The organism is Exiguobacterium sp. H66, from assembly GCF_018618705.1.
GTDB lineage: Bacteria > Bacillota > Bacilli > Exiguobacteriales > Exiguobacteriaceae > Exiguobacterium_A > Exiguobacterium_A oxidotolerans.
The window spans coordinates 1-55,600 of the sequence record NZ_JACSMQ010000005.1 but is presented as its reverse complement, the minus strand read 5'-3'; the positions used below and the strand labels follow the sequence as shown (position 1 = coordinate 55,600).

At 48.3% G+C, this 55,600-nt stretch carries 59 protein-coding genes, 1 pseudogene and 3 riboswitches; of the genes and pseudogenes, 33 read left to right on the top strand and 27 right to left on the bottom strand.

What is annotated here, in order from left to right:
- Window positions 1–56: 56 nt before the first annotated feature.
- Both KNP88_RS09575 and KNP88_RS09570 read left to right on the top strand, forming a co-directional pair.
- Window positions 57–275: a helix-turn-helix transcriptional regulator gene (locus KNP88_RS09575; RefSeq protein ID WP_214893468.1), complete on the top strand. Its 219-nt coding sequence runs from the start codon at window positions 57–59 to the stop codon at window positions 273–275.
- 5 nt (window positions 276–280) lie between these two features.
- Window positions 281–631: a hypothetical protein gene (locus tag KNP88_RS09570; protein ID WP_251137198.1), complete on the top strand. Its 351-nt coding sequence runs from the start codon at window positions 281–283 to the stop codon at window positions 629–631.
- Window positions 632–669: 38 nt separating this feature from the next.
- Here KNP88_RS09570 and KNP88_RS09565 read toward each other — a convergent pair whose 3' ends face one another.
- The 5 genes from KNP88_RS09565 to KNP88_RS09545 form a co-directional block, all read right to left on the bottom strand.
- Window positions 670–1,053 carry a hypothetical protein gene (locus KNP88_RS09565; RefSeq protein WP_214893466.1) on the bottom strand — a complete coding sequence of 128 codons (384 nt, stop codon included), beginning with the start codon at window positions 1,051–1,053 and terminating at the stop codon, window positions 670–672.
- Between the two features lie 22 nt (window positions 1,054–1,075).
- Window positions 1,076–1,501: a MarR family winged helix-turn-helix transcriptional regulator gene (locus KNP88_RS09560; RefSeq protein ID WP_088836956.1), complete on the bottom strand. Its 426-nt coding sequence runs from the start codon at window positions 1,499–1,501 to the stop codon at window positions 1,076–1,078.
- Window positions 1,498–1,941 (bottom strand): MarR family winged helix-turn-helix transcriptional regulator, encoded by a 444-nt coding sequence (locus KNP88_RS09555; RefSeq protein ID WP_214893464.1) that lies wholly within the window; start codon window positions 1,939–1,941, stop codon window positions 1,498–1,500. Before KNP88_RS09555 ends, KNP88_RS09560 begins: the two co-directional genes overlap by 4 nt.
- Before the next feature lie 153 nt (window positions 1,942–2,094).
- The gene (locus KNP88_RS09550) at window positions 2,095–2,313 is read right to left on the bottom strand and encodes a PLD nuclease N-terminal domain-containing protein (protein WP_251137183.1); all 219 of its coding nucleotides are present in this window, start codon (window positions 2,311–2,313) and stop codon (window positions 2,095–2,097) included.
- Between the two features lie 48 nt (window positions 2,314–2,361).
- Window positions 2,362–2,904, bottom strand: coding sequence for a hypothetical protein (locus KNP88_RS09545; RefSeq protein WP_214893460.1), 543 nt, complete (start codon window positions 2,902–2,904; stop codon window positions 2,362–2,364).
- Window positions 2,905–3,124: 220 nt separating this feature from the next.
- On the opposite strand from KNP88_RS09545, the gene KNP88_RS09540 reads away from it, so the two are divergent.
- The 6 genes from KNP88_RS09540 to KNP88_RS09520 all read left to right on the top strand — a co-directional run bounded on the left by KNP88_RS09540 (window position 3,125) and on the right by KNP88_RS09520 (window position 7,866).
- Window positions 3,125–3,595: a DUF2243 domain-containing protein gene (locus KNP88_RS09540; protein WP_214893459.1), complete on the top strand. Its 471-nt coding sequence runs from the start codon at window positions 3,125–3,127 to the stop codon at window positions 3,593–3,595.
- A 3-nt stretch (window positions 3,596–3,598) separates the two neighbouring features.
- The gene (locus KNP88_RS09535) at window positions 3,599–4,393 is read left to right on the top strand and encodes a cytochrome c oxidase assembly protein (RefSeq protein ID WP_214893697.1); all 795 of its coding nucleotides are present in this window, start codon (window positions 3,599–3,601) and stop codon (window positions 4,391–4,393) included.
- Between the two features lie 231 nt (window positions 4,394–4,624).
- Window positions 4,625–6,142 (top strand): IS200/IS605 family element RNA-guided endonuclease TnpB, encoded by a 1,518-nt coding sequence (gene tnpB / locus KNP88_RS15880; protein ID WP_483297878.1) that lies wholly within the window; start codon window positions 4,625–4,627, stop codon window positions 6,140–6,142.
- A gap of 32 nt (window positions 6,143–6,174) precedes the next feature.
- A complete protein-coding gene (locus KNP88_RS15650) occupies window positions 6,175–6,480 on the top strand; it encodes a VOC family protein (protein ID WP_251137182.1) in 306 nt (101 codons plus the stop codon).
- 1 nt (window position 6,481) lies between these two features.
- Window positions 6,482–6,688, top strand: coding sequence for a VOC family protein (locus KNP88_RS15645; RefSeq protein ID WP_251137181.1), 207 nt, complete (start codon window positions 6,482–6,484; stop codon window positions 6,686–6,688).
- Window positions 6,689–6,819: 131 nt separating this feature from the next.
- Window positions 6,820–7,866 (top strand): DUF2332 domain-containing protein, encoded by a 1,047-nt coding sequence (locus tag KNP88_RS09520; protein WP_214893457.1) that lies wholly within the window; start codon window positions 6,820–6,822, stop codon window positions 7,864–7,866.
- Between the two features lie 138 nt (window positions 7,867–8,004).
- Here the strand turns inward: KNP88_RS09520 and KNP88_RS09515 are convergent, their stop codons facing one another.
- Window positions 8,005–8,619, bottom strand: a complete 615-nt coding sequence (locus tag KNP88_RS09515; RefSeq protein ID WP_214893455.1) for a TetR/AcrR family transcriptional regulator — start codon at window positions 8,617–8,619, stop codon at window positions 8,005–8,007.
- A gap of 174 nt (window positions 8,620–8,793) precedes the next feature.
- On the opposite strand from KNP88_RS09515, the gene KNP88_RS09510 reads away from it, so the two are divergent.
- The 3 genes from KNP88_RS09510 (at window position 8,794) to wrbA (ending at window position 11,254) form a co-directional block, all read left to right on the top strand.
- On the top strand, window positions 8,794–9,525 hold the full coding sequence (locus tag KNP88_RS09510; protein WP_214893453.1) for an ABC transporter ATP-binding protein: 732 nt from the start codon (window positions 8,794–8,796) through the stop codon (window positions 9,523–9,525).
- Window positions 9,522–10,541, top strand: coding sequence for an ABC transporter permease (locus tag KNP88_RS09505; protein ID WP_214893452.1), 1,020 nt, complete (start codon window positions 9,522–9,524; stop codon window positions 10,539–10,541). Before KNP88_RS09510 ends, KNP88_RS09505 begins: the two co-directional genes overlap by 4 nt.
- Window positions 10,542–10,651: 110 nt before the next feature.
- Window positions 10,652–11,254 carry an NAD(P)H:quinone oxidoreductase gene (gene wrbA, locus KNP88_RS09500; protein WP_088838019.1) on the top strand — a complete coding sequence of 201 codons (603 nt, stop codon included), beginning with the start codon at window positions 10,652–10,654 and terminating at the stop codon, window positions 11,252–11,254.
- 81 nt (window positions 11,255–11,335) lie between these two features.
- On the opposite strand, the gene KNP88_RS09495 is transcribed toward wrbA, so the two are convergent.
- The 6 genes from KNP88_RS09495 to KNP88_RS09470 form a co-directional block, all read right to left on the bottom strand.
- Complete coding sequence (locus tag KNP88_RS09495) at window positions 11,336–13,771, bottom strand: HAMP domain-containing sensor histidine kinase (RefSeq protein WP_214893451.1); 2,436 nt, start codon at window positions 13,769–13,771, stop codon at window positions 11,336–11,338.
- Between the two features lie 251 nt (window positions 13,772–14,022).
- Window positions 14,023–15,045, bottom strand: coding sequence for a zinc-binding alcohol dehydrogenase family protein (locus KNP88_RS09490; protein ID WP_214893450.1), 1,023 nt, complete (start codon window positions 15,043–15,045; stop codon window positions 14,023–14,025).
- Window positions 15,046–15,238: 193 nt separating this feature from the next.
- Window positions 15,239–15,742: a PCYCGC domain-containing protein gene (locus KNP88_RS09485; RefSeq protein ID WP_214893443.1), complete on the bottom strand. Its 504-nt coding sequence runs from the start codon at window positions 15,740–15,742 to the stop codon at window positions 15,239–15,241.
- Window positions 15,743–15,834: 92 nt separating this feature from the next.
- Window positions 15,835–16,749: a metal ABC transporter substrate-binding protein gene (locus KNP88_RS09480; RefSeq protein WP_214893441.1), complete on the bottom strand. Its 915-nt coding sequence runs from the start codon at window positions 16,747–16,749 to the stop codon at window positions 15,835–15,837.
- Window positions 16,746–17,597: a metal ABC transporter permease gene (locus tag KNP88_RS09475; protein ID WP_214893439.1), complete on the bottom strand. Its 852-nt coding sequence runs from the start codon at window positions 17,595–17,597 to the stop codon at window positions 16,746–16,748. The genes KNP88_RS09480 and KNP88_RS09475 overlap by 4 nt, the downstream gene beginning before the upstream one ends.
- A complete protein-coding gene (locus KNP88_RS09470) occupies window positions 17,594–18,334 on the bottom strand; it encodes a metal ABC transporter ATP-binding protein (RefSeq protein WP_214893437.1) in 741 nt (246 codons plus the stop codon). The genes KNP88_RS09475 and KNP88_RS09470 overlap by 4 nt, the downstream gene beginning before the upstream one ends.
- Before the next feature lie 228 nt (window positions 18,335–18,562).
- On the opposite strand from KNP88_RS09470, the gene mgtE reads away from it, so the two are divergent.
- A complete protein-coding gene (mgtE, locus tag KNP88_RS09465) occupies window positions 18,563–19,915 on the top strand; it encodes a magnesium transporter (RefSeq protein WP_159173287.1) in 1,353 nt (450 codons plus the stop codon).
- 220 nt (window positions 19,916–20,135) lie between these two features.
- Here the strand turns inward: mgtE and KNP88_RS09460 are convergent, their stop codons facing one another.
- From KNP88_RS09460 to KNP88_RS09445, 4 genes are all read right to left on the bottom strand, one after another.
- Entirely contained in the window at window positions 20,136–20,777 is a 642-nt protein-coding gene (locus KNP88_RS09460; protein ID WP_214893435.1) for a hypothetical protein, read from the bottom strand.
- Window positions 20,778–20,794: 17 nt separating this feature from the next.
- A complete protein-coding gene (locus tag KNP88_RS09455) occupies window positions 20,795–21,124 on the bottom strand; it encodes a potassium channel family protein (protein WP_029331830.1) in 330 nt (109 codons plus the stop codon).
- A 10-nt stretch (window positions 21,125–21,134) separates the two neighbouring features.
- Complete coding sequence (locus tag KNP88_RS09450) at window positions 21,135–22,703, bottom strand: GGDEF domain-containing protein (protein WP_214893433.1); 1,569 nt, start codon at window positions 22,701–22,703, stop codon at window positions 21,135–21,137.
- A 91-nt stretch (window positions 22,704–22,794) separates the two neighbouring features.
- Window positions 22,795–23,637, bottom strand: coding sequence for an SDR family NAD(P)-dependent oxidoreductase (locus tag KNP88_RS09445; protein ID WP_214893431.1), 843 nt, complete (start codon window positions 23,635–23,637; stop codon window positions 22,795–22,797).
- 137 nt (window positions 23,638–23,774) lie between these two features.
- Here KNP88_RS09445 and KNP88_RS09440 point away from each other — a divergent pair, with 137 nt between their 5' ends.
- Genes KNP88_RS09440 through KNP88_RS09430 form a run of 3 tightly spaced genes read left to right on the top strand, consistent with a single transcriptional unit; the run spans window position 23,775 to window position 26,031 of the window.
- The gene (locus KNP88_RS09440) at window positions 23,775–24,536 is read left to right on the top strand and encodes a DeoR/GlpR family DNA-binding transcription regulator (protein ID WP_214893429.1); all 762 of its coding nucleotides are present in this window, start codon (window positions 23,775–23,777) and stop codon (window positions 24,534–24,536) included.
- Window positions 24,533–25,573, top strand: coding sequence for an oxidoreductase (locus KNP88_RS09435; protein WP_214893427.1), 1,041 nt, complete (start codon window positions 24,533–24,535; stop codon window positions 25,571–25,573). Before KNP88_RS09440 ends, KNP88_RS09435 begins: the two co-directional genes overlap by 4 nt.
- Entirely contained in the window at window positions 25,570–26,031 is a 462-nt protein-coding gene (locus KNP88_RS09430) for a heme-degrading domain-containing protein (protein ID WP_214893425.1), read from the top strand. The genes KNP88_RS09435 and KNP88_RS09430 overlap by 4 nt, the downstream gene beginning before the upstream one ends.
- 65 nt (window positions 26,032–26,096) lie before the next feature.
- Here KNP88_RS09430 and KNP88_RS09425 read toward each other — a convergent pair whose 3' ends face one another.
- Window positions 26,097–26,543: a GNAT family N-acetyltransferase gene (locus KNP88_RS09425; RefSeq protein ID WP_214893424.1), complete on the bottom strand. Its 447-nt coding sequence runs from the start codon at window positions 26,541–26,543 to the stop codon at window positions 26,097–26,099.
- A 184-nt stretch (window positions 26,544–26,727) separates the two neighbouring features.
- Between KNP88_RS09425 and rpoE the strand changes: the two genes are divergently transcribed.
- Complete coding sequence (rpoE, locus tag KNP88_RS09420) at window positions 26,728–27,237, top strand: DNA-directed RNA polymerase subunit delta (protein ID WP_239456773.1); 510 nt, start codon at window positions 26,728–26,730, stop codon at window positions 27,235–27,237.
- 253 nt (window positions 27,238–27,490) lie between these two features.
- Window positions 27,491–29,086, top strand: a complete 1,596-nt coding sequence (locus tag KNP88_RS09415) for a CTP synthase (RefSeq protein ID WP_029331814.1) — start codon at window positions 27,491–27,493, stop codon at window positions 29,084–29,086.
- 148 nt (window positions 29,087–29,234) lie between these two features.
- Here the strand turns inward: KNP88_RS09415 and KNP88_RS09410 are convergent, their stop codons facing one another.
- Window positions 29,235–29,744: a DUF2529 family protein gene (locus tag KNP88_RS09410; RefSeq protein WP_214893423.1), complete on the bottom strand. Its 510-nt coding sequence runs from the start codon at window positions 29,742–29,744 to the stop codon at window positions 29,235–29,237.
- 94 nt (window positions 29,745–29,838) lie between these two features.
- Here KNP88_RS09410 and KNP88_RS09405 point away from each other — a divergent pair, with 94 nt between their 5' ends.
- The 5 genes from KNP88_RS09405 to glpX all read left to right on the top strand — a co-directional run bounded on the left by KNP88_RS09405 (window position 29,839) and on the right by glpX (window position 34,290).
- Window positions 29,839–30,213, top strand: coding sequence for a response regulator (locus KNP88_RS09405; protein WP_214893422.1), 375 nt, complete (start codon window positions 29,839–29,841; stop codon window positions 30,211–30,213).
- A gap of 132 nt (window positions 30,214–30,345) precedes the next feature.
- Window positions 30,346–31,200: a class II fructose-1,6-bisphosphate aldolase gene (fba, locus tag KNP88_RS09400; RefSeq protein WP_214893421.1), complete on the top strand. Its 855-nt coding sequence runs from the start codon at window positions 30,346–30,348 to the stop codon at window positions 31,198–31,200.
- A 166-nt stretch (window positions 31,201–31,366) separates the two neighbouring features.
- Window positions 31,367–32,014 (top strand): fructose-6-phosphate aldolase, encoded by a 648-nt coding sequence (gene fsa / locus KNP88_RS09395; protein WP_029331801.1) that lies wholly within the window; start codon window positions 31,367–31,369, stop codon window positions 32,012–32,014.
- Window positions 32,015–32,041: 27 nt separating this feature from the next.
- Window positions 32,042–33,292 (top strand): UDP-N-acetylglucosamine 1-carboxyvinyltransferase, encoded by a 1,251-nt coding sequence (gene murA, locus KNP88_RS09390; protein ID WP_214893420.1) that lies wholly within the window; start codon window positions 32,042–32,044, stop codon window positions 33,290–33,292.
- A 32-nt stretch (window positions 33,293–33,324) separates the two neighbouring features.
- Window positions 33,325–34,290, top strand: a complete 966-nt coding sequence (glpX, locus tag KNP88_RS09385; RefSeq protein ID WP_029331797.1) for a class II fructose-bisphosphatase — start codon at window positions 33,325–33,327, stop codon at window positions 34,288–34,290.
- Between the two features lie 275 nt (window positions 34,291–34,565).
- Here the strand turns inward: glpX and KNP88_RS15745 are convergent, their stop codons facing one another.
- The 3 genes from KNP88_RS15745 to KNP88_RS09375 form a co-directional block, all read right to left on the bottom strand.
- Window positions 34,566–34,700, bottom strand: a complete 135-nt coding sequence (locus tag KNP88_RS15745; RefSeq protein WP_256442617.1) for a hypothetical protein — start codon at window positions 34,698–34,700, stop codon at window positions 34,566–34,568.
- 95 nt (window positions 34,701–34,795) lie between these two features.
- Complete coding sequence (locus KNP88_RS09380) at window positions 34,796–35,569, bottom strand: SDR family NAD(P)-dependent oxidoreductase (RefSeq protein ID WP_214802905.1); 774 nt, start codon at window positions 35,567–35,569, stop codon at window positions 34,796–34,798.
- A 122-nt stretch (window positions 35,570–35,691) separates the two neighbouring features.
- Window positions 35,692–36,378: a C40 family peptidase gene (locus tag KNP88_RS09375; protein WP_088837995.1), complete on the bottom strand. Its 687-nt coding sequence runs from the start codon at window positions 36,376–36,378 to the stop codon at window positions 35,692–35,694.
- A 351-nt stretch (window positions 36,379–36,729) separates the two neighbouring features.
- Here KNP88_RS09375 and rho point away from each other — a divergent pair, with 351 nt between their 5' ends.
- Window positions 36,730–38,094, top strand: a complete 1,365-nt coding sequence (gene rho / locus KNP88_RS09370; protein ID WP_029331794.1) for a transcription termination factor Rho — start codon at window positions 36,730–36,732, stop codon at window positions 38,092–38,094.
- Window positions 38,095–38,191: 97 nt separating this feature from the next.
- On the top strand, window positions 38,192–38,437 hold the full coding sequence (locus tag KNP88_RS09365) for a type B 50S ribosomal protein L31 (RefSeq protein ID WP_012371588.1): 246 nt from the start codon (window positions 38,192–38,194) through the stop codon (window positions 38,435–38,437).
- A 35-nt stretch (window positions 38,438–38,472) separates the two neighbouring features.
- Here KNP88_RS09365 and KNP88_RS09360 read toward each other — a convergent pair whose 3' ends face one another.
- Window positions 38,473–39,123 carry a DedA family protein gene (locus tag KNP88_RS09360; protein ID WP_214893419.1) on the bottom strand — a complete coding sequence of 217 codons (651 nt, stop codon included), beginning with the start codon at window positions 39,121–39,123 and terminating at the stop codon, window positions 38,473–38,475.
- 182 nt (window positions 39,124–39,305) lie between these two features.
- On the opposite strand from KNP88_RS09360, the gene KNP88_RS09355 reads away from it, so the two are divergent.
- Window positions 39,306–39,923 carry a thymidine kinase gene (locus tag KNP88_RS09355; protein WP_034801409.1) on the top strand — a complete coding sequence of 206 codons (618 nt, stop codon included), beginning with the start codon at window positions 39,306–39,308 and terminating at the stop codon, window positions 39,921–39,923.
- A gap of 182 nt (window positions 39,924–40,105) precedes the next feature.
- Here the strand turns inward: KNP88_RS09355 and KNP88_RS09350 are convergent, their stop codons facing one another.
- Entirely contained in the window at window positions 40,106–40,864 is a 759-nt protein-coding gene (locus KNP88_RS09350) for an alpha/beta hydrolase (RefSeq protein WP_214893417.1), read from the bottom strand.
- A gap of 60 nt (window positions 40,865–40,924) precedes the next feature.
- A riboswitch (SAM riboswitch) is annotated at window positions 40,925–41,027 on the bottom strand.
- A gap of 215 nt (window positions 41,028–41,242) precedes the next feature.
- Window positions 41,243–41,347, top strand: a riboswitch (SAM riboswitch).
- Window positions 41,348–41,498: 151 nt separating this feature from the next.
- A riboswitch (FMN riboswitch) is annotated at window positions 41,499–41,643 on the top strand.
- A 159-nt stretch (window positions 41,644–41,802) separates the two neighbouring features.
- Between KNP88_RS09350 and ribD the strand changes: the two genes are divergently transcribed.
- The 7 genes from ribD (at window position 41,803) to KNP88_RS09315 (ending at window position 50,398) form a co-directional block, all read left to right on the top strand.
- Window positions 41,803–42,849 carry a bifunctional diaminohydroxyphosphoribosylaminopyrimidine deaminase/5-amino-6-(5-phosphoribosylamino)uracil reductase RibD gene (gene ribD / locus KNP88_RS09345; RefSeq protein ID WP_214893415.1) on the top strand — a complete coding sequence of 349 codons (1,047 nt, stop codon included), beginning with the start codon at window positions 41,803–41,805 and terminating at the stop codon, window positions 42,847–42,849.
- The gene (ribE, locus tag KNP88_RS09340; RefSeq protein WP_214770965.1) at window positions 42,834–43,460 is read left to right on the top strand and encodes a riboflavin synthase; all 627 of its coding nucleotides are present in this window, start codon (window positions 42,834–42,836) and stop codon (window positions 43,458–43,460) included. Before ribD ends, ribE begins: the two co-directional genes overlap by 16 nt.
- On the top strand, window positions 43,460–44,644 hold the full coding sequence (gene ribA / locus KNP88_RS09335; RefSeq protein WP_214893413.1) for a GTP cyclohydrolase II: 1,185 nt from the start codon (window positions 43,460–43,462) through the stop codon (window positions 44,642–44,644). The genes ribE and ribA overlap by 1 nt, the downstream gene beginning before the upstream one ends.
- Window position 44,645: 1 nt before the next feature.
- Window positions 44,646–45,107: a 6,7-dimethyl-8-ribityllumazine synthase gene (gene ribH / locus KNP88_RS09330; protein ID WP_214808901.1), complete on the top strand. Its 462-nt coding sequence runs from the start codon at window positions 44,646–44,648 to the stop codon at window positions 45,105–45,107.
- Between the two features lie 277 nt (window positions 45,108–45,384).
- Entirely contained in the window at window positions 45,385–48,036 is a 2,652-nt protein-coding gene (locus KNP88_RS09325) for a putative bifunctional diguanylate cyclase/phosphodiesterase (protein ID WP_251137180.1), read from the top strand.
- A 72-nt stretch (window positions 48,037–48,108) separates the two neighbouring features.
- Window positions 48,109–48,873 (top strand): DUF6612 family protein, encoded by a 765-nt coding sequence (locus KNP88_RS09320; protein WP_214893409.1) that lies wholly within the window; start codon window positions 48,109–48,111, stop codon window positions 48,871–48,873.
- A 163-nt stretch (window positions 48,874–49,036) separates the two neighbouring features.
- A complete protein-coding gene (locus KNP88_RS09315) occupies window positions 49,037–50,398 on the top strand; it encodes an alanine/glycine:cation symporter family protein (protein ID WP_088837987.1) in 1,362 nt (453 codons plus the stop codon).
- Window positions 50,399–50,595: 197 nt separating this feature from the next.
- On the opposite strand, the gene treC is transcribed toward KNP88_RS09315, so the two are convergent.
- The 4 genes and pseudogenes from treC to KNP88_RS09295 form a co-directional block, all read right to left on the bottom strand.
- Window positions 50,596–52,239, bottom strand: a complete 1,644-nt coding sequence (treC, locus tag KNP88_RS09310; protein WP_214893407.1) for an alpha,alpha-phosphotrehalase — start codon at window positions 52,237–52,239, stop codon at window positions 50,596–50,598.
- Window positions 52,240–52,264: 25 nt separating this feature from the next.
- Window positions 52,265–52,498 (bottom strand): annotated as a pseudogene (locus tag KNP88_RS09305) (trehalose permease IIC protein); the annotation flags it as partial.
- A gap of 75 nt (window positions 52,499–52,573) precedes the next feature.
- Window positions 52,574–53,743, bottom strand: coding sequence for an IS200/IS605 family element RNA-guided endonuclease TnpB (gene tnpB, locus KNP88_RS09300; protein ID WP_353048784.1), 1,170 nt, complete (start codon window positions 53,741–53,743; stop codon window positions 52,574–52,576).
- Window positions 53,625–55,070 carry a PTS transporter subunit EIIC gene (locus KNP88_RS09295; protein WP_353048782.1) on the bottom strand — a complete coding sequence of 482 codons (1,446 nt, stop codon included), beginning with the start codon at window positions 55,068–55,070 and terminating at the stop codon, window positions 53,625–53,627. The genes tnpB (KNP88_RS09300) and KNP88_RS09295 overlap by 119 nt, the downstream gene beginning before the upstream one ends.
- Before the next feature lie 398 nt (window positions 55,071–55,468).
- Here KNP88_RS09295 and KNP88_RS15825 point away from each other — a divergent pair.
- The coding region (locus tag KNP88_RS15825; protein WP_214893695.1) for a hypothetical protein at window positions 55,469–55,600 on the top strand (132 nt) is incomplete at its 3' end.

Genomic DNA, 55,600 nt, shown 5'->3' with positions numbered 1-55,600 from the left:
AAACTTGACACATCAGTTCAGTTTTACATATTATTGGAAGAGGAAGGGTGGTCGAAATGAAAAATAAGGTAAAGCTATTGCGGGAGGGACGACACTGGTCGCAAGGTGACCTCGCGAACGCATTAGGGGTGTCGAGACAGACGGTCATCTCGATTGAAAAAGAGCGGTATAATCCGTCGCTTGCGCTCGCGTTTTCGATTGCCTCCCTGTTCGATTGTCCGATTGAAGCGATTTTTGTACCCGAATCGAAGAAAAAAGGAGATGGTCTTTTGTGAAACACATGCCGATGATCAATCGTCTACTCGCTGCCGTCATGTTGATGTACGGCGGTTATCTGATGCTGTTCGACGGACCGCGTCCACTCAGTATCATCTTGACATTAGCGGGCCTTGGTCAACTCGCGACCGATGTGATTTTCCCGGCTGCTGAACCCTATGATGAACGACAAGAAGAGATCAAGAGGAAAAGTGGTCACATGTCATATGCCTTGAGTATCCTCTATGTGTTTGTGGTGCTGATGCTCGTTCAGTGGCAAGTCGTTGACGATCTCATGACAGCGTTGTTGTGTGTACTCGTCATTCAGGTCATGACCTTCCCAGTAATGATGTTTGTGTACAGTCGACGCAACTGATAAAACAAAAGAACAGGCGCCAGGCGTCTGTTCTTTTTTTAATAGTATTCCGACAGCTGTTCCCGCGATTCTTCTGTTAAGTACCCGAGTGACAAGAAGCTTTGAACGAAGCGAAAAGAATCCGCAGGTTGATTCGGCGCCAGGTCGTCAGCGAAGTGATGCGGTGTCTTGTGCACCTCGATGCCGGCAGCCTGCAGTTTGACGAAGTCAAAATCGAGGACGACCGTATCCGTCTCGTCCCAAGGGGGTTCTGAGTTCGAATAGAACTGATGGACGGTCTGTGCGAGTTGATTTGTTGTAGGGTTCAGCTCAAACAGTAAATAACCGCTATGCGGACTTTCCGTGTGAAGGTTTGTAGAGATGCCGCCCCGGGCAACGATTGCCGGTAAAAACTGACGATGGGTGTAGTGTCTGAGAATCATGCAGGCCGGCCTCCTTTTGCTATCAAAATTGACTGTTTTGCATTTTGTTCAACAATTGATCAAACGTTTGATGATCGTTTTTCGTAAAGGACTGGAAGTAACGTTCGTCGATGACTTCGATGACCGGCGCGGATGCCTGGACGAGTGTTTCTCCGTCCGCCGTCAGAACGATCCGTTTTTCACGGTCAATCCGTTTACGGGTTAAGAGTCGGTTTTGCATCAGTTTTTTTAGCGTCTGTGAAATCGATCCGCTCGAGAGCTCGAGTGTCGTCTCAAGCGACTTTTGTGTCGCGCTCTCTAGTTGGTATAACGTATAGAGCATATCGAATTGAGAACGCGAGAGTTCCCATTGTTTTAACGTATCATTGACTTCTTTGACGTAACGATTGTGGATGCGTTGGATCGATTGCCAGTGTCCAATCGATGAAAAGGCAGCATGTGGATTCATCGAACTTCCCCTTCCTGTTGTTGTGTACTATGGAGCTGCGTTACAAGTTGATGCAACGCGTGTTGTTGCGATGCGGTCAAGGCATGAAATTGATTCGCTTGAAAACGTTCGTATTTCGGTAAGACTTCGTTTAAAAACCGTTCTCCAGCCGGTGTCAGATGGAAATAGTTGACCTTGCGGTGACGTTGTTTTTCGATCAGGCGCTTGGCGAACAGCTTTTTAATCCCTTGAGAAATCGTCCCGTCCGTGACATGAATCAGGCAGGCGATTTCTTTTTGACTTGTACATGTCGTCGACTTTAAGCAGCGCAAGACCTCGAACATCGTGTGCGAGAGGTCCCACGTCTTTAAGAAGGCATTGACTTGTTTCGTTTGATGATTGTGGTACGTCGTAATCGTGTTCCAGCATGCGATCGGTAATGTCTTTGTATTGGGTTGCATATGTAACCTCTTGTTTTAAAGTGATTGTACGATTTGATTAGATACAAAATAACACAAAAAAGGGGGCGGGACTAGCTCTTATTTTTGGAAAAAACACATCGCCGTACAAGGCTTGTTCCAGTAGCAGGACAAGCGTTGTACAGCGATGTGTTTTCAATCGGCGCGTTGCTCGTTTACCTCGCCTGCCGGGTGACGGCCCCACGCTAAATAAAGGAGGGGCCCGATATAATTGACACTGAAAATGGTGAGCCCCCAAACCCACTTCGGTCCGCGTGTCTGCTGACGCGTAAACAAATCGATACAAGCGACGGCGAGTAAACAAAACCCCGTCATATAAGTCGTTTTTTTTAAGAGTTGCTGAATCGGATGCATCATCGTTCCCCGCAATCTTTTTAAATAGTTGAGGTATTGATTCTTCTGTTATGTCACTAAAAGCGGACTATCGAAATTCTGCAGGACTAAAGCATGTTGATGTAGCTTAAAACCGTACCGGGTAAAGCAATCCTTTGATACGAGCCCGTGATGGGTGACGATTTCGAAATTGCCGCTGACTCGGTAATGCCGATGTTTGTTTTGCACATCCTGAATGAAGGCCTCCAATAAAAGGCCGCGCTCGCCAAGCCCTTCTTGACGGACGTGGACGTCGAGTAAGTTGTACTCGGCGACTTTGATCTGGTCATATAGGCGTGTGTTGACGTACTCGACGGTCATGTGTGACCGGGTTGATAAGAGTGACCGGTTCGCTTGCTGATTTTCCAGTAACGTGACGTAATAAAGGGCATGTGATTTATGACTATTCCGTGTGACTTGAACGACTTGGTTTTCATTATTATAGGCTAATCCGATGAGCGATTCCTTCGGATGGTTTCGGATAATGAGCGTGCGACGTGTACAAACGTCACGCCAGTCGGTTTCTGGAATCCATTTCAATTCAAATGTCCGAGGTGTTCTGGTGAACTTCATGGTATGCATGGAACCTCCTTTTTGACTAGTGCTTTAAATATACACTTTTTGGAAAAAATATTAAACGAATAATGTTAATGTTATTTACTCAAGTTCGATTTGTCGATTGGCATTTTTAATAGAATGTTCAAGACGTACATCGAATGAAGCACGTTTACTGCGAGGACAACAGGGAAAAATTGTTTTGAAGCGTCTATCTTAAGAAAGGAAGTGTCCGTTCATGCAGAAAAATCAACAGCGTTATGCGTTGCGCAACCTCGCATCCGGTTTTTTATTCGGTCTGGGTCTCGTCGCATTCTTAGACGAAGTCATTTTTCACCAATTGTTAGGCTGGCATCATTTTTATGACAAATCAACGACCGCGGTCGGACTGTTTTCTGATGGTCTGTTTCACGCATTCAGTTGGTTCGCGACAGTGGCAGCCCTGTTTCTAGTTGCAGACTTACGGAGACGATCCGCCTTTTGGATGAAGCGGTGGATCAGTGGTGTGATGATCGGCGGAGGTTTTTTCCAATTGTACGATGGTCTGATCAATCATAAAGTCTTCGCGATTCATCAAATTCGCTACGGTGTGGAACTTCTTCCGTATGATATCGCCTGGAATGCGATCGCTGCGCTTATTTTAGCGGGAGGGATTGTGTTATTCCTGCAGACTGGGAAACAACTGCGGACGACAGGGGAGGCGAAATAAGTGATGCATACGCATGAAGGCATGGGAAACGGTTTTGAAGCGAGTGTGACGCTCCTCGTGCTCGTCTTATTTCTCGTTTATCCGGTTGCCGCCTGGAAAACGAACAATCACTACCGGCGCTGGCCAATCCATCGGTACGTGTTTTGGGGAAGCGGGATACTGAGTGCCGGTGCTGCGCTCGTCGGTCCGGTTGCAGACTGGGCACACATGAACTTCGCGGGACATATGACGGGGCATCTCTTACTCGGGATGCTCGCACCACTCCTGCTCGTGTTTGCGAAGCCGGTGACGTTATTGTTACGGACGCTACCCGTGCAGGCGGCAAGACGGGTGACGGGCGTCTTGAACAGTCAGCCGCTTCGTCTCTTGACGCACCCGATGACGGCAACGGTTTTAAACATCGGCGGCTTGTACCTGCTTTATACGACAGGACTCTATCCGATGATGCATCAGTCGACTGCACTCTATGCCCTGATCCATCTCCACGTCTTCCTGGCCGGTTACTTGTTTACAAGCGCGCTGATCTATATCGATTTGACGCCGCACCGCTACAGTCACGTCTACCGGGCGGGTATTTTAATACTGGCGTTGGCGGGGCATAAGATTCTTTCGAAATATCTCTACGCTCATCCACCCGGTGGAGTGGGGAAGGCGGAAGCGGAACAAGGCGCCATGCTGATGTATTACGGGGGAGATGTCGTTGATCTCGCGCTCATCATTATTCTTTGTTATCACTGGTACGAGGCGACGGCACCGCGTTTACAACTGTCAGAAACAGTGGAAATGAGGCAGGAATGAAGAAGATACTATATTCGTTCGAACATCCACATCATAATAAGAATCAACGGCAACACCAGCCGTAACGAAAACTGGAGAAGAAATTTGCAATAAGCGAATTCTTTCTTCGGTTTATCAAAATCAGGCGAGAATACGCCCACTTCTAAACGGTCAGGGTGAAGCCCGAGTGAAAGTGGGAGATGAATCGCCAACCTCTCTTTCGGGTATATCCTTTGTAAGGAGGTGAACATCATGTTGACTCACAAGGCCTACAAATTCAGAATCTATCCGACAAAAGAACAGGAAATCCTGATCGCGAAGACGATCGGTTGTTCACGCTTCGTCTTCAACCACTTCTTGGCGAAGTGGGATGAGACGTATAAAGCGACAGGGAAAGGACTGTCTTACGGGTCTTGCTCGAAAGAAATTCCTTCGTTGAAGCAGGCATTCGACTGGTTGAAAGAAGTCGATAGCACGTCTGTGCAAGCGAGCGTCAAACATCTTGCTGATGCCTTTGACCGCTTCTTCAAGAAGCAGAACGAACGACCCCGCTTCAAGTCGAAGTGCAACCCTGTTCAATCGTATAAGACGAACATTCAAGGCAAGTCTCAACTTCCAGAAGTCTCAATCGTCGGCACCAAAATCAAAATTCCAAAGCTGAAGTGGGTGCGCTTCGCTCATTCGAGGCAGGTCGTCGGACGCATCTTGAATGCGACCATCCGGCGGAACGTTTCAGGAAAATACTTCGTCTCCCTGCTCGTCGAGCAGGAGAGCAACGAAATGCCGAAGACGGGCTCATCCGTCGGCGTCGATGTCGGGTTGAAGCACTTCGCCATCCTGTCGGACGGCACGGTATACAAGAACGACCGTTACTTCCGTTCGCTTGAGAAGAAGCTCGCTCGCGAGCAACGCAAGCTTTCTCGTCGTCAACGGTTGGCCTTGGACAAGAAAGTGAAACTTTCCGAGGCGAAGAACTATCAGAAGCAAAAGCGGAAGGTCGCCCGCATCCACGAGAAGATCGCGAACAAGCGAACCGATTTCCTGCACAAGGGATCGACCGAGATCGTCAAAAACCACGACGTCATCGGGATCGAGACCTTGCAGGTGAAGAACATGCAGAAGAATCGCAAGTTGAGCAAGTCCATCTCCGAGGTCAGTTGGTCGGAGTTCTTCCGCATGCTCGGATACAAGGCGGAATGGTACGGAAAGACCGTCGTGAAAGTCGGCAAAATCAGCATGGTCAATGTCACGTTCGGTAGTAGCAAGGAAGATGATCCGACGAATCGGTTCTTCAATCCGGATCTTGCCGGCGGGGCGATGCTCGATATCGGAACGTATGCACTCTCGTTCACACGCTTGTTCTTATCGAGTCAGCCGACCGAATTGCATACGACACTTAAAAAATACAAGACAGGTGTCGATGAACAGTCAGGCATCGTGATGAAAAACAATCAAGAGGAGCTGGCCGTCGTGTCACTGGCGATGCGGGCGAAGATGCCGAAGCGGGGAATCGTCGCTGGAGAAAAGGGCTTTATCACGGTCGATGATTTTCCGAGGGCAGACAAGGCGACCATCACCTATACGGCGGATGGGACCGTCGAGACGATCGAAGCCGGAGATACGGGTAAAGCCCTCGTGTATGAAGTCGAAGCGATGAATGAGATGGTGATGAACGGACGAGAAAACTGGACGTTACCACTCTCACGTCAGGTGATGAGCTTGATGGATGAGGCACGCCAACAATGGGACTTATCCTATGCTTTTGAATAATTAAACGGAATCATGCGAAAGGAGCGAGTACGATGATGAGAGGAATCGATCATGTCGGGATGACTGTACCCGATATGGAAGAGGCGACGACATTTTTCAAGCAGGCCTTTGACGCGGAGGTTTGTTATGATGTGCAACGCCCTGAGCAAGAACCGATGCAAGGTGAGGAAGTCGAACAGCAACTCGGATTACCGTCCGGGAAAACAATCATCCACATGCGATTACTGCAAATCGCGAAGGGACCGACGCTCGAACTGTTCCAGCTCGGTACACCGACGGATCAGGAACCGGCACGGATTTCTGATCTCGGTCTGCACCACTTCAATCTATGTCGATGACATGCAGGAAGCGACGCAGCGGTTTAAAGACGCAGGAGGAACGCTTCTTTCGGCACCGCATCCGTTAGCTGGTGTTGAGGACGGTCCGCGTAACCGTGGCGTCTATGGTGTCACGCCATGGGGCAGCTTGATTGAATTAATCGCTTATCCGGACGGTATCGATTATCCCGATGGCAGCGAAGCAAAGCGGTGGACACCACCGGCTTAAAATCGTAGAAACGAGTGATGTTATTCTTCTTAAGGAAGCGTGCATCGCTCGTTTTTTTTGCCCTGCTAAAAAAGGTTTTTGGAAGGATTTGGTGAATTCCTAATAAGAGAATGAAACGAGGGGGAAGATGGATGACACACGAAGAATTAGCGGTACGGTTTCAGACGTTCGCGGAACACGAGTGCAAGGACTCGAGTCCGTTGTACGACTACTTGTCGCGTCACGTCGCGTGTGACACAGCGATTTTGACAATATGCCAACAGGCACGGGACGGACAACCGGTACCGAATCTCTTGTTTGGTGCCGTTCATTATCTGTTACTAAAAGGAGTCGAGCATCCGTTAGCCCGGTATTATCCGAGTGTGACGACGGACGCCGCACCGTTCGATGAGTCATTTCCGGCTTTTCAGGATTTTTGCCGGGTCTACGAAACGGAATTGATTGAGTTGCTGACGACGCGTCTCGTCCAAACGAACGAAGTCCGGCGCTGCACGTATCTCTATCCGGTCTTCGGGATGATTCATCAAGCCGAACAGCGTCCGCTCGCGTTACTTGAGATCGGTACGAGTGCCGGTCTGCAGTTGCTGTTCGACCAGTACGCATATGACTACGGAACGGGGGAGACGTTCGGAAATCCGGCGTCGCGTCTTCGTTTGACGTCGACGATCGAAGGTGAGCATGTTCCACCGCTTGCACGGACAGCACCGCCGATCGCGGAGCGAATCGGACTCGACCTGAATACCGTTGATTTGACGGATGACGACGAACGACTATGGTTAAAGGCCTTGATTTGGACGGAACACCGCGAGCGGCTCGAATTGTTTGAACAGGCGGCACGTTACGTCGCCGAACATCCGCTCGAGCTGATTGAAGGGGACGGGATTCAACTTCTTGAACCATGTGCCGAGCGAATTCCGACAGCGCATATCCTCTGTATTTTTCATACCCATGTCGCAAACCAGTTGCCGCTTGCGCTGAAAAAAGAACTGCTCCACGTCGTCGAGCAGATTGGACAAACGCGTGACGTCTATCACTTGTACAATAACGTTCAGGACCGTTATTTGCACCTCGATCTGTACCGGGACGGGGCACTCCAGGAACAGACGATTGCTGAAACGGACGGTCACGGGCGCTGGTTCAAATGGTTGTTGCCGACTGCATCCGTTCTGCCGAACTAAGGAACACACGGAAGTAACCGGTTGAAGTTGAATAAGACACGAGAAAGAAGGGACGGTCTATCGCTGATAGGTGACCGTCCCTTTTTCTCGTTTTCTGGACACCGTCAGTTGTGCGCAACAGCATGTTGTGTGAGGGAATTACATCAAACCGCCGGCTCGAAGGGGTCCCTGCGTCGTGATCGTAAAAATAATTTTTGCGATTTCCTCCGGGGATTCATCGCGGTCTTGGATGAGCCATTCCTGCATGACACCGATATGGGCAGACGCGATATAGGAGATGAGGTAATCGCTTGGGACAAGTGCTTTTTGTCTCAAGAACAACGAACCGGACGCCCGCTTAAAGAGTGCGTCATGCATGAACTGCTTCAGACGGGATTGAAAGTGCGGGTCCCCCGTCGGACCTAACAGTGACTTCATGATGACACGGTTGCGTTGAAGGAACTCTGAAAAAGGAACCAGGACCCGGTAAGCGTCCGGTGGAAAGCCGGTTGGATTTTCCTGATGGAACAGACGTTGCAGGTTCTTGATCAGCTTCTCTTCCACTTCTTCAAAAATCTCGTCGATGTACGCATTCATCAAATCATACTTATCTTCGTAGTGACTATAGAATGTCCCCCGGTTGATTTCTGCTTGTTTTGCGATATCTTTGACGGTGATGCTGTCAAACCCCTGTTTTTCAATCAAGGTCAACAAGGCTTCTTTAATCAATTTTTTAGTGCGGATTACCCGTAAATCTTGTTGTTCCTTACTCATTTCGTCACTCCTTTTCAACACTTTGAACGGATGTGTCGCCAAAGCAACACAATCCGGGTGATTGCTTATTGTCGCCTTCTGGACGGACTCGCTATACTTTAATTATAAACAACACGGTGTCTAATATCTTGTTTAATTACTCAAAACGAGAGAAATACAAAGGAGTGATTTTTTATGAACATTCAAGTAAAGGAAACAAGTAAATCGTTTGATCAGATAGAGGTGATTCGCCACATTGACTTGACGATCATGTCCGGTGAAATCTGTTGTCTGTTAGGACCATCTGGTTCAGGGAAAACGACATTGATTCGCTTGATGATCGGCGCGATTGCCCCAAGCAAAGGAACGATTCATATCGGAGAGACATTGATGCCGGACATGAAGCTGCTGAATGATATCGGATTTATGCCGCAAAACAATGCGCTCTATGAAGATTTAACGGCAGAAGACAACTTAAAGTTTTTTGGTTCACTGTATAAGTTGGAACGGCAGGTTCTTAAACAACGGATTGAGGAGGTGTTGAAGATCGTCGAGTTGACGGCACATCGGAACAAACGGGTCCACGCCTTTTCAGGTGGGATGAAAAAACGGTTATCGTTAGCGATTTCGATTTTACACAAACCGAAAGTTTTGTTTTTAGACGAGCCGACTGTCGGAATCGACCCCATCTTACGGCGGGAAATTTGGCGGCAGTTCCATCAGATTAAACAGGACGGAACGACGATCGTCGTCTCGACACACGTCATGGATGAAGTCGTCGAATGTGACCGGGCTGCCTTGATTTACAACGGTGCATTGATTGAATACGATACGGTCGATAAGTTACTTGCGAAAACAGAGACGGGTCGTGTCGAAGAACTGTTTATTTTAGCGGCAGACCAGCAAAAAGGAGGCGACCCGCGATGATGCAGTTAGCGAAACGTGTTGTCCGTCAAACATTAAACGATAAGCGGAGTGTGATGATGATTTTGATTGCGCCGTTACTGATTTTGACACTGATCTATCTGCTGCTCGGTGATACGGATTATGTCCCCGTCGTTGCGGTCGATGGGGTGACACCCCCGCAAGTCACGACAATGTTAGAAAAGCAGGAGCTTGAAGTGATTGCGTTGCCGAAAGACGTAGATTCGGCTAAAACTTATCTCACCAGTCATCCTGACGTCGATGCGGTATTCCGTGCTGACCGGGAAGCGACGAACATCACGCTCCAGGAACCATCGACGAAATCTTCAATCGCTGTCAAAGAAATTCAAGCGGGTCTTACTTCGCTCAATCCAGCGGCAGCAATAGAAACGGGTTACGTCCATGGTTCGACCGACCAGTCGACGTTTGATTCACTCGGGTATGTGTTTTTGTCCTTATTCTCGTTCTTTATGGTCTTCGTCATTTCTGCGATGGCATTCGTCAAGGAACGGAGTGATGGGACGCTTGAGCGTCTGTTGATGACGCCGATCAAACGAAGTGAAGTCATCCTCGGGTATACGATGGGGTACAGCGTGTTTGCCGTCATGCAAGCCATCCTGATTGTCCTGTACACGGTCTATGTCTTACAAATGGCGTCTAACGGTAACGTCTTTCTCGTTTTACTTGTCTTATTGTTACTCGCGACGACAGCTGTTTTATTCGGAGCGACGATTTCAGTGTTCGCGAGTTCAGCGCTACAAGTTGTTCAGTTGATTCCGTTTACAATCATCCCACAAGTTTTTTTCTCCGGTTTGATTGCGCTCGACTTGATTCCGTACCACCTCGGTAATTTAAGTTACGTGATGCCAATCTTCTACGGGGCGAGTGCGATTAAAGAAATCATGATTTATGGGAACGGTTGGAGTGCGATTTGGGGCTATCTGTTAGGACTCGTCGGTTATATTATCGTACTGTACGTGATCAATATACGAGCGCTTAAAAAATTCAGAAATGCCTAACTCATAAAAAATCTTAAAATCAAGGTAAAGACGTTTTTTTATAGACAAAATGGGAAAAGATAACCTGTACATCCATTGTCCGTCACTGTCGTAGAAAAAGGAGCGATTCCATGTCTAATGTGAAATTAGCAGTCATTTACTACAGTTCGACCGGTACCAATCATCAACTCGCCACGTGGGCGAAAGAGGCAGGGGAAGCTGCCGGAGCAGAAGTCCGTCTTGCAAAAGTTAAAGAAACAGCACCCGCAGAAGCGATTGCCTCGAATCCACTTTGGCAAAAACATACGGACGCGACACGTGACGTCGAAGAAGCAACCGTCGATTTACTCGACTGGGCGGATGCGATCATCTTTAGTGTGCCGACGCGGTACGGACATGTCCCGGGTCAATTCCAACAATTCCTTGATACGACGGGAGGACTTTGGGGACAAGGAAAACTTGTCGATAAAGTTGTCAGTGCAATGTCTTCTGCACAAAACCCGCATGGTGGTCAGGAAACGACCGTCCTTGCCGTCTATGCGACGATGTTCCACTGGGGTGCAATCGTTGCGGCACCCGGCTATTCGGATCCGGTGCTGTTTGCAGCAGGAGGGAACCCGTACGGAACGACGGTCACCGTCGACCAGGAAGGGAAGATGGTTGAGTCAGTTGAACCTGCCGTCCGTCATCAAGCAAAACGGACAGTCGAAGTGGCGAGCCGTCTCCTGAAGTAAGAGCGCAAATTCAAGCAATCAAAAAAGGACGATCGATAGCGTTTATCGATCGTCCTTTTTGTATGAAGTGTGTAGTTGAAATCAAGCATTCGGATGGCGCAATGGCAAGTCGACGGTAAAAGTCGATCCTTCACCTTCGATGGATTCGACGTGGATTTCGCCGTCATGAGCACGGGCGATTTCGCGACAAATCGATAGACCCAGTCCAGTCCCGCCGATTTTGCGTGTATCCGAATTATCGACCCGGTAGAATTTTTGGAATAATTCACCCATCGCAGCAGTCGGAATCCCGATTCCGTGGTCACGAATCGCGACGGAAGCCTGCGTATCAAGAACCGCCAATTCGATATCGATGGCTCCGCCGGCCGGTGAATATTTGATGGCATTGTTGATTAGGTTCCCAAACAATTGGCGGATTTTTTTCGCATCGCCTTCGATGAACAGGTGCGTTACATCGTGTGAGACAGTAATGACATGAGTCGTCGAAGAGAGACCGTGGAATTGTTTCAGGTCTTCAATCAGTTCGATTAAATCAAACGATTCAAACTCATATTCCTGCCGGTCTGCTTCCATCCGTTGTAAATCCAGGAAATCGTTAATCAGCAGAGATAAGCGTTTTGTCTCTGAGTGAACGGCTTCGAGGTAAGTCTTTTGCCGCTTCGGTGACAGCTCACGTTCAATCATCAATTCGGTAAATCCGTAAATCGATGACAAGGGTGTCCGTAATTCGTGCGAGATCGTCGAAACGAGTTCATTTTTTAAACGATCGATTTCGACTTCATTCGTGACGTCACGCATAACGAGCATGATGCCACGGAACTGACCACCATAGTGGATTTTTTCAGAATACGTTTTGATAAAACGTTTTTCCTGATCAATCGAGAACAGGATACCTTCACCGGTTTCGTGCTCAATAAAGGTTTGATGCAAATAATGCTCGAACTCAGGCAGTTGGTCAACCCGGTACTTTAAATTGACGATTGATTCGTCAATATCAAGCAACCAGTCGACTTCCGAATCTTGTTCGATTGAATGGTTGAATAGATCAAGTAACGGCCGGTTGATTAATTGATTAGAGCCGTCCAGTTCAATGTAGACGACGGATTCTCGGATGGAGTTGAGGAGACGGGATGTCTTCTCGCGTTCACGGTCGATTTCATCAAACGTTCGCATCCGAAGCAGGGATAGGGCGAGTTGACGTGAGAAGGTCGCAAGTTCTTCTTGTTCTTGTTTGTTGAAGGCCATGTCTAGACGCATTAAATAGATATAGGCAATGATTTCATCCGTGCTCGGATCAAGAACCGGAGTAACGGCTAAGGCGCGTTCAGCATTTTGTACCGTATGCGGCAATTTGTCACGGCGCGCCTGACGAATCAATGGTTCAATCGTCGCGATCAAGGTGTCCTGTTCTTGATCTGTCATTGCGTGCGTGATAATGTTTGTAACCGTTGTGCCTTCTTTAAAGATTATTGCCCCGTGAAGTGAGGTAGTGATTTCTGTCATCTTTTCAATCACAGCAGGATACGCGGACAATGAATCGCGTGATGCGAGTGTTTCTGTTAACTGATTCCGCGTTTTTAAAAGCGCCTCGTTGCGTAGCGTAATTTGTAAGGCCTGCTCTAAATTATCATTCGTTGACATCAACCGGTGTTTATTATCAATCAACGCGGTCGCCATTTGATGAAATGATTTACTAAGTTCCCCAATTTCGTCGACCCGGTCAACAGGAATAAGCGGTGTAGTATGTTGTCCTTGTGCAAGTAGTTTACTTTCTTGGCTCAATAGTTGAATCTGTCGAGTGAGACGTTCAATAAAGGGCTGGACGAGCCAAAAGATAACGAAAAAGAGTACGCCCAAGTTAATTAGCCACATCCAGTTCGCATAGTTGGTTTGGTCCACTAATTGTTTTTTTGCAATTTCCTCTTTCGAATTTAGGCTATCCCGGTAACTTGTGAACACACTCTCCATTGTATTGACACTCTCACGCATCGTCTCGCTGTCTGAAGCATTCATCTTGAATTTTCGGTCGTCATCCTTTGGAATATCAGGCATCATCGTCCGTAAGCTCGACATCTGCAAAAAGGCTTCATCAATTGTTCCTGTTTTTTTTGCTTGGACGTAACGAAGCAAACTAGGCATGACGAATTTTGTATAGGACGTATAGAGTGATCGGATATCAGTTGCATACACTTGATCCGCCTGATAGATGCGGTTTTGTTCGAACCATATTGTCTGCCGTTCAAGAGAAGCTTGTCTGGATTCGATGGTCTCGATGACAGCATCGTTGCCAAAGACAATGTAGTTTTGAACTTCATATTGTAAAGATTGCCACGTATCCCACAATTTTGTTGCACGGTCTTCGCGGGTGCTGATGGCTTTTAGATTATTTTCTGCTTCCTCCACTTGATGATCTGTATACAGATAAGCAGTAATCGAAGTGATGGAGAGCGTGAGTAAGATTAAATAGAAAGCAAACATGATTTGCCGACTTATTTTTTGGTTTAACCATTTTTTCATATAATTTTTAAATACTCCTTTACGTCAGCATGTATGCGTATTAGATGTAACTATCGTACATATTTTCTTATCATAATCGTACATTTTTTAGAGTTAAAAATATAGAAGAAAAGTTAAAATATCTTCAATATGAGAAATTAACATTAGAAAAGACATACTGATTGACAGTATGCCTAAGTTAAAAGTAGATGGAATTTCATTTGAAACAACATTTAGCACCTCATTTGAATGGCTCGGGTGAAGTGACCGGATCATGCTTCTGCGACGACGACCTTCCCGATCGTCTTTCCGCTTTCGACGAGCCGGTGTGCTTCTTTTAAGTTTGCTGCATTGATGCCGGTCAAAGTTTTCGTGACCGTCGTTTCTAACTCCTCTGCATCGAGCCACGCCGCGACTTGCGTCAAGATATCGTGTTGGCGCATCATGTCAGGCGTTTGGAACAGGGACCGGGTGAACATGAATTCCCAGACGAAGTTCGCACTCTTCTGTTGCAGGGCACTTAAATCAAGCAATTTGTCGGTTTCGACGATGCTGCAAATACTTCCTTGCGGCGCGATGACATCGACCATCGCTTCAAAATGCTGATCGGTCGCATTCAAACAAAAGATGTAGTCAACATACGAATAACCGAGTGCTTCCAGTTGCGGGCGGAAGTCTTCGTGGTGGTTGATCGTGTGGTGCGCGCCATGTGCTTTCGCCCAGTCAATCGTTTCACTGCGCGAAGCCGTCCCGATGACGGTCAGTCCGGTTTTGTTCGCGAGTTGCGTCGCGATGGAACCGACACCACCGGCTGCACCGATGATTAAAATCGTCTTGTCGAGGTTCGACTTGGCGTCAAACGAGATATGGAGGCGGTCGGTTAATGCTTCGTATGCCGTCAGTGTTGTCAAAGGCAACGCCGCCGCTTCGGCGAACGTCAACCGTTCCGGTTTTTTCGCGACGATTCGCTCGTCGACGAGTTGGAACGTACTGTTTGATCCCGGACGATTGATGGCACCGGCATAATACACTTCGTCACCGACGTCGAACCGTCCGACGTCATTCCCGACTTCGACGATGATTCCGGCAGCATCATACCCGATGACTTTCGGTTCCGTTTCATCTTGACCGTGTGCCCGGACTTTCGTATCGACCGGATTGACGGAAACGGCTTTGACTTCGACGAGTACATCATGACAAGTCGCTTCCGGACGTGGCAGTTCGAGATCAATCAAACTATTTTCTTCTGTAATCGGCAAGTGTTGGTGAAATCCAACGGCTTTCATCTGTGTCATCTGTCGTCATCCTTTCCTGTTTCAGGTATCTCTTCAAAATGTTCCACCGTGTAGCTGAAATGAAACGTCTACAGAAAGAAGGAAACGCTAACGCTTTGAATGCTAATTGTGCGTCAACAAAAAAAGCCCCATCGATCAGACGACGCATTTAAAGATGCGCAGCCGTGTGAGTAAGGGGCTTTTTGAATGAGTATTATAATGCAGGTGTTTTTGTCGGGGCGACTCCAGTAGTTGCGTAAGTTGCATCGATGTCTTGGCGGATTTTTTTGATCGGTGTTCCTTGTTGGTAGGCGACGATGGATTGTGCCGCGATATCGAGACACGTCCCGCATGTGATGCCGTGTGTCGTCCACGTCGTTTCACCTTTTGCTGTCTGATCGGCGATGAAACAGTCATAGTTACTCGTATGACCGGCCGTTTCGCCGCATCCGCAGTAACACGGCATTTTTTCAAGTAAGTCTTGATGCTTGGCGACGGCAAGATAAATCGTTTGGATCGATTCATCGGTTTCTTTTAAGAAAGCGGGTGCAATCGTCTTGGCACTCGTTTTTTCGAGTTGATCCCCTGCACCGTGCGTCTCGTGCTCTGCATGTTCTGTGCTCATCTGTTTGTCTGTATGTTGTTCCGCTGGGGCACAAGCGCCGAGCGCTAGACTTGCCGTCAACGTTAGTGTAAACCAACGTACTTGTCGTTTCATGAACTTCCCTCCAAATCGATTTCCTCTATCAGTCAGTATACCGTGTCGTTTAATCGATTTGAGAGGGGGATGATGACGATTCGATGACTAGCTCATTTCAATTGTTGTTCAATCGTATCGAAGTTCGCTTCCATCATCGTCAAATAGGTCGATCCGTCTTTTCCTTCGGCACCGAGTGAATCGGTGTAGAGCGTACCACCGATCGGGACGCCGGTTTCACGCGAGACAGTTTCCATGCTCCGACGATCGACGCTTGTTTCGACGAACAGGACGGGAATCTCTTGTTGTTTAATCAAGTCGACGACGCGGCGAACTTGATCCGGCGTCCCTTGGTTATCTGAATTGATTTCCCAAATGTAATCGGCTTTAAAATCGTAAGCATCGCTAAAGTATTTAAAAGCACCTTCACTCGTAATCAGGTGGCGTTGTTCTTCCGGTATCCGGGCAAAGCGTTCTTTTGCTAGCGTATCGAGTGTTTCAAGTTCTTGAATATAGGACGATGCATTTTTTTCATAATCAGCTTTATGTTCCGGGTCTTCTTTAATGAGACCGTCTTTAACATTTTCGACATACTGAATTCCGTTTTGAAGATCGAGCCACGCATGGGGATCGGTTTCCTGTTCTTTCCCTTTAGATGTCAGGTACTTCGGATCGACACCTTGACTCAGTTCATAGACAGGAGCATCTTTATCGTCTTTGTTCGTACTTGAACGTAATTTGTTGAACCATGAACCTCCAGCTTCAAGGTTGAGTCCGTTGTAAAAGACGACATCGGCATCTGCCATTTTTCGAACATCCGTCGGAAGCGGGTCATATTCATGCGGGTTTGCTCCGATTTTGACCATACTATGGACCTCGACGTGTTCACCGCCGACGACGCGGGCCATGTCCTCTAAAATTGAATAGGTCGTGACGACCTGAAGTTTATCGTTGTCTGTTGATTCACTTGAACATCCAGCGAGTAGCGCGCTGAGACCGACGAGTGGAATGAACGTTTGTAATTTCATGAAGCAACCTCCTTTGTTGATGTTTTCCATTTCCGTATCAAGCCGTGGCGCGGGGAAAAAATGAAGACGAGCGCAAACAATGCGGTTGCGACGAGAACAATCGACGCACCGGAAGACAGATTGTACGTGAAGCTCAAGTAAAGACCGATGATGGCGGAAATCGTTCCGAAGCTGGCCGACAGGAAAATCATCCGTGAGAGCCGGTTCGTCAACAGATAGGCTGTCGCAGCAGGCGTAATCAGCATCGCGACGACGAGAATGATGCCGACGGTCTGTAAGGAGGCGACCGTGACGAGCGTCAACATCATCATCAGTAAATAATGGATGAATCGTGTCGAAAGACCATAGGCAGCTGCCATCGTCGGGTCGAACGAGGTCACGAGTAATTCCTTGTAAAAGAGATAAATGCCACCGAGGACGAGGATACCGATGATGAGGGTCATCCACATATCACTCGGACGGACGGCGAGCACGTTACCGAACAGGATGTGGTACAGGTCGCTGCTACTGCGTAAAAATGAAATCAGGATAATCCCGAGAGCGAAGGCGGACGTAAAGAGAATGCCGATCGCTGTATCATTCTTGATACGACTATTTTGGCTGACGAATCCAATTCCGAGTGCCGTCAACAGGCCCGTCGCGACCGCTCCGATGAAGAAGTTGATTCCAAGCAAGTAGGAAATCGCGACACCGGGTAAGACGGCGTGCGAAATCGCGTCGCCCATCAAAGACATGCCGCGCAAAATGATGAAACATCCGATCACGCCGCAAATCACACCGACCATGATGGACGTGATGAGTGCTTTTTGTAAAAAATCGTATTGAAAAATCGCTTCGATGAAATTCATGAGGAGACCTCCGCTTTCTTCAAGAAGGCAAGTGGATTCCCGTAAGCCCCTTCAATCGTATCTGCTTGCAAGACCTCTTCCGGTCGACCGTACGCGATTGCCGTCTTGTTAAGGAGTAATAATTCGTCAAAATAATCAGCTGCCTTACTCAAATCGTGATGGACGACGATGATCGTTTTGCCTTCGTCACGCAACGTGCGCAGGAGATCGATGATGACACGTTCACTGACGACATCGACACCGACGAACGGTTCGTCGAGTAATAAAAGTTCAGCTTCCTGGGCGAGCGCACGAGCTAAGAAGACCCGTTGTTGCTGTCCACCAGACAGTTCACCGATTTGGCGGTCGGCGAACTCACTCATGCCGACGCGTTCGAGACAAGCACTCGCAAAAGCGCGGTGGTGTTTGTTCGGTCGTTTGAACAACCCGAGCTTCGGATAACAACCGATCAGTACGGCATCGAGGACACGAATCGGAAAATCCCAATCGATGACACTCCGTTGTGGGACATAGGCGATTTGAGTTCGCGTCGCATCAATCGTTTGTCCGAGCAGGGTGATTTTTTCAGCTTGCGCAGGAATCAACTCCATCAAGGCTTTGATGAACGTCGATTTTCCGGCACCGTTCGGACCGATGATGCCGACGAGCTGACCGGATAAAATGTTTAACGACACATCTTCAAGTGCCGTCGTCTCAAAATAGGAGACAGATAATTGTTCTACTTCTATGGCGTACATCGTACATGCTCCTTTCAAATTTTAGTAGAGGTATAAAAAGTTTCCTTAGGGCAAAAAAAGAACTAAAAAAATTAGATTGCATAAAGTCATGTATCATTCGCTAAACTATAAATGTTTCCTTAGGGCAAACGTTAACGGGTTTGTCTGCAAATGTCAACTGGATTCAAAGGGGGAGCTTTTGAACATCTCATGCTAAGATAAAGAAGGAGAAAACGTGGGGGTGGTAACGTGAGTCAGTCGAATGAACAACAGTGGAAGTTATTGTTGCTGGATGCGCTGTTAAAAGAGCGTCGTGAACAAGCACAACAAGCGATTGAGGAAGTCTATCCCTATGACTTAGCAAAGCTTTATGTTGAGCTAGAACCAGTCGAGCAAGAACGGCTGCTTCGTTATCTCGATCACGAGCGTTTAGCAGATGTCATTGAGGAACTTGAGCTTGAACAACAATTAGAAGTCTTGCGTCGACTCGATGTCGAACATGCGGGTCACGTAATGGACTTGATGGAAAACGATGATTTAGTCGACATCTTAGAAGAGCTGCAAGAAGAGGAAGTCGACCGCCTTCTGTCCGGTATGCGTCAGGATGAAGCGCTCGTCGTCCGAAACCTGCTGACCTATCCGGTCGAGACAGCCGGTCGCTTGATGACAAACCGTTTTATTTGGGTTCCGGAGGACTTCACGGTCGGAGAGACCGTCGAAAAGATGCGTGACTATATCGAGTATTCGGAAACGATTAATTATGTCTATGTCGTCAATCAGTTGAGTGAACTCGTCGGTGTCATCTCATACCGGAATTTAATTCTCGCGAATAATGCCGAGCGGATTGGTGACGTCATGGATCGAAAAGTCATCCGTGTATCGGCTGAAACCGATCAGGAAGATGTCGCGAAGATGTTCGAACGCTATGACCTCGTTTCGTTACCTGTCGTCGAAGGCGATGTACTCGTCGGTCTGATTACGGTCGATGATGCGTTAGATGTTTTACGGGAAGAAGCGAATGAGGACATCGAGAAGCTGGCAGCGTCCGGTAAGTCGATTGATTTTGAGACGAAACCACTGATTGCCGCAACACGTCGGTTGCCTTGGTTGATTTTATTACTGTTCATCGGCCTCGTTTCCGGTTCGATCATCAGTCAGTTCGAGGAGACACTATCGAAAGTCGTTGCGCTCGCCTTCTTCATGCCGATGATTGCCGGGATGACCGGAAACACAGGAACGCAATCACTTGCGGTCGTCGTCCGGGGGTTGATTACACGGGAAGTCGACAAAAAGGTCGTTACGCGTTTGATTTTACGGGAATTCCGCGTCGGTTTAATCATCGGGGTGACGTGTGGAATTTTAATCGCCATCATTGCCTATGTCTGGCAGGGAAATCCGATTCTGGGTCTCGTCGTCGGTAGTTCGTTAATCATCACGTTGATTTTCGGAACGCTCGCCGGGACAATCATTCCGCTGATTTTGCACCGGTTGAAGATTGACCCGGCGATTGCCTCGGGTCCACTCATTACGACGCTCAATGACATTTTGTCGTTACTCGTTTATTTTGGGATTGCGACTGCCTTTATCAATCATTTGATGTGAAACATTGAAGAAGCACACCTGACGATTTGTCAGGCGTGCTTCTTTCGTGTAGACAAAGTTGCAGTTGTGAAATGAGAGCGTCGTTCTTTTCGTTGCTTTCCCCGCAGGAGTCAACGAAATGTGACACTTTTTAGGCGTGTCGCTTTGAAGACGAGAAAGCGCTATAAGGCAGTGCACCTACATGAACTCTTCGACCTCGATAAGCGATACATCGCCTGAATCAAGGCGTCATCCGTGTCCAAACGGCGAGCGGACCGATATCATCAAATCCGGCTTCGAGTGCTGTGATCAGTTGATCGCCATACTCGTAGCCGACGATTCGTTGCCCGGGAAAATGGGCTGAACTGAGCCGTATGACATCGTCCCATAAGCGCTCGTCGAGATAATCCGATGTTAAATACGAAAGTCCCGTCGTCTGTCCGTTCGAAAAAGCGATAAAGGCAGCTTGTTGTTGATCGGAGAAAAACAGGCGGACCTCTTTTCGATTGAATAGGTCACGTGGTAAGTCATGGACGTCGACGAGCTTGAAAAACTGTTCTGCAAGCCGCACGTTTGTCACGACCGTCCAGTCAGGCGGCAGGGCCCGACGATCATAAATCGGTTGGCGTGCAATCCACTCTGCTGTAAAGAGATGAGTCAGACCGTCTTTTGAAAAATCATAGCTCGCCGTACAATCTTTGATACTGCTTGCTGTATCGAACGTCAAGTGTTGATGGGGCGTCCGAATCATCACTTCTGGATACAGTGCAGGCACGTCTCCGGTCGCAATCCATTGATCGTCCGTTTCCTTTACGGTACAGCCGTGGAGCTCACAGATGAGCCGACACCAGTCGAAGTTGTTTTGAATCGCGGCTTGTCGCATCGGACGTTCTCCCTTCATCAATCTTCGTCGGGTTGCTTAATCAATACGTACGAGAGGGTAGCAATCAAGGTCAGGAACAGACCGCATCCAATCGTAATGTAGGCCATCGTGAAGATTTTACTAAGTGTCGTCGTCGGGACGAACGTCGGGTGACCGATCGTACTGAGCGTCGTGATGCAGAAATAGAGAGCATCGACGATCGATAAATTTTCTTCGGTGCTATAGAAAATTGTCCCGGAAACTAACGTCAACAAACAGAGGAACAGGAGTCCCTGGAAATAAGAAATCTGAAACGCTCGTCGAATGCCTTTGAACAACCGTGAAAAAATCGCTAAAAATGAAATCATACAAATCTCCTTAATGCTGACGCAATGTTTTGTCCATCGTATCATGAATCCGGTAATCATTTTTACCGTTGTTTTTGACGTCATACATCGCCTGGTCTGCATGGTGAATCAATGTATCAAGGTTGATCCCATGGTCAGGTGAGAAACTGATCCCGATACTCGTTCGGATGTCGATTAATTCTTTAGCTAGCGTGAAAGGATTGACTTGGAACCGCTCGAGCAAGGACGTCGCGAAGTGGTGCAGCTGTTCTGGTGTCTGGTCATAGAGCAATAAGAAAAATTCATCGCCTCCGACACGTGCCGCAAATCCGATTTCTGCAACATGTTCTTCTAGCAGCTGTGCGATGTGAATTAAATATTCATCACCGATTTGGTGACCAAACGTATCGTTGATCGCTTTGAATCCATCGAGATCGACGACGGCAATCGAGCAACTCGCGTGTTGTAAAAGTTCCGCCGCGGCTGTTTCGTAAAAGCTGCGCCGGTTCGGAATCTTCGTCAAGGGGTCGTTATAGGCGAAGAAACGAATCGCTTGTTCCGCCTCTTTCGAAGCTTGAATATCACGAATGAGCAACATCCCATGCAGTTCTTGTTCGATGAAAACGAAATCCCCATCCATGACGACATACCGTTCCTGTTTTTGAATCGTCGCGACTTTCGTTTCGTATTCGATGAATTGATTAGAAGAGTCAAAGTGGTGCGTGTAATGTTCGAGCCAGTCCGTTCGCTTGTTTTGCGGCAAGTAATCAAGGAACGACTGTCCGACGAGTTCCGTTTCTTCGAGCAGTTGATAGGCGGCCGGATTAGCACTTTCGATGACGCCACTGCGGTCTAGAAGAACGATGGCTGATGGGTTCAAGTTGTAGAGTGTCGCGAAGCGTGTTTGATAAGAAGCCAAGAAATCAAATCGACGCATTGACATCGTGATGGCAGCCGCCCAAAAGAGTCCGCCATACATATACGCATACGGTGGGATCTTGCCGTAAAACGAAAAGTAACCGAACAGAATGTTCCAGATGAGTGTGAGCGAAGCAGCGAAAATCAGTAAGGTGATAATCCCCCGCCGCGCATCGTTTAATTGTTTGCGTGTATAAACAAGTAACGTGAAGACCAAGGTGTGAAATACGTTTCCGACGGTGATCGTAATTAAATAAGATGAATTGAATTCTGGGTAGATGAACAGACCGACTTGTTCAAAACGTTGGCTGTTGATGACGTTCGTTTGAAAGAGATAAGTGACGAGGACGATGAGCATCGGTGCGTAAAAAATCCCGGGATACAAAAAACGGGGGATTTTTTTTCGAAGATTTGAGACACGAAAGATAAAGTGAAGAGACGTACTAAATACAAGTAATCCGGCATTCCCGAACCAGTACGTCACGAAAGCCGGACTCATTTCGATCGGCGAAGCATTTCGGAAAAATTCGCCTAAGAACATCATCCCGTAAGCAAATGTGAACAGACTTAACAGGCGGTGTTCCGCTCGTTTCGGGTTACGTAAAAAAATGTCGACGGCCATATAAAACATGATGAACGTGGGTAGTAGATAAACTGCGGCAAACAAAAATAATGTCGTCATGACAAGACCGCCCTTTCTAAGCTGTAGGTATATAGTCTCAGTATAGGACGTCTGACGAGAGGATGACGGCGTTTTTTTTACAAGAGGGAAATCATTCAAGATTTAATGTCAATTGACGTGTCTTCGTGATACCGATTAATCCAGACGGATCGGCAGATGTCTTATGCGCGACGAAAGCCTCGTCGACCGGTGTCGTACGGACGCGCAGCGGTTTTGGTTCTTTCATGTGGACGAGGGAATAAACCAACTCAGCGATTTCACGCGATGCTTGGCGCGTAGCATGGTGTTTCCGGTACAGACGTAAATAGTTTTCGACGATTGGTTTAAAATCATCCTCATGCAAGCCGCCTGACTGCTCGAGCTGGTCAAGAACGTTTGCCGTGAAGTTCGTCTCGACGGCACCGGGCTCAATCAGTGTCACATCAATTGAAAAGAACGGTTTGTAATAGGTCGCGAGGCTTTCGAGTAAACCTTCGACGGCAAATTTGCTCGCACAATAAATTTCATTGAGTGGTTGTCCGACGAGTCCGCTCGTACTTGAAGTCGCGAGCAAGTGACTCCCGTGCGGTGCCGCTTTTAACAGGGGCAGACACTGTTCAATCGTTCGCATCACGCCAAAGACGTTCGTCTCAAACAGTTGGTTGATCTCATAACTCGTCGCCTGCCCGATCGCCCGCAGTAAGCCTTGGCCGGCATTACAAAACAAGACATCGAGATGACCGACCTCTTGTTCGATTTGGTGAGAAGCTGCTTTCAAACTTTTCGTATCCGTGACATCAAGTGTAATGAAGCGAAGGTGAGTGGAACTAAAGTCTTCAAGTGTTTCCGTTCGTTCGCGTACCCCCGCGTAAACCGTCCATCCGGCTTCAGCAAAGCGACGAGCTGTCGCTAATCCGATTCCTGACGAGGCACCCGTAATTAACATGGATTTCATATCGTCGTCCCTCCTTATCTAATGTGGCGTTAGTTTCCTTTACCCGAATCCGGATACGTTTTATTTGCATTAAAATTGCAATTTTTAATGAAAAAAATTAAAATAAAAGAAAGGATTGAATATAAGGAAGGTGCTTTATGGGTCAAGCAGAACGATTACAAAAGATGCGTGAATGGATTAAGACGACGCCGGAGCTGACGCTCGATCAACTGGTCGAAACGTATCAAATTTCGCGGGATACAGCACGGCGTGACATCATTCAACTGGAAAGTGAAGGCGATATCATTCGCATCAAAAACGGGCTTGTTCGTGCGGGGGCGAAGCGCACCTTGAAGTACGATCAACGGACGGAGCAACCAGAGAAGGAACGGATTGCAAAACGGGCCGCGATGCGAATCAAGCAGGATGACCGGATTGTACTCGATGCGGCGACGACGGTCGCGAAGATGACGGCGTATATCCCGTTCTATTCCTTACAGGTCATCACCAATTCACTCGAAATCGCGGAGCAGATCGGCGAACGGGCAAACGTCGACTTGTATGTCACGGGTGGCAAGTTCGATCCGCATGCGAAGAGTCTCGTTGGTATCAAAACAGCGGATGACATCCTGCATTATCAAGTCGACCGCGTGTTCCTCGGAGCGTGTGGACTGACAAGTGAAGGGGTGTTCGCAGAAAATTTAGAAGAAGCGATCGTCAAAAAGGCGATGGTTCGGAGCGGGGCAGAAGTGATCGTCTTAGCCGACCGGACGAAGTTCGACAAACGTTTTTTCCATAAAGTCTGTAGCTTAGAACAACTCGATGTCCTGATTACGAACGAGCGCCCATCTGCGGATTGGGAAGAACGACTACATCAAGCAGACGTCACGATTGAAGTGGCGAAGGAGGAATTGACATGACACCGATTCAAACCACGATTGTCGGATTCGGCTTTTCAGCTGTAACGTTCCATGCCCCACTACTCGATGCGTTACCCGAATTCCATGTGCGACAAGTCGTCTCACGTGACGCGGAAAAAGTCCACCGTGTCTTTCCGGAAGCGCGTGTCGTTACGACGCTCGACGAGGCCTTGCACGATCAAGCGACAGAGCTCGTCGTCATCACGACACCGACAGGTCTTCATTTCGAGATGGCGAAACAAGCAATCGAAGCAAACAAACATGTCTTACTCGAAAAACCGGCCGTTGTTACGATTGAGGAAGGGGAGGCGCTACGGGCACTTGCCGAACAACATCGGGTGCATGTCGCCGTGTATCACAACCGTCGCTATGACGGTGACTTCCTGACGGTCGAGCAATTGATAGAAGCCAATGAAATCGGTGACTGGCAACTTCTCGAGTCACGTTTTGACCGTTATCGTCCGGTCGTCCGTGACCGCTGGCGGGAGAAGCAGGGAGCGGGTTCCGGCATCTTGTTTGATCTCGGTTCCCATTTGATTGACCAAGCGCTTGCCTTGTTCGGTGAACCGGACGAATTGACGGGTGACGTCTTGATGCAACGTGACGGGGCAGAGACGGATGACGGCTTCCATATCACGCTGCACTATGGCAAACGCCGGGTGATTCTTCGCTCGACATCGTTCGTCCAAGGACCGACACCACGTTTTGAGTTGCACGGTACGCGGGGAAGCTATGTGAAATACGGGATGGACCCGCAGGAAGCGCGACTTGCTTCAGGACGGGAAGCGGACGGGACATTAGGTGAGGACGACCCGGAGGACTTTGGTCATCTGCAGCTGGCAGAACAGGCAGCAGAACGACTGGAAACGCTATCCGGAAACTACCTCGGCTATTACCGCGACTTAGCGGACGGGTTAGCGACAGGACGACTGCCGGTCGACTTGCATGATGCTTTGAAGACAATGAAGCTGATTGAAGCCGTCCGCAAAAGCAGTGAAGACGGACGGACGATTCGTCGGAAGGAGTGGGACAGATGAACATCGAAACTTTACTCGAACAAGAACAACAGCTCGTCTTGACGAGTTTGACGAATCAAGAGGCGATTGCTGCCGGACAATACGTCATTGAGCGGGCACTGCGCGAAGAGTTAGCGGTTGCCGTCGAAATCAAACGCAATGGGCAACGTCTCTATTACGCGGCACTCGAAGGAACGGCTCCCGATCAAGAAGAATGGATTCGCCGGAAATCAAACGTCGTCACCCGTCATGGGCACAGCTCGCTCTACATGCGTGTCTACAATGAACTGAAACAACGGTCCTACCATACGATGTACGCCGTTGCACCAGCCGATTATGCGGATGCGGGGGGATCGTTTCCGATTCAGGTCGCAGGCGTCGGGATCATCGGTACACTGACCGTGTCCGGATTGTCGCAAGAGGCCGATCATCAATTAGCGGTCGATGCGTTGACTTTTTTAAAACAACGAATGGCGTAAGGAAAAACCGTGTCCCCGATTCAGGGAACACGGTTTTTTCGATTGTTAAAAATAAAAAATGTTTCTTATATCTGTTTCCGATTGTTCGATTTTACTAGTTCGTGGGTGACTTTCTCACCGGATGCAGGTACGAATCCGAGGCGCCGATAAAAACCATCTGCGGCATCAGAGAAGAGTACGAGCCGGTCGTAACTTAAGAAAGCTTCCCGGATCATTTTCTCGAGTAAGCTCGTTCCGACTCCTTTGGACCGTGCTTCAGGTAAAACATAGACGTGGCGAATCCGGCCGGTCGAAGCTTCGTGCGGTTGTTTCGTATAACCACCACAGGCGATAGGTTGCCCCATCGGCGAAAGAACGATGAATAGCGCCTCACCGGTCTCTTGAAAGGTTTCATCGCGACGATTTCGTAACATGTGCTCAATAAATTGAAATCCTTCCTGCGAGCTTTTCGCAAGTAAAGGCAACCAATTATAGCTGTCAAAATCGTTCACTCGTTCAACTGTCATCTCCATCGTCAATTCCTCCTTCTTCTCCCTGCATTATTCCTTTTTTAGTGAGGACAGAAACACAAAAATGAAGCAAATTAATCTTTTTTCGAATAGAGACTGGATTTTTAAAAGCCATTTTGCGTATAATGAGAAGTAATGGATTGAACGCAAATGAAAGGAAGTGGCCGTCACAATGAGCCTCAGCCGTTTGAGTAAAGAAAAAATTACTGAACTTTCACTGATTGAATTCGTCAATGAAATGCTTCAAGAAGCTGGCGAACAGCCAATCACTTTCGATGACATCACGAAAGAAATTGAAAAGTATCATTCGTTTACAGGTGAAGAAGACAAGTTCGAGAAACTTGCTCAACTCTATACAGACATGAATATCGACGGAAACTTCGTTAACGTCGGAGCAAACCGTTGGTCACTCCGTGCTTGGTATCCGTTTGATAAATCAGACGAGGATCTCGTCATCGAAGCACGTCAACGTGGTGAACTCGATGAATTCGAAGAAGAGTTCAACTATGACGCAGAAGAAGATGAATTCGAGACGATCGAAGATGACCTCGATACATTCGCGAAGACAGCGGACTATGATTCAGCTGACGACACGGAAGACGATTCTTTCAAGAAAGTTGCAGCAATCGACGATCTTGAAGATGATTTAGAAGAAGACGATCTCGAAGACTTCGAGGACGACGAAGAAGAAGTATAAACAACCGTACAGCTGCGATTTCGAGTAAGAAATCGTAGTTTTTTCATTGACGGCTGACTAAGGACGAAAGATTTTTATTTGTTAAAAATCTGCTTGACGAAGTTTTCGGAATGACGTAAGTTAGTCATGGGCTTCTTTAAGCAACGTGCTTAATTTCAGCAAAAGTGTCTCCTGCAAATGGGGGCACTTTTGCTTTTTTTATTTTATTAGACCTCTGCTAGATTTTTGGACTTGAGAAGGGAGCATTTTATTCATGACAAAGTATATTTTCGTAACCGGTGGGGTAGTATCTTCGCTTGGAAAAGGAATCACGGCTGCTTCACTCGCACGGTTGCTCAAAAACCGTGGTCTGAACGTCACGATTCAAAAATTTGACCCATACATCAACATCGATCCAGGTACGATGAGCCCATATCAACACGGTGAAGTATTCGTAACGGATGATGGCGCTGAGACCGATCTTGATTTAGGTCACTACGAGCGTTTCATCGACATCAACTTGAGCCAAAACGCAAACGTGACATCCGGTCGCATCTATTCGACAGTTCTCAAAAAAGAGCGTCGCGGTGATTACAACGGTGGAACGGTTCAGGTCATTCCGCACATCACGAATGAAATCAAGGATCGTGTCTTCCGTGCCGGTAAAGAGACAGGCGCAGATGTCGTCATCACGGAGATTGGTGGAACAGTAGGGGATATCGAGTCGCTTCCGTTCATCGAAGCCATTCGCCAAGTCAAGAACGATATCGGAAAAGAAAACGTCATGTATGTTCACTGTACGCTCGTCCCGTATCTTGCAGCAGCAGGTGAATTGAAAACGAAACCGACACAACACAGTGTCAAAGAACTCCGCAGCTACGGAATTCAGCCGGATATCATCGTGCTTCGTTCAGAGCATGCGGTCCCGCAAGAAATGAAAGATAAAATCGCACTCTTCTGTGATACACGTCCGGAAGCCGTCATCGAAGCACAAGATGCATCGACATTATACGAAGTACCGCTCAACTTGCAACGTCAAGGCATGGATCAACTCGTTTGCGATTACTTCAAGTTCGATACACCGTCAGCTGACATGACAGCGTGGAAGCAACTCGTCCATACGGTGACGCATCTTGAGAAAAAAACGAAGATTGCACTCGTCGGAAAATACGTTGAGCTCCGTGACGCGTACATCTCAGTTGCTGAATCGCTCAAACACGCCGGTTTCGCCTTCAATAGTGACATCGACATCGACTGGATCAATGCAGAAGACGTGACGCGTGAAAACGTCGCCGAATTACTTGGTTCAGCAGATGGAATTCTCGTTCCAGGCGGATTCGGAGAACGCGGCATCGAAGGAAAAATCGAAGCGACGCGTTTCGCGCGTGAAAACAACGTTCCGTTCTTCGGCATCTGTCTCGGCATGCAGCTTGCAACAGTCGAATTCGCACGTAACGTCTTGAACCTCGAAGGCGCACACTCGGCTGAAATCGACCCGTCGACACCATATCCGATCATCGACTTGCTCCCTGAACAAAAGGACATCGAAGATCTCGGTGGAACGCTGCGTCTCGGTCTTTACCCGTGTAAGCTTGAAGAAGGTTCAAAAGCACGTGCGGCGTATTCGAGCGAGCTTGTCTACGAACGTCACCGTCACCGTTATGAGTTCGGGAACGAGTTCCGTGAGCAGTTCGAAGCGAACGGCATGATTTTCTCGGGTACGAGTCCGGACGGCCGTCTCGTTGAAATCATCGAGATTCCAGAACACAAATGGTTCGTCGCGTGTCAGTTCCACCCGGAATTGATTTCACGTCCAGAACGTCCGCAAGCACTCTTCCATGACTTCATCCGAGCGTCACTTGGAGAATAAGAAGTAGGACAAGCAAATCAACCCCCTGTCTCCAAGCGGAAACAGGGGGTTTGGCGTGTAGAGATTATTTTGGATGGTATACGATGTACCCTTTGAATCTTAACAATCGCCTATCAAATCCAATCCATATTACTATAGAAGAAAAGCGTCAATCCCACTCTTCCGTCATCTCTTGCAGTTGCGTCAAGATATGTGTCAGCAAAAAGGCTCCGAGGGCAAGGCTTGGCAACCCGTGACGCGAGCCGTCTTCAGCCGGGAGCAACCCTTTATTGAATTTTAAGGCGAGTGGTGCGATGGAGCGCTCGAGCGTCTCCGTTACATCTCCAAGCGTGACAATCGCATATGGTGTATGCCATGAGTCATAGCGGGCGAGTGATGCTTGGAAGTCGGGGCGTTCCGTATCCGGTGTAAATATGAGAATCCGGTCGACGGCATGGAGTGTTTTATGATTTTTAATCTTTGAGACACGTTTCATTTGGTCCGGACCTTCGGACAACATCGGATAAAGGCCTTCGAATTCGCCGTAAGCATCAACATAAACGGTACCCTCTCCGACGAGCGCTTGAGCCAGCAAACGGACGACATCGAACAATTCATCCTCTTGTTTGACGAGACTTTGAAGTTTTCCATTGAATTGAGTCGCTAAAATTTTCATCATGGGTGAACATCCTCTCTAAATTTCTATCACAGACAGTATATAGCAAGTTTTACTTTAATGTAGAATGGAAATAACTAGAGGGGGAGTGTGAAAGATGAAAGGGAGACTACTCATCGCAGAAGATGAGCCGGGCATTCGGAATTTATTGGCACAGTTATTCAAGGCGCAAGGGTACATCACGGATTTAGCGGTCGATGGAATCGAGACGATCGAACGATTACGCGAAGCGGATTACGATCTGCTGTTGATGGACGTCAACATGCCTGGCAAAACGGGAATTGAAGTGTTGCGTCATCAAGACCAAATCGGACGTCCGGTCCGGACGATTTTAATGACGGCGCTCAGTGAAAAAGAAGCGATGGAAGAAGCGAAACGACTCGGCGTCGTCGCCTTCTTCGGAAAGCCGTTTGATATCTTTGAACTGAAAAAAGAAGTGACTGTGCAGATTTCGAGCGATGTAAGCGGTTAATCCTTCACGTCGTCGACACAAACCTGAAAACTGAGTGAAATGCTGTACGTTCAAGCGAATCAGTATGTTATAATCAGTCTGAAATTACACGATCCCGTGTAAGCAGCGATCAAAACAGAGGAGGATGTCATTATGCCATTAGTATCTATGACAGACATGTTAAACAAAGCTCTCGAAGGTAAGTATGCAGTAGGTCAATTCAACATCAACAACCTCGAGTGGACACAAGCGATTCTCGGTGCGGCTCAAGAAGAGCAATCACCAGTTATCCTTGGTGTATCTGAAGGTGCAGCACGTCACATGGGCGGATTCTACACAGTTGTTAAAATGGTAGAAGGTCTCGTTCACGACATGAAGGTAACAGTTCCTGTTGCAATTCACCTCGACCACGGTTCAAGCATTGAAAAATGTAAAGAAGCGATCGACGCTGGATTTACATCTGTAATGATCGATGATTCACACAGCCCAATCGACACAAACATCGAAACAACTAAAGCAGTTGTTGAATATGCACACGCTAAAGGTGTTTCTGTAGAAGCAGAAGTTGGAACTGTCGGTGGACAAGAAGACGACGTCGTCGGTGACGTTATGTACGCCAAACTTGACGAGTGCGTTCGCATCGTTAAAGAAACAGGAATCGACACGCTCGCTCCAGCACTCGGTTCTGTACACGGACCTTACAAAGGTGAACCAAACCTTGGTTTTGCTGAAATGGAAGAAATCCGTAACGCGACAGACCTTCCACTCGTTCTTCACGGTGGTACTGGAATCCCGACGCACGATATCGAAAAAGCGATTTCGCTCGGTACTTCTAAAATCAACGTCAACACAGAGAACCAAATCTCATTCGCGAAAGTCGTTCGCGAAGTATTGGCTGAGAAACCAGAAGCATATGACCCACGCGTATTCATCGCACCAGGTCGCGAAGCAATCAAACAAACAGTCATCGGCAAGATGCGTGAGTTTGGTTCAAGCAACAAAGCATAATTTTTATCCTTCTAAAATGCGGTAGACTCCGGTCTATCGCATTTTTTTTCATCTAGAAAGCAAACTGTTTTTGGAAAACGTTAGGACTTCGGGCGAAAAAAATTTATAATGGAACAGTAAGCGATTTCAAGGGAATACTTTAAGGGATGAAAGGGGAAAGATTAAAATGAGATTTTTTATCGACACAGCGAACGTAGAGGATATTAAAAAAGCACATAAAATGGGGATTTTAGATGGGGTTACGACAAATCCATCACTCGTCGCGAAAGAAGGCGTCGACTTCCATACACGTCTCCGTGAGATTTGTGAAATCGTCGGGGATGTATCCGTCAGTGCGGAAGTCATCGCACTCGATGCAGAAGGAATGATTCGTGAAGGGAAGGAACTCGCACAAATCGCACCGAACATTACGGTAAAGGTTCCGATGACACCTGCTGGTCTTGAGGCAGTTGCAGCATTGTCAAAAGAAAAAATTACGACGAACGTGACATTGATTTTCAATCCGAACCAGGCACTTCTCGCAGCACGTGCTGGAGCGACATACGTTTCGCCGTTCCTCGGACGTCTCGATGACATCGGGCAAGATGGAATGGGACTCGTCGAAACGATTGCGCAAATCTTCGTTGTCCATGATATTCCGACACAAATCATTGCAGCATCGATTCGTAATCCGATTCATGTCACGAATGCAGCACTTGCAGGTGCAGATATCGCGACGATTCCGTTCAACGTCATTGAGTCGTTGACACACCACCCATTGACGACTCAAGGAATCGAGAAGTTTCTCGCGGACTGGGAAAAAGCCCAGCAATAATAGATGGTGAAGAAAGGTTGATGGATAGTGGACATTTTGCATATCGTAGGGCAACAACGCCTTGAAGGAACGGTCTTGATCAGCGGTTCGAAACAAAGTGCGATTCCATGCCTCGCGGCCGCACTCTTGACGGATCAGCAAGTCGTACTTGAGGGTGTGCCGGACATTGGCGACGTTACGACGATGATCCAAATCATGGAGACGCTTGGAGCCGTCGTGACACGTCAAGGCGATATGGTGACGATTGACCCGAGTCAAGTCGAACCAATGCCTTTGACGGGAGCGGAGACACGGAAATTACGTGGATCAATCTACCTCATGAGCATTCTTGCAGCGCGATTTAAACAGGGGGTCGTCGGTCTACCCGGTGGCTATGCCATCGGTCCTCGACCGATTGATTTGCATATTAAAGCACTCGAGCGTCTCGGTGTTTCGATGCGGAACGAACAAGGTGTTTACTACATGCGTGTCGAAGAGTTAAAGGGTAACCGCATCTATCTTGATTTACCTTCCTTCGGTGCGACAATCAGTGCGTTACTCGTCGCCGTCATGGCTGAAGGAACGACAGTGATTGAAAATGCCGCCTGTGATCCGGAAGTGATCGATGTCAGTACGATGCTTACGAACATGGGAGCGAGTGTCAAAGGTGCAGGGACCGATGAAATTCGCATCAAAGGGATTAAATCGCTTCAAGGCTGTCGTCATACACTGATTCCTGACCGGATGGAGGCGGGAACGTTTCTGACGATGGGCGCCGTCCTTGGACGCGTCACGGTCGACAACGTCATTCCGTTACATCTGGAAAGCATCATTCAAAAGCTCGAACGGTTCGGTGCGAAGGTTGAAGTCGCAGACGATGCAGTCACGGCTTCAATCGGGGAAATGAAACCGGTCGATATCAGGGTTTTCCATTACGGTGGGTTTCCGAGTGACATGCAACCAATCATCTCAGCGGCGCTTCTGCAAGCGAAGGGTGCGAGCATCGTCGTTGATAAGCTGTACCCCCAACGTTTCCGTCACGTCCAAGAAATGCGTCGCCTGAGTGCACGGATTACGCATGAGGATGCTGCTTCCATCATCATCCGCGGTGGTGAAACGTTGTTTGGGACAGAACTCGAGGCGAAAGATCCGCGTGGCGCGGCAGCACTCGTTCTAAGTGGAATGCTCGCTTCAGGCGAAACGTTGTTGCATCATGCTGAACTCATCGATCAAAGTTATGAACGGTTCGATGAAAAGTTAAAAGGGCTCGGGGCCCTCGTATGGCGCGAAACGGTCTGACCGATTTTTAGCAAAAGAGAGGGGACATACACATGGAAAGAAGTCTATCAATGGAACTTGTACGCGTAACGGAGGCAGCGGCACTTGCCTCTGCCCGCTGGATGGGGAAAGGTTTGAAGAATGAGGCAGATGACGCGGCGACGAGCGCAATGCGTGATGTCTTCGATACGATCCCGATGAAGGGAACGGTCGTCATTGGCGAAGGTGAGATGGATGAAGCACCGATGCTCTACATTGGAGAAAAGCTTGGAAATGGATATGGCCCACGACTCGATGTTGCCGTCGACCCGCTTGAAGGAACGAACATCGTCGCAAAAGGAACATGGGGTGCGCTTGCCGTACTCGCTGTTGCAGATGCTGGCGATTTGCTCCATGCACCGGACATGTATATGGATAAAATTGCTGTCGGTCCGGAAGCGGCAGGTCACGTCAGCTTAGATGCGACGATTGAAGAAAACATCGCCGCTGTCGCGAAAGCTAAAAATAAAGACATCGAAGACGTCGTCGTCTCGATTCTTGATCGTGAACGTCATGAAGAAGTCATTCAACGGATTCGGGCAACGGGAGCACGGATTCGCTTGATTGGTGACGGCGATGTCGCAGCGGCAATCAATACCGCATTCCCGCATACAGGGATTGATTTACTGCTCGGTTCAGGTGGGGCACCGGAAGGCGTACTCGCAGCCGTAGCACTCAAGTGTCTCGGTGGTGAACTCCAAGGTCGTCTGCTTCCGGCAGACGAGGCGGAAGTCGCACGCTGTAAGAAGATGGGGATTGAAGATCCGTCAAAAATCCTCATGATGGACGATCTTGTTTCAGGAGATGACTGTATCTTTGCTGCAACGGGCGTAACGGACAGCGAGCTGATGAAAGGTGTTCAGTTCTCCGGCCAAGGTGGACAAACGCACTCTGTCGTCATGCGCGCAAAATCAGGAACCGTTCGTTTCGTCGAAGGACATCACTCGTTCAAAAAGAAACCGAAGCTCGTCATCAAGTAATGCATGAAACTGAGCAAAACAAAGAAAGACCTTTCCGATTTTTTCGGAAAGGTCTTTCAGACTGTAGACAAAGTGCTATCAGGAGAAAAAGCGTCTTTATTCGTTGCTTTCCTCGGGCGAGGCGCAAGCCGTTGCTCCTTGGTCCTTACGGACAACGAGCAGGGTCTTGCCTGCCTCTGAACGTGCGTTAAAAACGCACTTTTCCCCGTAGGAGTCAACGAAACATGACGCTTTTTAGCTAATACCGTGACCAAAAAGAAGGGCATGGAGACGTTTTAGAGCGCAATCCGTTTCGAATCGCTTAGAACCGCGAAAAGCAATCGGTCGCGACCCTGCAGCTTTGCTGTAGCGGCGTGACCGATTGCCGCTTTGAAGACGAGGCGAGACAGGGAAGCGCGAACGGATTGCATCTCGATACCATATGTTTACGCTTTTTAATAGTTTGTCTACACGCTGAAAGACCTTTCCGATTTTTTCGGAAAGGTCTTTTTCTTTTGTGAACCAACTATTCTTTCAACGGTGCTTGGACGGAAGCGCTCATCTTTGTGAGTGTTTGACGTGGTAAGAGCCGCGTCAGGAAAACATAGAAGGCATTGCTTGCACCAGGAATCACCAGCGTCTTGCCTTGCATGTATCCATCGAAGGATAGCTTAGCGACGGTTGGCGCATCCATGATGCCGGGGCGTTTAAACAAACGGGAAGCAGACAGGCCGGCCGTCGCTTCGAAATCGGTATGGGTCGCACCGGGACAAACCGCCGTGACTTGAATGCCGTAAGGCGCGAGTTCCTCTGCTAAAGCTTCGGAAAAACTTAAGACGTAGGCTTTTGTTGCATAATAGACGGCTAGGAACGGACCGGCTTGAAATGCTGCCGTCGAAGCGATCTGTACGATCCGACCTTGTATACCTTGGTCCCGCATCCGCTGTGCATAAGCTTTTGTCAGATGAGTCAGGGCTCGGATGTTGACATCAATCATGTTCAGTTCGCGTGAAAGTTCGGTTTCGAGAAACTCACCAAATAATCCGAAGCCGGCATTGTTGATTAAGAGATCGACCGAATCATCTTTTGTCGCCCGAAGGAGGGCTTCGATGTGGAGGGGCTGTCCGATATCGTAAGGATAGACCTCAGCCGTTCCTCCTTCTTGTTCGACGAGATACTTCGTCTCGAACAGTTTTTCGGCATTGCGCCCGACGAGCAGCAGATGATCTCCTTGCATGCCATGTAACCGTGCGAGCTCGCGACCGATGCCTGCCGAGGCTCCTGTAATCAATACGTTCATAGGATCACGCTCCTGTTTCGTGGATTGAATTGATAGAAAAAGGGTATTAACTAGACGATAGCGCAGAACAAACAAAAAAGCGATTGAGCCGATGCTCAACCGCTTGGTCGATCGTGTTTGGATTAAAGGTAAGAACCGGCTCCGACGAGACGTGAACCCCAGTATCCTGATTTGAAGCTTGAGTATTTAACGCCACCCGTTTCCGAGTTGACCATGCTTGTCTTGCTTGTCGCGATACCAACGTGTTGGATGCCGCTACCGTGTGAGAAGAAGACGAGATCTCCCGGTTGAACGCTTGAGACGCTGACTTTCTTAGATGAAGAGTATTGTGAAGAAGACGAGCGTGGAAGTGTTTTTCCAGCTGCTTTCTTATAAACGTAGCTTGTGAAACCAGAGCAATCAAAACCGCGTGTTGTTGTACCGCCCCAGACGTAAGGCGTACCTTTATGTTTTGCTGCTTCGCTTAAGATCTTTGTACGTGTTGAAGAAGAAGTCGTTGTTTTCTTAGCTGTTGAAGTTGATGTTTTTTTCTTGTATGTTTTTGTATACTTCGTGTACACGTAACGTGTTTTCCCACCGTAATAAATCTTCGTCCAGCTACCTGACTTTCCTTTATAACGGAATGTTTGACCTGCGTTAACTTTACCGACGATTGAAGATTTTGTAGAGGCACCTGAACGAACGCGTAATCCGTTATCCATGATTTTGACTTTAGTAATTGTAGCAGCTTCAACTTTACCTGTTCCCACTGATGCAAAACCTGAAACCACTAATGCTGCTGTCGCGACCGATGCTAGAAAACGTTTCATATGTGAATTCCTCCATTTTAATTAAAATTTATGTGACCGAGTTATATAATGAAATCATTAAGTGTTTGTTTAGGCAGTCATCCTTACGACTTTGTAAGTTTTTCTCTGCAGGAATATCTTAGCATGCGGTCGTGTGAAAACGTTTTTTCAGTTCCGCTACAAAATACCGCTTTTTTGTAATATAACTGCAATAATATCGTGGAATATTACAAAGAAGAAATTTCCATTCGCTAAATCACGACGAAAGTGGTAGATATGTGATACCTTTAATTCACAAAAGATTTTTTTGCTTTATCATTAAATACGTTACAGAACTTTGCTGTTGAATTTATAAAGAATAGGTGAATGCATATGCCAACTGAAAAAACCGATAAACCAGAACGTTCCTATACACTTGCCCAACTCGGTAATCTGACATTGAAGGATCTATATGAAATTGCGAAAGCAAAAAATGTTCCGCAATACCGGGAAGCGCGAAAGCGTGAGTTAATGTTCAAGATTTTAAAAGCACAAGCAGAATCAACCGGTCTCTACTTCCTCGAAGGGGTGCTTGAAGTCATCCCCGGCAATCCACAGATGCAAAACGATGGTGGCTTCGGCTTCCTTCGTCCCATCAACTACTCACAATCCTCTGAAGATATCTACATCGCCGCTTCACAAATTCGTCGTTTTAATCTTCGTAATGGAGATGTCGTCACGGGAAAAGTCCGGCCACCGAAGGAAAATGAACGTTTCCAAGGTTTATTGAGCGTTGAAGCAGTGAATGGAGAAGCGCCGGACACGGCACGAAACCGTTTATTCTTCCCTGCGCTGACACCGATCTACCCCGATCGTTTAATGCGTCTTGAAACAGAACCGCGTCATCTGTCGGTTCGTGTCATGGACATGATTGCGCCGGTCGGATTCGGGCAACGCGGATTGATTGTCGCACCACCGAAGGCAGGGAAGACGTCCTTGTTAAAAGAGATTGCGAATTCGATTCAAGTCAACCATCCGGATGTTGAGTTAATCATTCTTTTGATTGATGAACGACCGGAGGAAGTGACGGATATCGAACGTTCCGTACCGGGAGCAGACGTCGTCAGTTCGACGTTTGATGAGACACCGGATAATCACGTTCGGATTTCAGAACTCGTCCTTGAGCGGGCGATGCGTCTCGTCGAGCATAAAAAAGATGTCGTCATCTTGATGGACTCGATCACACGTCTGACGCGTGCCTATAACCTGACCGTCCCGCAAAGCGGACGGACCTTATCAGGGGGGATTGACCCGGCTGCCTTCCATAAACCGAAACGTTTCTTCGGAGCAGCACGGAACATCGAACATGGCGGCAGTTTGACGATTCTCGCGACAGCACTCGTTGAGACCGGTTCACGGATGGACGATGTCATCTATGAAGAATTTAAAGGGACCGGCAACATGGAGCTTCATCTTGACCGTAAACTATCAGAGCGTCGCATCTTCCCGGCGATCGATATCCGGAAATCCGGCACACGGAAAGAAGAGTTGCTCCTACCGAAAGATCAACTCGATGCGTTGTGGACGATTCGTCGGACGATGAATGAATCAAACGAGTTCGTCGACAGTTTCTTGCGCAAGATTAAGGATACGAAAAATAATGAAGAATTCTTCGTTGAACTGTTGAAGGAAAAGAAGAAGCCGATTCGCCGGGCAGCAGCTAAACCACGGACGATCAAAACAGATACACCGACTTGAAAATAGGTATTGCGAGACGATGAAAAATCGTTTAGTATAGGAAGGTAACTTACTCTGGCTCAGCAAATGAACCAGGGCGGAAGGAGAGAAATCAACCATGAAACAAGGAATTCACCCAAACTACAACAAAGTTGTATTTATGGATTCAACTACTGAGTACAAATTCTTAACTGGTTCTACTCGTTCTTCGAACGAAACAATCACTTGGGAAGATGGAAACGAGTACCCACTCATCCGCGTGGATGTGTCTTCGGACTCGCACCCATTCTACACTGGTCGTCAAAAGTTCAACGCTGCAGACGGTCGTGTCGATCGCTTCAACAAAAAATACGGCCGCAAGTAATTGCGACCTATCCATTAAAAAACAGCCTGTCTCCATCACTGGAGCAGGCTGTTTTTGTATAGACTGAACTGGGCGCGATAGGTAAGGTAAGTCTTCAACACGAACGATGAGCCGATTGCGCCGGCAATGCCGGTGACGTACGGGAGCAAGTCAGGATTTGTCGCGAATTGTTCGAAGAGACGACTGAAGGAAAAATGTCGGCCGAGGAAAAAACCTGCGCCGAGAAAGACACTAATCCAAATCAAAGCCCCGGTATACGCATAGGCGGCGAAAACCCGAAACGGCATCTTCGAAACACCGGCAAAAAAAGCGGACAGTTGGCGAAGTCCAGGTATGTAGTAACCGATAATCAAGACCGACTTGCCGTAACGAAGAAAGCCGGCTTCTGCTGTGACAATGTGTTTTTCAGAAATGCGAAACTTCGGTCCGATTCGATGAAGCAACGGCATTCCGAGTTTCAGACCAAGCAGGTAGCTGATCGTCATCCCGATACAGCTTCCGGCGTAAGCGGCGAGAATCGTTCCGATTAAGGGTAGATTACCTTGATGCATCCAAAAACCGGACATGATCAGTAACGTTTCATCCGGAACAGGAAGCCCGATGATCCCCCCGGCTAGAAGGATCGCAAGTCCGAATGAACCATATTGATGAAGCACTTCATGTAATATGTGATGGATCGGGAACACCTTCCTTCATAAATTCTTCTTCTATAGTGTACAGGAAATGAGGACTGGTTAAAACGACAAGGTGGGGAATCATGGGAATGAACGGATGGATTTTTGATTTCGAGAAGTCAACTCTTTTCCTTATATTCGATTCGGGCTATACTCGTTAAAGTGACTAATTTTAGAGGACGGTGTCTGCAATGATGCATGTAATAAATCAGTATGGTTGGATTGAAGTGATTTGCGGAAGTATGTTCTCTGGTAAGTCGGAAGAACTGATTCGACGCGTTCGCCGGGCTCAGTACGGGAAGTTGCCGGTCCAAGTGTTTAAACCGGCAATTGACGACCGTTATCATGAAGAACATGTCGTTTCGCACGTCGGCAACTCTGTCATCGCGGTACCGATGGCGACGAGCCGTGACGTGTACGCGGCAGTCGCACAAGAGACACAAGTGGTCGCGATTGACGAAGTTCAGTTCTTTGATGATGAAATCGTCGATGTCATCGAGGCCCTCGCGCAGGACGGAAAACGTGTCATCTGTGCCGGACTCGATCAAGACTTCCGGGCGGAACCATTCGGTAAGATGCCGGAACTTCTCGCACGGGCAGAGTTCGTCACGAAACTGCAGGCGATCTGCCTGTCGTGCGGTGACCCGGCATCGCGGACGCAACGTTTAATCGACGGTCGACCTGCCAACTACAATGATCCAATCATTTTAGTCGGCGCGTCAGAGTCGTATGAGCCGCGTTGCCGCCACTGCCATGAAGTGCCGGGGAAATCGCAAGCCCTGCAACAATGGAAGAAACAGCAACAGAACTGATGAAGTAAACGAAGGACTGATTCATCAGTCAGGACAACATCAATCAAATGGCCGATACTCCCATCGTTTCAAGGGAGCATCGGCCATTTTTTTGCGCATTCATATTGTTTTGGACGGCTTAGTCGATGCTTGAAACACGCATCGAAACAGTCTTCATCCCTTGCTTTCGCGCAGGAAAGACATCAACCGGTGTGGGTCAAACGACTATATTGGTGCACAAAGTGTGTTGCCTCGCGGACAATCGCTTCTTGATCATAATCGAGGGTCGCGACATGATAGGAGTCAAGCAGGCAATAGCTCCGTTTGTCCGTCGAACCGATGACTTGATAAAGGTAATCCGAACTTTCAGGCGGGACGACATGGTCTTCGGCAGAATATAAAATAAGTGTTGGAATCTCGATGGCTGGTAAGAGTGGACGTGTCTGGTCAATCAAGGTCAAAAGTTCCGATGCGCAGACGACAGGGACCTGGTCATAGATGATTTCAAACGCTTCACGTTTAATGTCTGGGGTACTTTCTTTTAAGTAGCGTGGACAGTCTTCAAAAGATAATGCTTCATAGGCAGGAATCGCTAGTGCTGCATTGATCGTAATCAATCCGTTAGCAGGTAATCCTTCCGCGACGAGTGCAAGGGCAAGTGTCGCACCCATCGATTGTCCGGCGATGAAAATGGACGAACAATGATTGGTTAAGACGTCGAACCCTTGGCGGAGGCTTTGTTTCCAATCTTCGGCAGTCGACGCTTCGAAATCACGGATGCTCGTCCCGTGTCCGTCGAGACGCGGGGCATACACGGTAAACCCTTGGGCGGCAAACTGCTCTCCGACAGTACGGACGCTTTGAGGGGTTGCGTTAAAACCGTGAGACAGTAAAATACCGATTGGACCTCGTTCAATCAAAAAAGCTTCTGCGCCAAACAGGACAGGTGATGATGAATTCATAAAGGGTTCCTCCTTCTATTAAAAAACTCGTAGTGCTTTAGGCGCACTACGAGATTCTCGTAAGTATCATCCAAAGCATCGGCTTTGCTGGTCGGAGCACCTTGCATGTTGCAGGTTGCCGTGGGTTCGTAGAGCCAGATCTCTCGCCCACTCTTGATATATCGTATAGGGATTGTCGGAATAATCATTGTGAAGAGGATAGCATTGATTGAAATACGTTGTCAAGACGTCAAAAAGAAGTCGAAATTGATAAACTGGGTAATTTGGTTTAATTTTGAAAATATGGTTGACTTGAGAAAGGAATCCCCGTAGTGTAAGCATTAGATTCACGACATAAGAACGACTTGAAACATCACACATATGAACTTCATACCGTAGCACTTATCGAGAGAGGTGGAGGGACTGGCCCTACGAAACCTCGGCAACAGACTTCTTACGTCGTACTGTGCCAATTCCGTCAGACGTTTGTCTGAAAGATGAGCTGAGCGGATTCTGCCTTAGTGCAGATGGAAGGATCCTTTTCTTTTAAGAGAAGGGTCCTTTTTTTGATGTTTTCCTAAAAAAGAGAATGAAATACAATTCATTTTGTATTTTAGAATGACCTGTGCTAGTCTTGAGCTGTATAACTCAATAACCAGTTCTTCGGGGTAGGGTGAAAATCCCAACCGGCGGTGATGCGATTGATAAATCGATGAGCCCGCGACCTGCAGTGTACGCACTGTGGCTGACTTGGTGAGACTCCAAGGCCGACGGTAAAGTCCGGATGGGAGAAGGACGAAACAATGCGCTTGGTGCCATTTTCTGAAAAAATGTTTTCAGGGAAAGGTCTGTTTCTGTATGTGTAAAAACAGAAACGCGAGACGCTTATTTCGTCAATCCTTCAATCACGACGCCCCCTTTTACAGGAGGCGTCTTTTTTATTGAAAGGAGCGGAAAAAATGGAAACATTCATGAGTTATGCGATGCAACTAGCACACATGTTAAACGGTCAAACGAGCCCGAATCCGAGTGTCGGCTGCGTCATCGTCAAACAGGGGCGGATTGTTGGTTTTGGGGCCCACCGTTATGCGGGAGGACCCCATGCCGAAGTCGAAGCGCTCCTCATGGCAGGTGAAGCAGCACGCGGAGCCGATCTCTACGTGACGCTCGAACCGTGCAATCATCACGGCAAAACACCGCCGTGTACGGAAGCGATTCTAAAAGCCGGCATTGCGCGCGTCTTTATCGCGACAGAGGACCGCCACGCGCTCGTCGCAGGAAGCGGTATCACACGTCTCCGTCAGGCGGGGATTGAGGTTGAAGTCGGGTTGCTAAAAGATAAGGCGGAGGCATTATACGAACCGTTTTGGAAGGCAATCGAACGAAAACGTCCGCATGTCACAGTGAAAGTCGCCCAAACGATGAACGGGACGGTCGCGACGGGTGAACAACGCTTTATCACTTCAGAAGCGGCACGTGCTGACGGACGGCAGTTACGCGGGACACACGACGCGATTCTCGTCGGAAGCGACACGGTGATCATCGATGACCCGGCATTGACATTGCGCAGTTCGACCGGCATCGAACCGGTCCGCGTCATCGTCGATCGGCGGGGGCGCCTGACGGATGAGTTTCAAGTCATGAATGACGGATTGAATCCGACGTATTGGTTGACGGAACAGCCACGAACAAGCGAACGGGCGAACGTGACGGTTTTCGTCGGGACGTATGCGACACCGGACCAAATCCTCGAACTTTTATATGAACAAGGTATTCGCAGTCTGTTGATTGAAGGCGGTCCCACGATTCAATCCGCATTTTTAGAAGCGGATCTCGTGGATACGATCGAACTCTATCAGGCACCGTCCCTCTTCAGTGGGACAAAGTCTCTGACGACGGAACAGGACATCGAAGACCGTTTTGATTTAGTGAAAATGAACCAAATCGGACAGGACGTCCATCTCCAGTATGTACGAAAGGAGAGGATGACATGTTTACCGGATTGATTGAAGAACTTGGCACAATAAAACGGAAAGTCCCCCGTCCGAACGGGCTGGCGCTCGAGATTGAAGCGACAGCAGTACTTGATGGAACAAAGATTGGCGACAGCATTGCCGTTGATGGCATTTGTTTGACGGTGACGGCGATGACGAAGAGCGGATTCACGGCCGATGCGGTCCATGAGACGATCCGAGCGACGTCGCTTCAGACGTTACGGGTCGGAGCAGCCGTTCAACTCGAACGCGCGATGCCGGCGAATGGACGGTTCGGTGGTCACTTCGTCAGCGGGCATATCGACGGGACGGCTCGGTTTCTCAGCCGGCGACCGGACGGCGAAGCGATGGAATACCGCTTTGAAGCAGGGGACTGGAGCAAGTACTGTATTCCGAAAGGATCGATTGCAATCAATGGTACGAGCCTGACGCTGCAACATGTCGGAAACGATGCGGTGACGATTTCATTGATTCCCCATTCACGCCAAGTTACGACGTTCGATCGCTTGCAGACGGGTGCGCTCGTCAATATCGAATGTGACTTGATGGCGAAACATCTCTATCACTTTACGCAGAAGGATGCGAAGACGGACTGGTCGGCATTTTTAGGAGGCGAAGTATGATGAACGGATTTGATTCGATTGAAGAAGCAGTGGATGACTTAAAACGCGGACGACCGATTATCGTCTGTGACGATGAAAACCGTGAGAACGAAGGGGATCTCGTGTTACTTGCGGAACACGCGACACCCGAGATGATTAACTTCATGATCACTTACGGCAAAGGACTCGTCTGTGTCCCGGTCAGTCCGGATATCGCAACACGACTCGAACTCCGACCGATGACAGATGTCAACACGGATCCGCACGGAACGGCTTTTACGATCAGCATTGATCATGAAGATGCGAAAACCGGCATCAGTGCAGCGGAACGGGCAATGACGATTCAGCGGATGTTGATGGATGGTCCAAATCAGTTCAAGCGTCCCGGACACATCTTTCCGTTGATCGCAAACGAAGGCGGCGTCCGCGTCCGGCGTGGTCATACGGAAGCAGGGATTGATTTGGCACGGCTCGCGGGAAGCGCCGAAGCGGCCGTCATCTGTGAAATCATTTTAGACGACGGGACGATGGCACGGGTTGATGATTTAGTGACGTATAAAGCAGAACATGATTTAAAAATGATTACGATCGATGCTCTCGTCCGCTATCTCGAGCGCCCTGTCCGCCGTGAAGCGGAAGTCTTGTTACCGACGACGCACGGGGCGTTTCGAATGCTTGGTTATACGACACCTGACGCCAAGGAACATGTCACGGTGCTATCAGGTGAAGCCGAAGACGGGATGCTCGTCCGGGTTCATTCCGAATGTCTGACGGGTGACGTCTTCGGATCAAAACGGTGTGACTGCGGTCCGCAACTCGACGCGGCGCTCGACCGGATTGAACAGGAAGGCGGCGCTGTCCTCTACTTGCGTCAAGAAGGGCGGGGGATTGGTTTGATGGCGAAGCTGAAAGCCTATGAGCTCCAAGAACAAGGACTCGATACGGTCGAGGCGAACCATGCGCTCGGATTTGCAGCCGACTTACGCGACTACGCCGTCGCAGCAGCGATGCTTCAGGATCTCGGTGTCACGAAAATCCGTTTGATGACGAATAACCCGGATAAACAGCAAGCGCTCGAAACGTACGGCATCACCGTGCTTGAGCGGGTTCCGCATGAAGTACCGGCAAATTTAGAAAACCACCAGTATCTCAAAACCAAACAGACGAAGCTCGGGCATCTGCTCGATCTCGAAGGAGGAAAATAAGATGGTATACGAAGGATTTTTAACGGGCGAAGGACTCCGGGTTGCGATCGTCGCAGCACGTTTTAATGAATTGATCACATCTAAATTAGTCGGAGGAGCAAACGATGCCTTCCGTCGTCACGGTGTCGCAGCGGATAACGTCGATACGGCGTGGGTGCCGGGCGCATTCGAGATTCCGCTCGTCGCGGAGAAACTGGCGAAAAGCGGTAAGTATGATGCCGTCATCACACTTGGTGCCGTCATCCGCGGTGCGACGTCGCATTACGATTATGTCTGCAATGAAGTCGCGAAAGGAGTCGCCGGTGCGTCGCGTGAGACGGGTGTCCCGATCATCTTCGGTGTATTGACGACGGACTCGATTGAACAAGCGGTCGAACGGGCCGGCACGAAAGCAGGGAACAAAGGGTATGAGTCGGCGGTCTCTGCCATCGAGATGGCGAACTTGTTACGCAGCTTTCAGTAATGTTTCTCTATCGGATGTAAAACGGGGACGGACGTAAAAGCCAATCCGCCACCTGTTAGATCGTTCAAAAGGAATCACTCGTTTTACGCGACTCCTCCAGGAAAGCGCGTGAAATGAGCGATTCCTTTTTGAGGTCGCGCCCCTCTTACATGCGATAGAAAGTTTTCTGTTTTTTGTCAATAATTCATGGTCACGCATACACGGGATGGTATAACCACCGTATAATAATAAAAGTACGGAAAACTTAGAGGTTTGGAAGAAAGGGGGGCGAATGAACATGAAGCGGATTCATTACGTGTACGGCGTTCTTTTATTTAGTTTGAGCTATTATAGTTGGATCTGGTTTTATGCCGATCGACCGGAACTGGCATCGTGGGGGAATAACATTTTTTCTATCATAGGCTGTATAGCTGCAACATTATTCTTACTGCACACATATCGAACGAATGGTCGGGACCAAGGTCGGTTTTTTCTCTATCTTGCTTTCGGAACAGGAAGTTATCTGATTGCGGAACTGATTTGGATGTCTTATGAAAATATCCAACAGGTTGCCGTTCCTTTTCCCGGTCTGCCGGACCCTTTTTATATGTTGCAATCGTTCTTTTTCTTTATGGCATTTCTTCATTTGATTCGAAAATACGTGACGAAACATCAATTGATTCGATTCGTGTTTGATATTTTAATCGTCATGACTGTCGCTGTGACATACAGCTGGTTTTTCTTGGTTCGTCCTTCTTTAGCGGATGGGCAAGCGTCGACAGCGGAAAACTTCGTCGCGTTCGCGTATCCGATGAATGATGTCGTGTTGCTGTTTTGTGTCATCAGCATCTACTTCTTAATCGAAAAACGACAAACTGTCACACGACCGACCTGTTTTTCCTTTTTATTAATCGGAATATTAATTCAGATTATCGCCGATACCATTTTTCTATATATGACGACCATCCATGGATATGAGAACACCGCAGCGATTGATCCGTTATTCATCTTAAGTTTATTGTTAGTCGCAATTTCCGGTCACGCGGGAGAAGTGACGATGGAACATATCCGAGTCGATCAGGAAGAAAGGCAATCCTTGCATCTCGGGCGATTGTTTTTACCGTATTTCCTCGTACTTCTATTGTTCTCAACAATGCTGTTTTATGCGCAACGGGGAGATGCCTTAAATGGATTGATGATTGGTTGCGGGGTGACGATTCTCTTAATTTTAGTCCGGCAAATTTTAATGATTTTAAGTAACCATCAATTGATTCAAGAAATCCACCATAAGGCGGACGAGTTGGAAGAGAGTAAGGAACGTTATGAATCACTCTTTACGTATCATCCGGATGCCGTTTATTCTCTTGATTTGAAAGGACAAATTGAAAGTGCGAACCCATCATTCGAAAAACTGACGGAACATTGTGAGAGCGAGTTGATTGGTCGGTCGTACGATCAATTGCTTGGACAAGGGACTTCTGCCATGGCGGATCAAGATAAGATGAGCGCTGAACAATTCGAGACGGTGTTTCGAAAGGAAGGTGGCAACAATGTCCTGCTCAGCGTGACGACAATTCCGATTCGTGTCCGAAAACGACTTGTTGGTTTGTTCGGCATCGGTCGTGACATCACAGACATGCGGAAAAATGAATTGAAAATCCATCAGCTTGCGTACTATGATCATTTGACGAAAGCGGTCAATCGAAAGTACTTCGAAGAGATGTTACACCATTTAGTCGAGCAAGAACAAAGTCAAGAAACAATCATTCTCTGCTTCATCGACTTAAACGATTTTAAACTCGTGAATGACTCGTTTGGACATCACATCGGCGATCAATTGTTGATTCAAGTCGCAGAACGCTTACGCCGCGCGACAGAAATCGAAGATGTCGTCGCCCGACAAGGGGGCGATGAATTCACGGTCATTCTCCGTCATATCGTGTCGGAAGAAGGGGCGAGAACCCGGACCGAGCGTCTTCTTAACCAGTTGAGCATCCCGTACAATATTGAAGGGCTTGAAGTCGTCTCGAGCCCGAGTATCGGAGTAGTTCGCCATCAAAGAACGGAACCGAAACATGTCGTGACGTTATTAAAACAAGCGGATTTAGCGATGTATCAGGCAAAGGCAAAAGGCGGAAAAACGGTCGTCTTCTTTGATGATATTGCGGAAGCGGCGTCATACCGGCTACGACTTGAGTCGGAGCTCCCCCATGCGATTGAGACGAATCAACTCGTCTTGTATTATCAACCTCAAGTCGACACGATCACGTATCAGATGGTCGGTGTCGAGGGGTTGGTCCGTTGGAATCATCCGGAGCTCGGAATGATTTCACCGAACGATTTCATTCCCCTCGCGGAAGAAGCGGGGATGATCATTCGTCTTGGCGAATGGGTTTTACGTGAAGGCTTTTTGCAGGCGAAGCGCTGGGAACAGGCAGACATCGCCTTGAAGGTAGGCTTGAATGTATCGATGCAACAGTTCCATCACCCAACGTTCGTCCTGACGTTGATGCAACTTTTAGCAGAAACAGACGTCGACCCGAGGCGAATCGATTTAGAAATTACGGAGGTATCGGCAGTCGAAGACATCGAAGATACGGTCAAGACGATGCATCGTTTGAAAGAGCTGGGGTTCACGATTTCGATTGATGATTTCGGGACAGGCTATTCCTCATTATCCCGTCTCGTCGATTTCCCGATTGATACGTTAAAGATTCCGCGTGAATTTGTTGAGAAAATCAATATCGAGACGAGTGGGTATGCGATGATTTCCTCCATCATTCATTTAGCAAAATCGCTGGATGTAGCAGTCATCGCGGAAGGGGTCGAGACGCTCGAACAAGTCAACGTCTTGAATCGCTTGAAGTGTACACGGATGCAAGGTTATTATTTCGGTCGTCCGATGCGGCCTGAAGCCATTGAGCCGTTGCTCTATCCGGATCAGCGCTAAGCGTAACCGAATCAGTTTGAAACTTTTTCCAAAATCGACTCGTAGACACAGGTAAACGAGGAGGGAACGCACATGAAGAAGGGAAGATGGTTTTTTTCGCTGGCAATGGTTTCTTCGGTCGGTCTTGCCGGATGCAGTCAAGACGACCTGTCGAATAGTGAACTGTTAAAAAAGGCGACGGCAGCACAGGAGGATATTCAGTCGTTTCATATGGAGAGCGACATCTTTTCAGAAGTCGGCGGTCTGCCTGTCAGTCAGCAAGTCGCAGCAGATGTCATTCAAAAACCCTATACGATGCATCAAACGATTAAGATGAAGAATGTCGAGGATGGCTCGGATGTACAAATGGAGAGCTATATGCTCGACGACAAGATGTATATCGCACAGGACGGGCAATGGTTTGTCCAAGACATCTCGGAGATGAATGACATCATGGAATCATCCGTCTCGACCGATCAAAACCTGAAACTGTTGAAGAAGTATAAAGACAATTGGACAGCCGAAAGAAAAGATGAACTCTATCAAATTGATGTGGACTTGACGGGGGACGACTTGAAAAACTTCATGAAAGACGCGCTCGAACAATCGGGACAGATGGCGCAGATGAAAGAGATGATGGATCAAGTGGATTATAAAAAGATGAAATATACGATGACATATGACGCAAAGACGTATTATCCGAAGTCGCTCGATATGACGATGGAGTTTGAAATCACAGAAGGCACGACCTTTAAGATGACGAATGAATCCACGTTTTCGAAATTCAATGCCATCGAGTCGATTGAGCTGCCGGAAGAGGCAAAAGAGGCCCAATCGATTACTGATATGAACCAATGACGAACAGCCGATTTTCCCCGACGTGACACGCCGGAGGAGGTCGGCGTTTTTTTTATGTGTGGAACATCTCTGAACGGGGAACTTAGGAAATAGGGTTGACAGTATTCTGTCAATTCTGAAAAAATGGGAAAGTCTACATACGAATTGCAGAGGGGGGAAAAGCATGGGAACGTCATTCACTGAGTGGGTAAGTTCGGTGTCGAATTTAGTTTGGGGAGCACCGTTGCTGATCCTATTAGTCGGAACAGGCATTTACTTAACGATTCGTTTAGGATTCATTCAAATTACAAAACTTCCTTATGCGTTAAAGCTCGCGTTTACGAAACAAGAGGACTCGAAACAATCGGAAGGGGACATCAGTCACTTTCAGGCATTAATGACCGCACTGGCAGCAACGGTCGGTACGGGGAATATCGTCGGTGTCGCAACAGCCGTCGTCCTTGGGGGACCAGGTGCGATCGTCTGGATGTGGTTATCCGGATTATTCGGTATGGCGACCAAATATGCGGAGGCGATTCTCGCCGTCAAATACCGTGTCGTCGATGAAAAGGGGCAGATGGCCGGAGGGCCGATGTACTATCTTGAACGGGGGCTCAAGCAAAAGTGGCTCGGGATTTTATTTGCCGCTTTCGCTTCGATTGCTGCTTTCGGGATTGGTAACGGGGTTCAAACGAACTCGGTCGCGCTCGCGATGAAGTCAACGTTCGATGTACCGCTCTACGTGACCGGAATCGTCTTAATGGTCGCAACAGGTGGCGTCATTTTGGGTGGTGTCAAATCGATTGGGAAAGTCGTCAGCTTTTTCGTGCCATTCATGATTTTCTTTTATGTCGGAAGTGGTTTATTGATCCTGATCATGAACTACGACTTGATTCCAGCGGCATTTTCAACAATTTTCAGCAGCACGTTCTCGAATGAAGCGATTACGGGTGGTGCAATCGGGGCGGCGATTCGTTACGGTGTCGCCCGAGGCGTCTTCTCGAATGAGGCGGGTCTCGGTTCAGCGCCAATCGCGGCTGCGGCTGCGAAAACCGATTTCCCGGGACGACAAGCACTCGTCTCGATGACACAAGTCTTCCTTGATACGATTCTCGTCTGTTCGATGACAGGATTGACGCTCGTCATGGGTGGAAAAATCGGGACCGGATTAGAAGGAGTCGAATTGACGACTGCAAGTTTTGAAGTGTTCCTCGGTCCGACCGGAAAGTATATCGTCACGATTGGACTTGTCTTGTTTGCCTTTTCAACAGTCCTCGGCTGGTCGTATTATGGTGAAAAATCAATTTATTATCTCTTTGGTCAAAAATCAATCGTGCCGTACCGCGTCGTATTTGTTCTCGTCGCCGGACTGGGCGCGATGACGACGAACTTGAACATGGTTTGGGCCATCTCGGACGTCTTCAACGGTTTGATGGCAATACCGAACTTGATTGGTCTGCTTGGTCTGTCCGGCGTCGTCATTGCCGAGACGAGGTTGTTCCGCGAACAGCTGAAAAAAGAACAGGCAAATCGAAACGCCTCCTGAATCCAAAAGCAATCATTTCTTTTGGAGGTGAATCCGACGCAGGAGTCAGATCACAATCCATCAAACGGCCGACGCTTCCGACTTTTTACGGAAGCATCGGCCTTTTCTATGCAAATTCTTATCGTTCACAAGAGAAAGGGAGGTGGATTTCCGGATCATACACTGGAAATCCACCCCCCTCTATTCATTTCAAATCGTTAAGTGGTCCGGTAGAACATGACCGACTCATATGGACGTAATGTGACGTTGCGCCCGTCTTGTGCGACATCAGGATAGTTCTGAATCAAGACGTCGGCGTCCGACATCGTCTCTGGTAACGTGAACGTCGTTTCTAAACTGTAGAAGTTCGAGAGGACGAGCAGCTGTTCGTCCTCTGTCGTTCGTTCGTACGCCCAAATCGACAAGTCGTCCGGTGTGAGAAGACGATACATTCCGTTCGTCAACACGTCATATTGTTTTCGTAATTGAATCAACTTTTTATAGTGGTGGAACACCGAATCAGGATTAGCGACGGCAGCTTTGACATTGATGTCAGTATAGTTCGGAGCGACGTCGATCCACGGCGTTGCTTCTGAAAAACCGGCGTGAAGCGTCGAGTCCCATTGCATCGGTGTTCGGGCATTGTCGCGTGATTTTTGGCGGATTGCCGCAAGAATCTGTTCAGATGCTTCGCCCTGAGCAATTTTTTCTTCATAGAGATTCAATGTTTCGACGTCACGATAATCTGTAAGATCCGTGAAATCCGGATTCGTCATCCCGATTTCTTCACCTTGATAAATATACGGTGTGCCTTGTAGACCGTGTAACGTCGTCGCGAGCATCTTCGCACTTTCGACGCGGTAGATGGTATCGTCACCGAACCGGCTGACGACACGAGGCTGGCCGTGGTTGCACCAAAAGATGGCATTCCACGCTTTTCCCTGCATCCCGACTTGCCAGTCCGACAGGATCCGTTTTAACTCAAGAAAATCGAATGGTGCGGCTGTCCATTTTTGACCGTCCGGATAGTCGACTTTTAAATGGTGGAAGTTAAAGGTCATCTTCAACTCTTCCTCGCTGACATTTGAATACTGCCGGCAATGATTGAGTGTCGTCGAGGACATCTCACCGACCGTCATCAAGTCATGACCGTCAAACACACGTTGATTCATTTCCTGGAGGTACTCATGGACACGAGGTCCATCCGTATAAAACGTTCTGCCGTCTCCAGTCGGGTCATTTGGGAACGATTGATCCTTCGAGATGAGATTGATGACATCCAGGCGGAATCCACGGACCCCTTTGTCGCGCCAAAACTGCATCATCCGATAAATATCTTCCCGAAGACGCGGGTTTTCCCAGTTGAGATCGGCTTGGGTTTGATCGAACAAATGAAGATAATATTTGCCGGCGACTTCATCAAACGACCAGGCCGGACCACCGAACTTCGACTGCCAGTTGGTCGGTTCATCCCGCCAAATGAAATAATCATGATACGGACTGTCGGGATTCCGTCCTTGCTGGAACCAGTCGTGCTCCGTTGAACAGTGATTGACGACGATATCCATCATCACCGACAAATCACGTTTCGTTGCTTCCGCAAGCAGGTCATCGAAGTCTTGCATCGTCCCGTAAGAAGGGTCAATCGCATAATAGTCGCTGACATCATACCCATTGTCATTTTGTGGTGAGGCATAGACGGGTGTCAGCCATAAATAATCAATGCCGAGTGACGCGAGATAGTCGAGTTTTTCCGTGACGCCACGGAGGGTGCCCGTCGCTTTTCCTTCCGGGCTATAAAAACTTTTCGGATAGATTTGATAAACAGCGGATTTCCGCCAGTCGGTCGTTGTGAGCGTCATACAAGTCACACCTTTCTAAAAACAGTTACGCAGCATCTTTGAGTGCCGCTTTTCGTGCGCGTTTCGTTGAGACGTAATGGAACAGGAACGTACAGACAACCGGGATAACAATCGCGATCACCATACCGATGATGAACGACAAAATCAATCCGGGAACGATTGAGATGAAGGCAGGCAAACCACCGACACCGATTGCAGGAGCTAAGACACCGCTGACGGCGATGAAAGAAGAAGCGATGGCTGATCCGACGAGTGCTGCTTGAACTACCTCCACCTACGCTTCGCTTAGAGGTGGAGGATTCCTGAGTGATCCGACCTAACGGTCGAAACCTGATCAGGCTAACCCCGTCGTCCCGACGGTTGAAGAAGCTAGGAGGCGTTCAGCTTCTTGTTTGAGGTTCAGTCCTGCGTTCACATCCCGTTCGTGGTGGATGCCGCAACTCGGGCATGTCCATTCACGCAAGCCAAGATGTTTCACGTCTTTGTGTTGATGTCCGCAACTGGAACACAGTTGACTAGAGGCGAAGGTCTTGCCGACTTTCACGACGGTCTTCCCGTACCATTCCGCCTTGTATCCGAGCATGCGGAAGAACTCCGACCAACTGACCTCGGAGATGGACTTGCTCAACTTGCGATTCTTCTGCATGTTCTTCACCTGCAAGGTCTCGATGCCGATGACGTCGTGGTTTTTGACGATCTCGGTCGAGACCTTGTGCAGGAAATCGGTTCGCTTGTTGGCGATCTTCTCGTGGATGCGGGCGACCTTCCGCTTCTGCTTCTGGTAGTTCTTCGCCTTGGAAAGTGTTACTTTCTTATCCAAGGCGATACGTTGACGACGAGAAAGCTTGCGTTGCTCGCGTGCCAGCTTTTTCTCAAGCGAACGGAAGTAACGGTCATTCTTGTACACCGTGCCGTCCGACAGGATGGCGAAGTTCTTGAGTCCGACATCGACGCCGACGGATGAGCCCGTCTTCGGCATCTCGTTGCTCTCCTGCTCGACGAGCAGGGAGACGAAGTATTTTCCTGAAGCGTTCCGCCGGATGGTCGCGTTCAAGATGCGTCCGACGACCTGTCTCGAGTTGGCGAAACGCACCCACTTCAGCTTTGGAATTTTGATTTTTGCGCCGACGATCGAGACTTCTGGAAGTTGAGACTTGCCCTGAATGTTCGTCTTGTACGATTGAACGGGGTTGCACTTTGACTTGAAGCGTGGCCGTTCGTTCTGCTTCTTGAAGAAGCGGTCAAAGGCATCGGCAAGATTTTTGACGCTCGTCTGCACAGACGTGCTATCGACTTCCTTCAGCCAGTCGAACGCCTGCTTCAACGACGGGAGTTCTTTCGAACAAGAACCGTAAGACAGTCCTTTCCCTGTCGCTTTATACGTCTCATCCCACTTCGCCAAGAAGTGGTTGAAGACGAAGCGCGAACAACCGATTGTCTTCGCGATCAGGATTTCCTGCTCTTTTGTCGGGTAGATTCTGAATTTGTAGGCCTTGTGAGTCAACAAGATTTTTCACCTCCTTCAAAGGGAATATACCCGAAAAGCAGGCTGGCGATTCATCTCCCACTTTCACTCGGGCTTCACCCTGATCGTTTAGAAGTGGGCGTATTCTCGCCTGATTTTGATAAAATGGATATTTAAAGCGTAAATTGACACCGAACATCGCCGGTTCCGTAATACCGAAGTAGGCAGAAATCGCGGACGTCGACGCCATGTTTTTATCATTCGCGTTTTTCGCGAGGAAGAGCATGGCGAGCGTCGCTGATCCTTGAGCGATATTCGAGATGGCGATCATCGGCCAGATGAAGGTTGAGCCACTTTGTCCAATCAGTTGAAGGTCGACGGCGATGAACATATGGTGCATCCCCGTGATGACGAGTGGTGCATAGAGAGCACCGAACAACAAGGCACCAAGCAGCGGGACGGCTTCGAACGTATTGACGACACCAATCGTGATCCAGTCGCCGAGCTGACGCGTGACGGGACCGATGACAGCGAGGGCAAGGAATCCGGTCAAGGTAATCGTCGTAATCGGAACGACGAGGAGCTGGATTGCATTCGGAACACGTTCCTTGAGCCATTTCTCGATCGTACTTAAGACATAGGCTGCTGCGAGTACAGGCAGGATTTGACCTTGGTAACCGACCTTTTCGATTTCGAAGAGACCGAGTATGTTGAATGTCGGAATCTCGCCTTTTAACGCACTTTGTCCATAGTTCCAGGCATTCAAGAGGTCCGGGTGGACAAGCATAAGTCCCATAACAATCCCGAGAATTTCACTCCCGCCAAAGCGCTTCGTTGCCGACCAACCGACAAGTGCCGGTAAGAAGACGAAGGCGGTGTTCGCCATCATGTTGATTAAATCCCATAACCCTTGGAGGTTCGGGTAGCGGTCAATCATCGTTTTTCCGCCGAACTCGATCCCGAAGAGATTGTTGATCCCCATCAAGAGACCAGCGACGATGATGGCAGGAATGATTGGCATGAAGACGTCGGAGAAGACTTTAATCAGTTTCTGGAACGGATTCATCTTGGAAGCACCGGACGATTTGACGTCGGCGATGGTCGTTGCTTTTAATCCGGTCAATTGAATGAATTCGGCATAGACGCGGTCGACATCCCCCGCACCGATGACGATTTGATAGACGCCGGCATTCAGGAATGCCCCTTTGACGAGCGGGACTTCGAGTAAGGCATCTTGTTCGACGAGGCTTTGATCTTTCAGTGTCAGGCGAAGACGCGTCACACAATGGGCGGCTTGCTCAATATTATCTTTCCCACCGATTCGTTCGATGAGTTGTTCAGCAATTTGACGGTAATTAGGTTTCATCTCTCATTCTCCTTTTGGATTGAACTGAAGACATCACTTGAAATGAAAACGTTTTCTTATCTGCGCAAACTCATCTTAACTTATCTATATAAGTTAAGTTAACAACTTATATAGATAAGTTTAAAAAGATTGAAGAAGAGGAGACTTCAATCCTTTCTGAATCAAGATAAAAACCGCCTCTCCGACAAAATCGGGAGGCGGTTTAAGACTGTAGACAACGTGCTATCGGGAGATCAAGCGTCTGTTTTCGTTGCGTTCCTCGGGCGAGGCGCAAGCCGTTGCTCCTTGATCCTCACGGACAACGAGCAGGGTCTTACCTGCCTCTGAATGATATGCTCCCCAAAAAGTAGACAGTTGAAATAAGAAAAACTGTTTACTTTTGAAAGGAGCTTTTTTCTATGTTCAAATTCAAGCGTTCCGCTAGTGAAAAACTATATGCCATCCAAACTTATGAAGAAGGAGTGTCCACGTTGTGGGAAGTCGCAAGACTCTTCGGGGTCACACAATCGACCCTACTCAGATGGAGACAG

What these genes read in the sequence shown, in the direction of transcription:
- KNP88_RS09575 (WP_214893468.1), top strand. Translation starts at nt 57, where the DNA reads ATGAAAAATAAGGTAAAGCTATTGCGGGAGGGACGACACTGGTCGCAA.
- KNP88_RS09570 (WP_251137198.1), top strand. Translation starts at nt 281, where the DNA reads ATGCCGATGATCAATCGTCTACTCGCTGCCGTCATGTTGATGTACGGC.
- KNP88_RS09565 (WP_214893466.1), bottom strand. Translation starts at nt 1,053, where the DNA reads ATGATTCTCAGACACTACACCCATCGTCAGTTTTTACCGGCAATCGTT.
- KNP88_RS09560 (WP_088836956.1), bottom strand. Translation starts at nt 1,501, where the DNA reads ATGAATCCACATGCTGCCTTTTCATCGATTGGACACTGGCAATCGATC.
- KNP88_RS09555 (WP_214893464.1), bottom strand. Translation starts at nt 1,941, where the DNA reads ATGCAACCCAATACAAAGACATTACCGATCGCATGCTGGAACACGATT.
- KNP88_RS09550 (WP_251137183.1), bottom strand. Translation starts at nt 2,313, where the DNA reads ATGCATCCGATTCAGCAACTCTTAAAAAAAACGACTTATATGACGGGG.
- KNP88_RS09545 (WP_214893460.1), bottom strand. Translation starts at nt 2,904, where the DNA reads ATGAAGTTCACCAGAACACCTCGGACATTTGAATTGAAATGGATTCCA.
- KNP88_RS09540 (WP_214893459.1), top strand. Translation starts at nt 3,125, where the DNA reads ATGCAGAAAAATCAACAGCGTTATGCGTTGCGCAACCTCGCATCCGGT.
- KNP88_RS09535 (WP_214893697.1), top strand. Translation starts at nt 3,599, where the DNA reads ATGCATACGCATGAAGGCATGGGAAACGGTTTTGAAGCGAGTGTGACG.
- tnpB (WP_483297878.1), top strand. Translation starts at nt 4,625, where the DNA reads ATGTTGACTCACAAGGCCTACAAATTCAGAATCTATCCGACAAAAGAA.
- KNP88_RS15650 (WP_251137182.1), top strand. Translation starts at nt 6,175, where the DNA reads ATGATGAGAGGAATCGATCATGTCGGGATGACTGTACCCGATATGGAA.
- KNP88_RS15645 (WP_251137181.1), top strand. Translation starts at nt 6,482, where the DNA reads ATGCAGGAAGCGACGCAGCGGTTTAAAGACGCAGGAGGAACGCTTCTT.
- KNP88_RS09520 (WP_214893457.1), top strand. Translation starts at nt 6,820, where the DNA reads ATGACACACGAAGAATTAGCGGTACGGTTTCAGACGTTCGCGGAACAC.
- KNP88_RS09515 (WP_214893455.1), bottom strand. Translation starts at nt 8,619, where the DNA reads ATGAGTAAGGAACAACAAGATTTACGGGTAATCCGCACTAAAAAATTG.
- KNP88_RS09510 (WP_214893453.1), top strand. Translation starts at nt 8,794, where the DNA reads ATGAACATTCAAGTAAAGGAAACAAGTAAATCGTTTGATCAGATAGAG.
- KNP88_RS09505 (WP_214893452.1), top strand. Translation starts at nt 9,522, where the DNA reads ATGATGCAGTTAGCGAAACGTGTTGTCCGTCAAACATTAAACGATAAG.
- wrbA (WP_088838019.1), top strand. Translation starts at nt 10,652, where the DNA reads ATGTCTAATGTGAAATTAGCAGTCATTTACTACAGTTCGACCGGTACC.
- KNP88_RS09495 (WP_214893451.1), bottom strand. Translation starts at nt 13,771, where the DNA reads ATGAAAAAATGGTTAAACCAAAAAATAAGTCGGCAAATCATGTTTGCT.
- KNP88_RS09490 (WP_214893450.1), bottom strand. Translation starts at nt 15,045, where the DNA reads ATGACACAGATGAAAGCCGTTGGATTTCACCAACACTTGCCGATTACA.
- KNP88_RS09485 (WP_214893443.1), bottom strand. Translation starts at nt 15,742, where the DNA reads ATGAAACGACAAGTACGTTGGTTTACACTAACGTTGACGGCAAGTCTA.
- KNP88_RS09480 (WP_214893441.1), bottom strand. Translation starts at nt 16,749, where the DNA reads ATGAAATTACAAACGTTCATTCCACTCGTCGGTCTCAGCGCGCTACTC.
- KNP88_RS09475 (WP_214893439.1), bottom strand. Translation starts at nt 17,597, where the DNA reads ATGAATTTCATCGAAGCGATTTTTCAATACGATTTTTTACAAAAAGCA.
- KNP88_RS09470 (WP_214893437.1), bottom strand. Translation starts at nt 18,334, where the DNA reads ATGTACGCCATAGAAGTAGAACAATTATCTGTCTCCTATTTTGAGACG.
- KNP88_RS09460 (WP_214893435.1), bottom strand. Translation starts at nt 20,777, where the DNA reads ATGCGACAAGCCGCGATTCAAAACAACTTCGACTGGTGTCGGCTCATC.
- KNP88_RS09455 (WP_029331830.1), bottom strand. Translation starts at nt 21,124, where the DNA reads ATGATTTCATTTTTAGCGATTTTTTCACGGTTGTTCAAAGGCATTCGA.
- KNP88_RS09450 (WP_214893433.1), bottom strand. Translation starts at nt 22,703, where the DNA reads ATGACGACATTATTTTTGTTTGCCGCAGTTTATCTACTACCCACGTTC.
- KNP88_RS09445 (WP_214893431.1), bottom strand. Translation starts at nt 23,637, where the DNA reads ATGAAATCCATGTTAATTACGGGTGCCTCGTCAGGAATCGGATTAGCG.
- KNP88_RS09440 (WP_214893429.1), top strand. Translation starts at nt 23,775, where the DNA reads ATGGGTCAAGCAGAACGATTACAAAAGATGCGTGAATGGATTAAGACG.
- KNP88_RS09435 (WP_214893427.1), top strand. Translation starts at nt 24,533, where the DNA reads ATGACACCGATTCAAACCACGATTGTCGGATTCGGCTTTTCAGCTGTA.
- KNP88_RS09430 (WP_214893425.1), top strand. Translation starts at nt 25,570, where the DNA reads ATGAACATCGAAACTTTACTCGAACAAGAACAACAGCTCGTCTTGACG.
- KNP88_RS09425 (WP_214893424.1), bottom strand. Translation starts at nt 26,543, where the DNA reads ATGGAGATGACAGTTGAACGAGTGAACGATTTTGACAGCTATAATTGG.
- KNP88_RS09415 (WP_029331814.1), top strand. Translation starts at nt 27,491, where the DNA reads ATGACAAAGTATATTTTCGTAACCGGTGGGGTAGTATCTTCGCTTGGA.
- KNP88_RS09410 (WP_214893423.1), bottom strand. Translation starts at nt 29,744, where the DNA reads ATGATGAAAATTTTAGCGACTCAATTCAATGGAAAACTTCAAAGTCTC.
- KNP88_RS09405 (WP_214893422.1), top strand. Translation starts at nt 29,839, where the DNA reads ATGAAAGGGAGACTACTCATCGCAGAAGATGAGCCGGGCATTCGGAAT.
- fba (WP_214893421.1), top strand. Translation starts at nt 30,346, where the DNA reads ATGCCATTAGTATCTATGACAGACATGTTAAACAAAGCTCTCGAAGGT.
- fsa (WP_029331801.1), top strand. Translation starts at nt 31,367, where the DNA reads ATGAGATTTTTTATCGACACAGCGAACGTAGAGGATATTAAAAAAGCA.
- glpX (WP_029331797.1), top strand. Translation starts at nt 33,325, where the DNA reads ATGGAAAGAAGTCTATCAATGGAACTTGTACGCGTAACGGAGGCAGCG.
- KNP88_RS15745 (WP_256442617.1), bottom strand. Translation starts at nt 34,700, where the DNA reads ATGCAATCCGTTCGCGCTTCCCTGTCTCGCCTCGTCTTCAAAGCGGCA.
- KNP88_RS09380 (WP_214802905.1), bottom strand. Translation starts at nt 35,569, where the DNA reads ATGAACGTATTGATTACAGGAGCCTCGGCAGGCATCGGTCGCGAGCTC.
- KNP88_RS09375 (WP_088837995.1), bottom strand. Translation starts at nt 36,378, where the DNA reads ATGAAACGTTTTCTAGCATCGGTCGCGACAGCAGCATTAGTGGTTTCA.
- rho (WP_029331794.1), top strand. Translation starts at nt 36,730, where the DNA reads ATGCCAACTGAAAAAACCGATAAACCAGAACGTTCCTATACACTTGCC.
- KNP88_RS09365 (WP_012371588.1), top strand. Translation starts at nt 38,192, where the DNA reads ATGAAACAAGGAATTCACCCAAACTACAACAAAGTTGTATTTATGGAT.
- KNP88_RS09355 (WP_034801409.1), top strand. Translation starts at nt 39,306, where the DNA reads ATGCATGTAATAAATCAGTATGGTTGGATTGAAGTGATTTGCGGAAGT.
- KNP88_RS09350 (WP_214893417.1), bottom strand. Translation starts at nt 40,864, where the DNA reads ATGAATTCATCATCACCTGTCCTGTTTGGCGCAGAAGCTTTTTTGATT.
- ribD (WP_214893415.1), top strand. Translation starts at nt 41,803, where the DNA reads ATGGAAACATTCATGAGTTATGCGATGCAACTAGCACACATGTTAAAC.
- ribE (WP_214770965.1), top strand. Translation starts at nt 42,834, where the DNA reads ATGTTTACCGGATTGATTGAAGAACTTGGCACAATAAAACGGAAAGTC.
- ribA (WP_214893413.1), top strand. Translation starts at nt 43,460, where the DNA reads ATGAACGGATTTGATTCGATTGAAGAAGCAGTGGATGACTTAAAACGC.
- ribH (WP_214808901.1), top strand. Translation starts at nt 44,646, where the DNA reads ATGGTATACGAAGGATTTTTAACGGGCGAAGGACTCCGGGTTGCGATC.
- KNP88_RS09325 (WP_251137180.1), top strand. Translation starts at nt 45,385, where the DNA reads ATGAAGCGGATTCATTACGTGTACGGCGTTCTTTTATTTAGTTTGAGC.
- KNP88_RS09320 (WP_214893409.1), top strand. Translation starts at nt 48,109, where the DNA reads ATGAAGAAGGGAAGATGGTTTTTTTCGCTGGCAATGGTTTCTTCGGTC.
- KNP88_RS09315 (WP_088837987.1), top strand. Translation starts at nt 49,037, where the DNA reads ATGGGAACGTCATTCACTGAGTGGGTAAGTTCGGTGTCGAATTTAGTT.
- treC (WP_214893407.1), bottom strand. Translation starts at nt 52,239, where the DNA reads ATGACGCTCACAACGACCGACTGGCGGAAATCCGCTGTTTATCAAATC.
- KNP88_RS09295 (WP_353048782.1), bottom strand. Translation starts at nt 55,070, where the DNA reads ATGAAACCTAATTACCGTCAAATTGCTGAACAACTCATCGAACGAATC.